Consider the following 55,237-nt stretch of genomic DNA (forward strand, 5'->3'; position numbering starts at 1 on the left):
GCGCTCGCGAAGCCCTCGCTCGTGCTGCTGGGCGTGTGGGTCATGGGCGACGTCATGATCATCCTGCTCGCGGCACTCCTGAACGTGCCGCGCGACCAGTACGAGGCGGCCTCGCTCGACGGGGCGAACGGCGTGCAGAAGGTGCGCTACGTGACGATCCCGTCGATCGCCCCTGTGCTGCTGTTCGCCCTGGTGACCGGCATGATCGCGGCGCTGCAGTACTTCACCGAGGCTGCCGTGGCGTCCGGCGTCGCGTCCGGTCGCTCGGGCGCCGCCTCGGGCGGGCTCGCCGCCGACATCGGGTATCCGGAGGACTCGCTGCTCACCTACACGCAGTGGCTGTACGTGCGCGGGTTCGCCAACTTCCAGCTCGGCTACGCCGCGGCCATGGCCGTGGTGCTGTTCCTCGTCGCCAGCGTGTTCGTCGCCCTGCTGCTGCGCAAGTCGCGGGCCTTCTCCCCGGAGGACTTCTCATGACCGCGACCGCGCTCATCACCACGGGATCCGCGCGCCCCGCGCGCCCGGTGCGCGGGGGCCGGCGCATCCTGATCTGGATCGCGGACCACACCGTGCTCTCCGTGCTCGCGGTGCTGTTCCTCGCACCGATCCTGTTCGTGCTGCTGACCTCGTTCATGTCGGGCAAGCAGACGCTGACCGCCTCGATCTGGCCGCAGCCGTGGGACCTCTCCAACTACGTCCGCGCGTTCACGCAGGTGCCGCTGGGGCTGTGGTTCCTGAACTCCGCGTTCTACGCGGTGCTCGCCACCGCGTTCATGCTGGTCTCCTCGGTGCCCGCGGCGTACGTCCTCGCGAAGATCCGCTTCCGCGGGGCGAACATCGTCTTCCTGGCGATCATCGTGGCGATGCTGCTGCCTCCGCAGGTCACGATCGTGCCGGTGTACGTGATGTTCGCCAAGCTCGGCCTCACGGGGACGCTCTGGCCGCTGATCCTGCCGAACCTGCTCGGCGATGCGTTCTCGATCTTCCTGCTGCGGCAGTTCTTCCTGACCATCCCGTCCGCCTACGCGGACGCCGCGCGGATCGACGGCAACGGCGAGTGGGGCGTGCTCTGGCGGGTCATGGTGCCGATGACCAAGCCCGGCATCGCCTCGGCCGCGATCTTCCTGTTCTTCAACTCGTGGAACGACTACTTCGGCCCGCTCCTGTACGCCTCGGAGAACCCCTCGGCGTGGACGGTCGCCTACGGTCTGTCCACCTTCCACGGCACCCACGGCACCGACTGGGGGACGACCATGGCCGTGACCATGCTCGTGACGATCCCCGTGGTGATCGTGTTCTTCTTCGCCCAGCGCGTGTTCGTCGAGGGCATCAACCTGACCGGAGTGAAGGGCTGACATGAAACTCACCGTCATCGGAGGCGGATCCACCTACACCCCCGAGCTCACGGACGGCTTCTCGCGGCTGCGCGACGTGCTCCCGATCGACGAGCTCTGGCTCGTGGATCCCGACGACCGGCGCCGGGAGCTCGTCGCCGGGGTCTCGCAGCGGATGTTCGCGCGCGCCGGGCACCCGGGCCGGATCAGGGCCACCGCCGACCTCGTCGCGGGCGTCGCGGACGCGGACGTGGTGCTGATCCAGCTGCGGATCGGAGGGCAGGCCGCCCGGCTCGGCGACGAGACCTGGCCGCACGAGGCCTGCTGCATCGGTCAGGAGACCACGGGTCCCGGCGGGCTCGCCAAGGCACTGCGCACGGTTCCCGTGGTGCTCGAGGTCGCCGAGGCCGTGCGCCGGCATGCGAAGCCCGGCGCCTGGATCGTCGACTTCACGAACCCGGTCGGAATCGTGACCCGCGCGCTGCTCGAGGAGGGCCATCGCGCGATCGGCCTGTGCAATGTGGCGATCGGATTCCAGCGCCGCTTCGCCCGGATGCTCGACGCGGATCCTGCCCTCGTCCGCCTCGAGCACGTCGGACTGAACCACCTGACCTGGGAGCGCGGCGTGCTGCTCGACGGCGTCGATGTGCTGCCGGGGCTGCTGCGGGAGCGCCTGCCCGAGCTCGCGGACGAGGTGGAGCTGCCGGCTCCGCTGCTGCAGAACCTCGCGATGGTCCCCTCGTACTACCTGAGGTACTTCTACGCCCACGACCGGGTCCTCGAGGAGCAACGGCACGAACCGCCGCGCGCGGAGAAGGTGATGGAGGTCGAGCGGGAACTGCTCCGCCTCTACGCGGATCCGTCCGTCGACGCCAAGCCCGCCGTGCTCGCCGAACGCGGCGGCGCGTTCTACTCCGAGGCGGCGGTGGATCTCATCGCGTCGCTGCTCAGCGACCGCGGCGATGTGCAGGTCGCGAACCTCCGCAACGGCGGCACTCTGCCGTTCCTCCCCGACGACCACGTCGTCGAGGTGTCCGCCACGATCGGCGCCGCCGGTCCCGTCGCCGTGCCCACAGCTCCCCTGCCGGGCGACGTGCAGGGGCTGATCGGCCATGTCGCGGGCTACGAGCGGCTCGCCCTCGACGCCGCACGGCACACCGGATCCGCCGAGCGCGGGCGGCGGCTCGTCGAACGCGCGCTGCTCGCCCACCCGCTCGTCGGCCAGTGGGACCGCGCGGAGAAGCTCGCCGATCTGCTCATCGACCACAACCGGGATCACCTCGCGTGGGCGCGGTGAGCGGCACGGCGGTGCGGACCGGGCAGGGACTCCCGCCGACGCACCCGGAAGGGATCGTCGTCGCCATCGACGGCGGCGGCACCAAGACCGACGCCGTCGCGCTCGATGCGACCGGTGCGGTCGTCGCCCATGTGCGTCTGGGCGCGTCCGATGTGCACCCCGGACGGGAGGGGGAATCGGCCGCCGTCGTCGACGCGGCCGTCCGGCGGGTGCACGCCGAGGCCGGAGGGGGGCCGCTGCTGAGGGTCGGCGTGTTCCTCTCCGGCCTCGACCACGAGGACGAGTTCGCGGCGTTCCGCGCGCGGATCCTTTCGCTGCCGTGGTTCCTCGGCGAGGACGGCGTGGAAGCCCACGTGGAGAACGACATGTTCGCCCTGCTGCGGACGGGCACGCTCGCGCCCGACGCGGTCGCCGTGGTCTGCGGCACCGGGCTCAACGCGATCGGCGTGCGCGCCGACGGCACGACGGCCCGCTTCCTCGCCTGGGGCGCGGTATCGGGCGACTGGGGCGGCGGATCGGACATCGGCGCGGAAGCGCTGCGCCTGGCCGCCCGGGCGCTCGACGGCCGGGGACCGGAGACCGCGCTGACCACGGCGCTCCCCGAGTCGTTCGGGCGCTCCGACCTCACCGCGCTCATCGAGGACGTGCACTTCGGCCGCCTTCCGGAGGAGCGGCTGGCCGAGCTCGTGCCGGTGGTGTTCACGGCCGCCGACCACGGCGACGTCGTGTCCCGCGCGCTCGTGGAGCGGCAGGCGGAGGAGATCGTGGCGATGGCGGCGAGCGCGGCCCGGCGACTGGGGCTCGATCGGGATCCGATCCCGGTCGTGCTCGGCGGCGGGGTGCTCGCGGCACGCCAGCCCCTGCTTCTCGACGGGGTCGTGCAGCGGCTCGCCGCCGCGCTGCCCTCGGCCGTTCCGACGGTGGTCGACGCCCGGCCCGTGGTCGGCGCGGGGCTCGCGCTGCTGGAGCAGCAGGGCGCCGCGGACGAGGTGCTGCGCCGCGCCCGTGCGGCGCTCGAGCGCACCGTCCCCGCCTGAGCGCCGCTCGCCGGTCCTGCGCCGCTCATCGTTCAGGTCGCACTTCTGGCGCTGCCGACCACCCTGGGGCCGCCGAAAGTGCGACCTGAACGGGCGGAGTGCGACCTGAACGGGCGGAGCACGACCTGAACGGGCGGAGTGCGACCTGAACGGGCGGAGCGCGACGCACGGCATCCTGCAACATCCGGGAAACACGGGATGCGTACACTCGGGGACGCCACAAGCACGCACTCCCCCGAAGGACCCACCATGTCCGGTACGCCGTCATCCGCGCCCATCACCGTCTCCATCCGCCGCGAGGTCGACCCCGCCCGCATCGCCGAGGCCACGGCCTGGGTGCAGACCGGGGTGAACCTCGCCAGCTCGCATCCCGGCTTCCTCGGATCCGGATGGGTGCGCGACGGCGACGACTCGCACCACTGGCACATGCTCTACCGCTTCGCGGACGAGGCGGCCCTCGACGCCTGGGAGGCCTCGCGCGAGCGCGCCTGGTGGCTGTCGATGGGCGAGGGGTTCGTGCGCAGCGAGCGCACCCGGCGGCGCACCGGGATCGAGGGCTGGTTCGACGAGCCGTCGACCGAGACGATCACCGTGCCGACCTCGACCGGGGCGACCACGGTGATGGTCGCCCCGTCGCCGCCCCGCTGGAAGCAGGCCGTGTCGATCTGGCTCGGATTCTTCCCGGTGAACCTCGTCTTCACGTACCTGATGAGCCCGGTGCCCGGCTGGAACGCCCTGCCGATCTGGCTGCGCGTGCTCGCCACGACGGTCGTGCTGACGCCGATCATGACCTACTGGGTGCTGCCCTGGGTGACCCGCTCGCTGCGGCGCTGGCTGAACCGGTAGCGCCGGAAGAGAGGATGATCGTCATTCCACAGGACGGATCCGGCCGGATCCTCCTGCGGAATGACGATCACCCTGTGGAAACGCGTCGAGCCGAGCGGGTCGAGCCGAGCGGGACCGGGTCCGTCAGCCCTCGATGTGCCGCTCGTCGACGCCGTTGTAGGCGGACAGCGGGCGGATCAGCGCATTGGACGCGGCCTGCTCCATGATGTGCGCGGTCCAGCCCGTGATGCGGGCCGCGATGAACAGCGGCGTGAAGATCTCCGTCTCGAAGCCGAGCAGGTGGTACGCCGGCCCCGACGGGTAGTCGAGGTTCGGATAGATGCCCTTGCGCGCGACGAACTCGGCCTCGAGCGTGTCGTACAGCTCGGCCAGATCCGTGCGGCCGGTGTCGGCGATGAGCCGGTCCAGCGCCGCCTTCATGGTCGGCACCCGCGAATCGCCGCTCTTGTAGACCCGGTGGCCGAAGCCCATGATCTTGCGCTTGCTCGCCAGGGCGTCGTCGAGCCACGGCACGACCCGGTCGGCGGATCCGATCTCCTCGAAGATGTGCATCACGGCCTCGTTCGCCCCGCCATGCAGCGGGCCCTTCAGCGCACCGATGGCGCCGACGACCGCGGAGTACAGGTCGGCCGTGGTCGATGCGATCACCCGCGCCGTGAAGGTCGAGGCGTTGAAGGAGTGCTCAGCGTACAGCACCATCGAGATCCGGAACACGTCCACGGCCGCCTCCGAGGGCAGCACCCCGAACGTCATCCAGAGGAAGTTCGTCGAGTAGTCGAGATCGGCACGCGGATCGATCGGCGCGAGCCCCCAGCGGCGGCGCTGCACGGCGGCGACGATCGTCGGGATCTGCGCGAGCAGGTACACGGAGCGGCCGAGGTCGAGCTCGCGGTCGGTCCAGCCGCCCGGGCGGTGCAGGCTCGGGTCGAACGTGCCGAGCTGGCTGACCGCCGTGCGCACCACGTCCATCGGGTGCGCGTCGAGCGGGATCAAGTCGAGCAGGGCGAGGGTGCGCGGATCCAGCGGACGGAACGCCCTCTCCTGCGCCTCGAACGCGGCCAGCTGTTCGGGCGTGGGCAGTTCCCCGTTCCAGAGCAGGTAGGCCACGGCCTCGAACGACTGAGTCGCCGCGAGCTCCTGCACGGGATAGCCGCGGTACAGCAGGCTGTTGGTCTCGGGGTTGACCTTCGAGATCGCCGTCGTGTCGACGACGACGCCCGCGAGGCCCTTCTTGATGTCGGGGTCGCTCATGGTTCTGCTCCTTTGCAATACGCCCGCCCGGGGTCGTTGAGCGAGGACGCCGCAGGCGACCGAGACGAAACGGGGTCTCCTGCTGATCGCCGCGTTTCGTCTCGTCGCTGCGCTCCTCGCTCAACGACCCCGTAGCGGGGTGGTGTCGATGCGGAAGTTGAAGACGTTCGTGTCGAAGTGGTTGTAGGACTCGTAGTCGATGAGGTCGTACAGGTCCGCCCGGTGCTGCATCTCGCCGAGCTTCGAGGTCAGATGCCCCTCCTCGTTCAGCGTATCCAGCGCGCGCCCGGTCGCGCCCATCGCGATCCGCAGCATCGAGACCGGCCAGATCACGATGCTCACGCCGGCGTCCTTCAGCTGCTGCGTCGTGAACAGCTCGCTCTTGCCGAACTCTGTCATGTTCGCCAGGATCGGCACGTCGAGCTCGGAGGCCATCCGCTCGAACTCGGCGAGCGTGCGCATCGCCTCCGGGAAGATCGCGTCGGCCCCCGCGTCGACGAGAGCCTTGGCCCGGTCGACGGCGGCGTCCATGCCCTCCACGGCGCGGATGTCGGTGCGCGCCATGATGAGGAAGTTCGGATCCCGCCGGGCGTCGACCGCGGCCCTGATCCGCTTGGTCGCGGTCGACTCGTCGACCACGGCCTTGCCGTCCAGGTGCCCGCAGCGCTTGGGGTTGACCTGATCCTCGATGTGCGTGCCCGCGAGGCCCGCGTCCTCGAGGGTCTGGATCGTGCGGGCCACGTTCATCGGCTCGCCGAACCCGGTGTCGGCGTCGATGATCGCGGGCAGCTCGGTCATCCGGGCGATCTGCTGCCCGCGCTCGGCCACCTCGGTGAGGGTCGTGAGGCCGATGTCGGGCAGGCCCAGATCGGCGGAGAGCACGGCGCCGGAGATATAGACCCCGTCGAAGCCCTTCCGCTCGATGAGCCGCGCGCTCAGCGGATTGAACGCCCCGGGGAACCGCAGCAGCTCCCCCGCGGCGAGCCGCTCGCGCAGGATCCGCCGCTTCTCCGCGGCCGGGGTGGTGGCGTACAGCATCAGTACACCTCCGAGCCACGCCGGGTCCCGGAACACAACGCAGGAAATGCCGTCGTGACCGACCCGGATCCAGCCGCAAGCCGCAGGATCTCCTGCGTCGTTTCACGGCACCGCATCAGAACAGCCCCTTCGGGGCGGGAGCGGCGGCGAGCACACCGGGTGCGGCGACGATCGAGAGCGCGCCGACCTCCTCGGCGGTGAGCTCGGGCAGGCGCTGGACGAGTTCCAGGAACCGCTCGATCTCGGCGGGCTCGAGCACCGGCTCCGCGAGGATCCGGAACTTGCGGATGTAGTCCTCGCGGGCGAACGGCCGCGCGCCCAGCGGATGCGCATCGGCGACCGCGATCTCATCGGTCACCGTCTCGCCGTTCGTCAGGCGGATCTCGACGCGACCGCCGAACGCCTTCTCGGCGATGTCGTTCGAGTGGTAGCGGCGGGTCCACTCCGGGTCCTCGAGCGTGGTGATCTTGTGCCACAGGGCGACGGTGTCCTCGCGCTGTGCGCGCTCGGGTGCGTAGGAGTCGACGTGGTGCCAGGTGCCGTCCTGCAGGGCCACCGCGAAGATGTACGGGATCGAGTGGTCCAGCGTCTCGCGCGACGCGTGCGGGTCGTACTTCTGCGGGTCGTTGGCCCCGGATCCGATCACGTAGTGCGTGTGGTGGCTGGTGTGGATCACGATCGACTCGATGTTGGCCGGATCCGCCAGCTCGGGCCGCTCGTTGTGGAGCTTGCGCGCCAGGTCGATCCAGGCCTGCGCCTGGTACTCGGCGGAGTGCTCCTTCGTGTAGGTGTCGAGGATCGCCCGCTTGGACTCGCCGGCCACGGGCAGCGGCACGTCGTACGACGCGTCGGGGCCGTCCAGCATCCAGGCGATCACGCCGTCCTCGCCCTCGTAGATGGGGCTCGGCGAGGTCTCGCCGCGCATCGCCCGGTCGACGGCCTCGACCGCCATCTTGCCGGCGAAGGCGGGGGCGTGCGCCTTCCACGTGGAGATCTCGCCCTTGCGGCTCTGCCGGGTGGCGGTCGTGGTGTGCAGCGCCTGACCGACGGCCTGGTAGATCGTCTCGACGGGAAGGCCGAGCAGGGTGCCGATGCCCGCGGCGGCCGACGGCCCGAGGTGGGCGACGTGGTCGATCTTGTGCGCGTGCAGGCTGATCGCCTTCACCAGGTCGACCTGGATCTCGTAGCCCGTCGCGATGCCGCGGACCAGAGCCCGGCCGTCCGCGCCGACGTGCTGCGCCACGGCGAGGATCGGCGGGATGTTGTCGCCGGGGTGCGAGTACTCGGCGGCGAGGAAGGTGTCGTGGTAGTCGAGCTCGCGCACGGCCACGCCGTTCGCCCAGGCGGCCCATTCGGGGCTGGTGCGGCGCTCGAGCGCGCAGCCGAACACCGTGGATCCGGATCCGTTCACCGAGACCGGGTGGTCGAGCGCCTGCTGGCGGGCGGCGCTGACGGGGGCGCGGGTGAGCGAGGCGGCCGCGACGGACGCGTTGTCGATGACGCGGTTGATGATCATGTCGACGACGTCGGCGTCGACCTCGACCGGATCGGCGGCGATCTCGGCGATGCGCCAGGCGAGCTGCCCCTCGCGGGCGAGCTGCTCGTCGCTGCGATGCACGCGGAGGTGGTGGGTGACGGTCATGCGCTGGCCTTCTTTCCGGTCGTGGAGGTCTCGGGATCCGCGCCGACGAGCGAGTCGAGGATGCTCGCGAGCGCGTTGTGCAGGTGGACGTGGGTGGCGTGCGCGGCGAGGTCGCCGTCCCCGGATCCGATCGCCTCGGCGATCAGACGGTGCTCGCCCGCGCTCGCGGCGAGGCGCGCGGGCTTGTCTCGCGCCATCCGGCGCACGCGCACGAGGTGCGTGCGCACGGTGCGCAACGCCGCGGTGAGGTAGTCGTTGCCGACGGCGGCGTCGAGCGCGTCGTCGAAACGGCCGATGAGCGCGTAGTACCGCGCGCGCCCCTCGTCGTCGCCGAGTGCTTCCGCAGCCTGGGCGAAGCGCTCCGCCAGGGCGGTGAACTCGGTGCGGTCGGCAGCGGAGGCGGCGGCGCGCGCGGTGCTCTCCTCGAGCGCCCGGCGCAGGACGAACAGGTCGCGGATGTCGTCGGCGTCGATCGCCGCGACCACGGTGATGCGCGGCGAGAGCTGCTCGACGAGCCCGTCCGCGGTCAGCCGCCGCAGCGCCTCGCGCAGCGGCGTGCGGCTCACGCCGAGGCGTTCGGCCTGCTCCACCTCGGCGAGCACGGTGCCGGCGGCGAGGGATCCCGATTGGATCTCCTCGAGCAGCGCACGGTAGGCGAACTCCCCCGCACGCATCCCTTCGGCGACGATGGTCATGCCATCAGTGTATACACAAAGAACTTAGGAAGGGAACTTTTCCCGAATTCTGGCTTATTCCGTATACATTGTGGATCAGCGCAGGGTCTCGACCGGCTCCGGCACCGCCTCCGGATCCACCTCGTCGACGACCGGCTCGCCGAGCTTCACCAGCACCACTCCCACGAGCACGAGCGCACCGCCGAACGCCTGCAGCAGATCGGGAAGCTGCCCGAGGAACAGCCAGCCGAACAGGAGCGCGGCGATCACCTCGCTCAGCGCGACGAACGAGGCGAAGCGCGAACCCAGCCGACGCGTCGACACGATGCCGAGCACGTAGGCGAGCGCCGTCGCGATCACGCCCACCGCGAGCACCGGCACGAACCACGGCAGCGTGCCGAACCGGTAGGTGACGTCCTGGGTGTTCCACGTCATCGGCAGGATCCCGGTCGCCCCCGCGACGCTGAGCCCGATCGCTCCGATCAGGAGGCCGAGCCCCGCGAGCGCGATCGGGGGCAGGCCCGTGTCCCCGCGCCCGGAGAGCAGGAAGTAGGTCGCCGCGCCCACCATCGCGCCGAGCGCCCACAGGATCCCCACCGGATCGATCCGGGATCCGGTGAAGATCTCCAGCATGAGCACGAGTCCGATGAACGCGACGACGGCGCCGATCATGCCCTTCGCACCGGGCCGCTCGCCGCGGCGGAGCCAGAGCCAGAGCACCACGGCGATCGGCGCGGTGTACTCGATGAGGAGGGCGAGGCCGACGTCCATCACGGCCACCGCCTGGAAGAAGCAGAGCTGCGCGGCCGTGACTGCGAGCAGACCGTAGACGACGATCATGCCGGCGTTCTTGCGCACCATGCCCCAGCGGCCGCGCAGGGTGAGCAGGGTCGGCACCAGCAGCACGAGCGCCGCGACCCACATGCGGACGGTGACGGCGGCGCCGGGGCTCCACCCCGCGTCCATGAGGCCGCGCGCCCACGCGCCGCTCATCCCGAAGGACAGGGCCGCCCCGAGCGCGAAGACCAGCCCGGAGCGCACTCCGGCGGCCCGAGTGTCATTCGCCACTGTGCTCATGACATGTGACGCTACCGTCCACGATGTAAGCTGTCAACATGATCTTCACCGATGACACCGAGGAGACCCTCCGGGCCGCGGTGTGGCTCGTGAACTCGGCCGAGGATCCGGACACGCTCTCCTCCCTGACCGACGAGGCGGCCTTCCTCGACCAGTTCCGGTACACCGGTCGCATCGATCGCGACGAGGACGAACTGGCGGGACTCCGCGGGATCCGCCCTCAGCTGCGCCGCATGCTGCTCGCCGACCGCGACGACATGGCCGCCGAGGTCAATGCGGCCCTCGCCGGCATCTCCCTCGCGCCGCGCCTCGCCCGGCACGGCACGGTCGACTGGCACCTGCACGCGGTGGCCGACGATCACCCGCTGCCCGAGCGCGTGATCGTGGAGACCGCGATGGCCCTCATCGACGTGATCCGCGCCGAGGAGGGATCCCGCATCTCGGTCTGCGCCGACGACACCTGCGAGGCTCTCGCGCTCGACCTCTCCCGCAACCGCTCGAAGCGCTACTGCTCCACGGCCTGCGCGAACCGCAACGCCGTCGCGGCCTACCGCGCCCGCCGCGCCGAAGCCTGATCCCTCCTCCTCCGTCCCTCCCTCCCCTCCCCTCCCCTCCTCCTCCGAGTCGTCCCCCTGAGGCCGGGCTATAGGTCGTGCTCAGGGGGACGACCCGGAGTGGGGGCGCGCGGGCGGGCTACTCTCGTTGACATGACCGCCGACTGGACCGGATCCGCCATCGCCCTGCTCGAGGCCGACGGGAACCGCAGCGCCGACACGCATCTGCACGTCTTCCCGCTGCCGGCGGAGTGGGGCATCGACCTCTACCTCAAGGACGAGTCGGTGCACCCGACCGGATCCCTGAAGCACCGCCTCGCCCGCTCGCTCATCCTCTACGGCCTGGTCAACGGGCGGATCCACGAGGGCACGACCCTGGTCGAGGCGTCGAGCGGATCCACCGCCGTGTCCGAGGCGTACTTCGCGCGGATGCTGGGATTGCCGTTCGTCACGGTCGTGCCGCGGTCGACGAGCCAGGAGAAGATCGATCTCATCGAGTTCTACGGCGGACGGTGCCACTTCGTCGACTCGGGGGCGGCGATGTACGCCGAGGCCGAGCGTCTCGCCTCGGAGTGCGGCGGGCACTACCTCGACCAGTTCACCTACGCCGAACGCGCGACGGACTGGCGCGGCAACAACAACATCGCCGAGAGCGTGTTCAGTCAGCTCAGCCGCGAGCGGCACCCGATCCCGAGCTGGATCGTCGTCGGCGCCGGCACCGGCGGCACGAGCGCGACCTTCGGGCGGTACGTGCGCTACCGCCGTCACGACACCCGCATCGCGGTCGTGGATCCGGAGGGCTCGGCCTTCTACGGCGGCTGGCGCGCCGGGGATCCGTCGTTCACGACCGGAACACCGAGCCGCATCGAGGGCATCGGGCGACCGCGGGTCGAGCCCTCGTTCGTGCCCGGGGTGATCGACGAGATGATCCCCGTGCCCGACGCCGCCTCGATCGCCGCGGTCCGGCTGCTCAAGCAGCGCACCCTGCACTGGGCCGGCGGGTCGACCGGCACGAACCTCGTCGGTGCGTTCCAGCTCATCGCCCGGATGCTCCGCGACGGCGAGAGCGGCAGCGTGGTGACCCTCATCTGCGACAGCGGCACCCGCTACCTCGACACGTACTACTCCGACGACTGGGTCGCCGGCCAGGGCTGGGATCTGGCCCCGCATCGAGCGCGGATGGAGCACTTCCTCACCTCCGGGGAGTGGCCGGAGCACTGACGCCCCGGCCCCCGCGCCCCGCGCCCCCTTCCGGCGCCCTCTTCCGGCGCCCCTCCCGCGCCCCTTCCGCGAGACCGAACTTGCGTCCCGAGACCGAGGTTCTCATCGTCGGTCTCGCGACGAGGGTTCGGTCTCGCGGTCAAGGGGCGGGCTCGCCTACGCTGGCGACATGACCACGCTCATCCTCACCGTCGTCGGATCCGACCGCCCCGGCCTCGTCGCGACCGTCGCGCACATCGTCGACGAGCACGGCGGCAACTGGGAGAACAGCCGGCTGGCCGAACTGGCGGGCACGTTCGCCGGCGTGATCCAGGTGTCGGTGCCGATCGAGCGGGTGGAAGAGCTGCGCGCGTCGCTGAGCGGGCTCGAGGGGCTGCTCACGATCGCCGTGCACCCCGGATCCGGATCCGAGGCCACCGAGACCCCGCAGGAGCTCTCGATCCAGGTGCTCGGCAACGACCGCGCGGGCATCGTCCGCGAGATCACCGCGGTCCTGAACGCGAGCGCGCTGAGCATCGACAGCATGACCACCGAGACCCGCGACGCGGCGATGGCCGGAGGTCGCCTGTTCGAGGCGTCGATCCTGGCCCGCGTGCCGGCAGATGCGAATCCGGAGGCCCTGCGCAGTGCCCTGGAGCGGATCGCGCACGATCTCCAGGTCGACATCACGGTCGCCTGAGCCCCCGTTCCGGCGCCGTTGCACGCCGCGCGCCCGCCGTATTCAGGCTGGATTCGGTCCGAGGCACCGTGTTGACGCGCCCACCAGCCCCCACCGCCGATCCAGCCTGAATTGCGCACCGGCGTGCGGGCCGGCACGCGGGCCGACGGCGCGACGCAAGACGGCCCGGCCGCCGAGGCACGGCTGGGACGACACCACGAACCGTCTGACCGGGTCCGGGCACACGAAAGGCCCGCACCGGCGACGCGGTGCGGGCCTTTCGACCTCAGACCAGGCGGGCCTTCGGGGAGACCTCGTAGGTGTCGGCCGGGTCATCGTTGACGACGCCCGCGAGCGCCTCGTCGATCGCCGCGAGCGTGTCCGCGTCCAGCACGACCCCCGAAGCCTTGACGGTGTCGGCGAGTTGCTCCGGGCGGGACGCGCCCACGAGCGCCGCGGCCACGTTCTTGTTCTGCAGCACCCACGCGATCGCGAGCTGCGGCATCGTGAGGCCGGCCTCGGCGGCGATCGGCTTCAGCCGCTGCACGGCGGTGAGGATGTCGTCCTGCAGGAGCCGCTGGATGAAGTGCGCACCCGAGTGCGGATCCGTCGCGCGGGAGCCCTCCGGAACCGGCTGCCCCGGCAGGTACTTGCCGCTCAGCACGCCCTGCGCCATCGGCGACCAGACGATCTGCGAGATGCCCAGCTCCTCCGACGCCGGAACGACCTTGCCCTCGATCACGCGGTGCAGCATCGAGTACTGCGGCTGGTTCGAGATGAGCTGCACGCCCAGCTGCTTCGCGAGTGCGTGGCCTTCGCGCAGCTGCTCGGCGGTCCACTCCGAGACGCCGATGTAGAGCGCCTTGCCCTGACGGACGACGTCGGCGAAGGCCTGGAACGTCTCCTCGAGCGGGGTCTCGTAGTCGAACCGGTGCGCCTGGTACAGGTCGACGTAGTCGGTGCCGAGTCGCTTCAGAGATCCGTTGATCGACTCGAGGATGTGCTTGCGGCTGAGGCCGGTGTCGTTCGGACCCTTGGGGCCGGTCGGGAAGTAGACCTTGGTGAAGATCTCGAGGCTCTCACGGCGCTGACCGGCCAGCGCCGTGCCCAGCACGACCTCCGCCGCCGTGTTGGCGTAGGTGTCGGCGGTGTCGAACGTCGTGATCCCGGCGTCGAGCGCGGCATGCACGGTCTTGACCGCGGCGTCGTCCTCGACCTGCGACGCATGCGTGACCCAGTTGCCGTAGGTGATCTCGGAGACTTTCAGACCGCTGTTGCCCAGGTATCGGTAGTTGACCATGGATCCAGCGTAGGCGTGACCGGACACATCGAGGCCCGTCCGCGTCATCCGCCGAGACGGATCCGCGCGCGCGTCCCCGTCCACGCCTCGCCGACGCATCCGCTCCCGTCGCAGAAACTGCCGCTTTCCGGTGGTCTTGCCGGCACTTTTCGCGACGGGAGCGGGAGGGGCGTCAGATCCGGGCGCTCTCCGGCTGCCCGGCAGGAGCCGTCGGGTGCGCCGACGACGGCGCCGGGTGTGCCGAAGCGACACCGGGGTGGGCGGGCACGGGCCAGGACGGGGCGCCCGCCACTGCGGGCGACGCCGCGGCGACATGCGGGGGCTCGGCACGGTGCGCGGGCACTGCGGCGGGCGGCGTGATCGGCAGCGCCGTCGTGGGCGCGTCCGGAGAGTGATCCGCAGCGCCTGCCGCGGCCGCCGGGGCGGGTTCCGCCTCCAGCGGGGCCGCCGGCGCCGCCTCGACAGGAGTTGCCGGTTCCGCGGATGCGGCCGCGACCTCGGCCTCGTGCGCGTCGGCGAAGGCGCGGTGCTTCGCCTCCTCCGCGATGATCGCGGCACGGTCGCGGTAGCCCTTGGAGGTCACGCGGTCGAGCTCGACCTGCTTGGCGATGGCCTCCGCCTTCTCGTACAGCGACGGATCCCCCCAGCTCGTCAGCACCTTCACGATCACCGGCAGCAGCTCGATCATGAAGAACAGCGCCGCGATGAGCCAGTGTGCGAAGCCCAGCACGGGCTCCTTCGCAGAGAGACGGTCGAGGGCCGAGATCTGGCTGAGCAGGCCGACCGCACCGGCGTTCGTCCCGGCGACGTCGGCCGCCCGCGCGTTGTACGCGTCGAGCGCGGCCTTGTACGCCTGCTCCGCGGCGGGGATCTGGTCCTTCGCCTGCTGCCGGTTCTGCGTCTCGGTGGCCGAGGTCGCCGTCTTCGACGACGCGTCGGCGGACTCGAGGTCGGTGTTCGCCTGGCGCAGCTGCGCGGCGAGCGCGTCGTAGGTCTGCTGCGCCTGGTCGAGCTGGGACTTCGCGGCGGTCGAGCTCGCGCCGTCTCCCTGCACCCCGGTGCAGCCGGGAACCGTGCCCGCACCCTGGCCGGTCAGCTCGCACTGGTACAGCGCACGGGCCTGGTCGATCACCTTCTGCTGATCGGTCATCTGCGCGGTGATCTTGGTGACCGTGTCCTGCGCCGCCTTCTGCGAGGCGGAGTCGCTCGAGGTGCCCTTCACGATGCCCGTGGACGCCTGGTTCTGCAGGTCGGCGAGGCGGGTGGAGGCGGCGTCGAGGGCCTTCTTCTCCGGTCCGGTCGCGACCGCCTTCTGGTCGCTCTGCGCCTGGACCAGGTTGGTGGCGGTGACCTCACGTGCGATGTCGTTGTGGAACGCCTGCAGCACGATCGGCTCGGCCACGACGAACCCGATGATCGCGGCCATGAGCACCCGCGGGATCGCGAGCCCGAGCAGCCGCCAGAAGTTGCGCGTGGAGCGCATCGTCGAGGTGAGGAAGCGGTCGAGGTTGAAGATCAGCAGCGCCCAGACGACCGCGAGGGGCACCGCGAGCCACACCAGCACCTGCACACCGGTCGTGAGCGCGAAGAGCATCGACAGCGCCGAGACGAGCGCCGTTCCCGCCAGCACGAAGAACATCTGCACGAAGCGCGGCTGCTCGCTCGGCACGCGGTCGAGGATCGCCCCGTCGGCGCCGCCGAGGATCGCCAGCCGACGCCAGAACCAGCCCTGCGGACGCGGCTCGCGCGGGGGCTTCGGTGCCTTCGGGGGCTTCGTCGGGGCCGGTGCCGGAGCGGCGACCACGGGGGCGGGCGCCGGCTCGGGGACCAACGGCTCGTCCGCGGGCGCCTCGGCCGCGGAGAACAGCTCCTCGATCCGATCCGGCTCGCCCTCCGACGCGGGGGCGGGCTCCGGCACCGGAGGACGCGGCGGGACGACCGGCTCGATCGGGGTCGTCACGGCTTCGTCATCGACGGGCGCCTCGGCGGGGTCGGATCCGGTGGGCGTGTAGTCGCGCACGAAGATGAAGGGGTCCTCCGCCGTCGGGTCGGCGGGGTTCGCGGGGTCGGGCTGTCCGTCGACGTCGAAGGCGATCCGGCCCTGGGAATCCATGCGGCCAGGGCGGTGGGCGGAATAGGACATCCCATAAATGTACGAAAACCCGCCTGGAAGACCCCCGGGCGAACCCTGGAAGAGACCCCTGCGGATCCGAGGCGCCCGCTATGCGCGCGCGGATCCGGGGCGCCCGACACCTCCCTCCCGAGTTTCCCTCTCCGCAGCGCCTTTCCCTCCCCGCACCCGCGCCGCTGCGGGGAAGGAAGGCCGGCCGGAGGAGAGAGACGCGGGCGAGCGCGCACACACGGAAACCGCGGCAGGGGCGCTACCGAGGACCGCGGAGGGGCGCGTCACACCCCGAGGTGCGCGGCGAGCTCCCGGTCGAACGCCGCGGCCTCGTCGAGGTGCGGGGCATGGCCGGCCTCGGGCAGGGCCACCTCGCGGTATTCCCCGCCGGCGGCGGCGTAGCGGTCGAGCACGGCGCGGGTCTGGGTCACCATCGGCTGCGCCGGGGCGACGTCCTCTCCCGGCCACCCCGGGATGACGCCGAGCGCGCCGAGGTGGTTGAGGTCGAAGAACGACGCGTCCGAGACGATCGCGTCCTTGTCCCCGTGGATCCAGAGGATCCGGGGCTTCACCGCGAGATCGACGATGCCGGAGAGATCGAGGTGCTGCGGCGCCATCGTGTTGAGCACTCCGCGCCCGCCCGCGGCGAAGCCCGGCCAGTTCTCGGATCCGACGGCGTCGCCCGGGTAGTTGTCGAGTCCGGTCTTCGTCGTCAGCATCGACACGACCCAGAGGTCTTCGTGCGCGGCCTGCGTCTCCGGCTTCGCGACGTACGCGGTGCGGTAGACGGTGCGCGGTGAGGTCTGCGCCTCATCCGTCGTGTCGCCGGCCTCGAGCCGGGCCACGAAGTCGGGGTTGGCCCCGCCACCGCCCGTGCCCGCGCCGTCGGCGTCGTTGCGGATGCCGTCCGCACCGTGCGTCCCGCCGAAGCCGTAGGGCGAGACGGGTGCCTCCAGCGTGAGCGAGAGGATCCGCTCCGGCGCGTCCAGCGCGACCTGCAGCACGACGCCGCCGCCCATGCTCCAGCCGACCAGGTGCACCGCGTCGAGCCCGAGCGCGTCGAGCACCGCGCGCACGTCGTCGGCGAAGTCGCGCAGCCCCCGGGTCGCGTCGACCGGCCTGGTCTCGCTGTCGCCGAAGCCGCGGAGGTCGATCGCGAGCGCCCGGACATCGGCCGGGAGGGCGAGCATCGTCGGCTGATAGAAGAGCGCGGACGATACGTTGCCGTGCACGAACACGACCGTGGCGGCGGGCGAAGCCGGATCCGCCGCGGGGCGCTCGAGCACGTTCGCCCTGTAGCGCGGGGTGTCGACCTGCTGGGGCGTGATGCCGTCGAGCAGTGCGGGAGTGGTCATGGCGGGCTCCTTCGGGAGAGCGGGCGGCCCCTTCGACAGGCTCAGGGACCGGGTGACGGAGGGGGATTAGGGACCGGATGAAGGCGGAAGCGAGCGGGGATGGTCGGGCGCCGGTGGAGGCACGGCGCAGGGACCCGGTGCGGGACGGCTCAGGGGCCGGCGTCCGCCGCGGCGGCGACCTGCTCGGCGCCCCGCGCTGCGAAGAGGATCGTGTAGTGGTTCACATCGTGCACCTCGACGACGCGCAGCTGCGGCACGAGTGCCGCGAAGCCTTCGAGCGCCCCGGGCGCGTAGAGCGGTTCCGCGTCGAGCAGCCCGCGCGGCGCACGCAGCACGGTCACGGGCATCCGCAGTCCGCGCAGCGCCTCGACGTACCACTCCGGGCCGTACAGCTCGCCGCCGTCCTGCAGCATCGCCGCCGCGACGGTGGACGAGCGCAGGTGCGGGGCCGCGCCGTCCAGGTCGTGCCGCGCGTAGTCCTCGACCGCGGGGCTCCAGTCGCGGGCGAACGCCGGATGCGCGCGCCAGAAATCCAGGTACGCGTCCTCGTCGGCGAACTCCATCGACAGCCGTCGCGCGGCGGGACCGAGCAGCGCCGCCACGTCGAGGTCGTCGCCGTCCGTCGCTCCGGGCGGCAGTGCGAGGGGGAACCCGCCGTCGACGAGCACGAGGCGCGCGACGAGATCCGGCCGCGCCCCGGCGAGCGCGACCGCGACGAACGCACCCATCGAGTGCCCGATCACCGTGCGCCCGCCGCCGCCGTCCGCCTCCAGCAGGGCGGCGAGATCCGCCGCGTGCCGGCGCAGCCCGTACGGCCCGGGCAGCGCGTTGCTCCGCGCCCGGCCGCGCAGATCGGGGGCGAGGATGCGCCGCTCCGGCAGCAGCGCGGCGACCGTGTCCCAGCAGCGGCCGTTCGCCGTGATGCCGTGGATCGCGAGTACCGCGTCCGCGTCGGTCCCGGGGCCGAAGGAGGTGACGGCGAGCGCCGGCTCGTCGGTCCCGGGGCCGAAGGAGGTGACGGCGAGCGCCGGATCCTCGTCGCGGACGGCTTCCGCGGTCATCGCGCGCTCCATCCGCCGTCCATCGTGTACGACGAGCCGGTGACGGACGCGGCCATGGGCCCGCACAGCCAGAGCGCGAGATCGGCCACCTCCTCGGGCTCGAGCAGGCGCTTGATCGCCGACTCGACGAGCATGACCTTCTCGATCACCTCCGACTCGCCGATCCCGTGCGCGCGCGCCTGATCCGCGATCTGCTTCTGCACGAGCGGCGTGTTCACGTAGCCGGGGTTCAGACAGTTGCTCGTCACGCCGTGCGGCCCGCTCTCGAGCGCCGTCACCTTGGACAGGCCCTCCAGCGCGTGCTTGGCCGTGACGTACGCCGACTTGTACTCGCTCGCGCGCAGTCCGTGCACGGAGCTGATGTTGACGATCCTCCCCCAGCCGCGGTCGTACATGCCGGGGAGCACGGCGCGGGTGAGCAGGAACGGCGCGGTCACCATGATGTCGAGCATGCGCCGGAACGTGAGCGGATCGAACTCGACGATCGGCGCGACCGTCTGGATCCCCGCGTTGTTCACGAGGATGTCCGCCTCGAAACGGCGTTCGGCGAGGGCGTCGAGGTCGCCGAGGTCCAGCACGAGACTCTCGCCGCCGATCTCCGCGGCACATGCCTCCGCGGCCTCCGCATCGCGGTCGACCACCACGACGTGCGCGCCGTGGCGTGCGAACGCCCGGGCGCACGCGGCGCCGATGCCGCTCCCGCCGCCCGTGACCAGGGCGGTGCGCCCCGCCAGCTCGGTGCCGTTCCCCGGGGGTCGCTGTTCTGCCATGCCCAGCACGGTACTTCACGGACATGCACGACGGAAGGGATCCCCGCTATGCAAAACTGCACAGATGGACGCGCATTTCCCCGCACCGCCGCTGAGCGCGGACGACCTCCTCGTGCTCCTCGCGGTGGCCCGCAGCGGGCGGTTCACGAGCGCCGGTCAGCAGCTCGGGCTCAACCACACCACCGTCGCGCGGCGCATCGCGGCCCTCGAGACGCAGCTCGGCGGGCGCGTGCTCTCCCGCGAGGGCGCGGGCTGGGACCTCACCCCGCTCGGATCGCGCGCCCTCGCCGCTGCGGAGGGCGTGGAGCGCGCCCTCGGCCGGCTGGAGGATCGCGACGGCGGCCGCATCGCCGGGCTCATCCGGCTCTCGGCGACCGACGGATTCAGCGGCTTCGTCGCGGCTCCCGCGATGGCCGCGCTGCGGCGCGACCACCCCGACGTGTCGCTCGAGGTCATCACCTCGACCCGGCAGGCCTCGCAGCAGCGCACCGGGGCGGATCTGGAGGTCGTCGTCGGACGCCCGCAGGTGCGCCGTGCCCGGGCGATCCATCTGGCCGACTACGCGCTGGGCCTGTACGCCAGCCGCGAGTGGCTGCGCACCCACCCGATGCCGCAGGATCCGGAGGATCTGGCCGGGCAGCCCCTCGTCTACTTCATCGAGTCGATGCTGCACGTCGACTCGCTCGACGACGCGCGCCGCGCGGTCCCCGGGATGATCGACTCGGTCGCGAGCACCAACGTCTACGTGCACGTGGACGCGACGCGCGGCGGCGCCGGATACGGGCTCCTTCCCGCCTTCCTCGCCGACCCGCACGACGACCTCGTACGGGTGCTCCCGGACCTCATCGACGAGCGCCTGCCGTACTGGCTCATCGCCCGCCCGGAGGCGTTGAACCAGCCGGCGATCGCGGCGTTCCTGGACGCGCTCCAGCAGCGCCTCGCCGAGGTGCGGCCCCGTCTGCTCGGCGAGCGCTGAGCCCGGCCCCGCCCGTCTCACCCGTCACCCGACCCTTCCCACTTCCGAGTCGTCCCCCTGAGCACGAGCCAGAGACCGTGCTCAGGGGGACGACTCGGAAGTGGGAACGGGGGGGACCGCAGTGGCACGATGTACCCATGAAGACCCTGCTCCTGGCCCGTCATGCCAAGTCCGACTGGGACGTGGCGGGACTGCGCGACCACGACCGGCCCCTGAATGCGCGGGGTCTCAGAGACGCCCCCGCGATGGCGCGGCGTCTCATCGACGAGGGCGTCGCCGCGCAGCGGATCGTGTCGAGCACCGCCGTGCGAGCGCGGCGCACCGCCGACGAGTACGCGGCGGCGTTCGGGATCGCGCCGGACGAGGATCCCGACCTCTACGCGGCGTCCGCCCGCACGATCCTGCGGGTCGCCGCGGCCCTTCCCGACGAGGTCGAGGTCGCGATTCTCGTCGGCCACAACCCGGGGATGGCGGACGCGGTGGCCGAGCTCACCGGATCCTTCGTCGAGTTCCCGACCTGCGCCGTCGCCGAATGCTCCGTGGACGTCGGATCCTGGTCCGAGCTGATCGAGGGCTCGGGCCGGCTGCGTCGCCTGCGCACCCCGCGCGACTGACCGCCCGACCTCCACAGGTCGGAGCGGATACCGCGACCGGGATCAGGCCATCGCCGCGGCGGCGGCCTCGTCCTCGGTCGTCGCGACGAGCTGTCCGCAGGCGCCGTCGATCTCCTTGCCGCGGGTGTCGCGGAGGGTCGTCGGGATGCCGGCGTCGTTCAGACGGCGGACGAACTCGTCCTGCACGTCCTTCTCCGACGCGGTCCAGATGGATCCCGGAGTCGGGTTCAGCGGGATCGGGTTCACGTGCACCCAGCCGCGACCGCGGGCGTTGAGCTTCTCCGCGAGCAGGTCCGCACGCCACGGGTGGTCGTTCATGTCCTTGATCAGCGCGTACTCGATCGAGACGCGACGGCCCGTCTTCTCGAAGTAGCCGCGGGCGGCGTCGAGCGCCTCGTCGACCTTCCACCGGGAGTTCACCGGGATGAGCTCATCGCGGAGCTGATCGTCGGGGGCGTGCAGCGACAGCGCGAACGTGACCGGGATGTCCTCGTCGGCGAGCTTGTTGATCGCCGGGACCAGGCCCACGGTGGAGACGGTGATGCCCCGGGCGCTCATGCCGAGCCCCTCGGGCTGGGGCGCGATCATGACGCGCACCGCATCCATCACACGCTTGTAGTTGGCGAGCGGCTCACCCATCCCCATGAACACGATGTTCGAGACGCGCTCCATCGAGTGGTCGTCGGCCTTCTTGCCGCCGAGCCCGCCTTCGGCGATGAGGCGGTTCGCGCGCACGATCTGCTCCACGATCTCCGCCGTCGACATGTTGCGCGTGAGCCCCGCCTGGCCGGTGGCGCAGAACGGGCAGTTCATGCCGCAGCCGGCCTGGCTCGACACGCACAGCGTGATCCGGCCCGGGTAGCGCATGAGCACGGACTCCACGAGCGCGCCGTCGTGCAGGCGCCACAGGAACTTGATCGTGTCGCCGCGGTCGGTCTCCAGGCGCCGCACCTCGGTGAGCAGCGGCGGCAGCATCCCGGCCACCAGCTCGTCGCGCTGACCCGCCGGCAGATCCGTCATGTGGGCGGGATCCGACGTGTAGTGCGTGAAGTAGTGCGTCGCGAGCTGCTTGGCGCGGAAGCCCGGCAGACCCAGCTCCTTGACCTTCTCGACGCGCTCGGTGGGCGTGAGGTCGGCGAGGTGCACCGGGGGCTTCCCCCGCTTGGGACTGGCGAACTGCAGGAGCGGACGCCCCTCGGCGTCCTTCTTCTGCGTCCAGCCTTCGGTGGCGGGGCGCACCTGGGCGGCGCGCTTCGTGGGCGCGCCGGAGCGGGCGGACGCAGGAGTCTCGGACATGTCTTCCAGGGTAGGGCCTGCAAGGTGCGAAGGCGCTGGGCGCGGCCCGGCGGATCCGCGCCGTACGCTGGCGGCATGCCCCTGTGGATCTGGATCCTCCTCGTCGCCGTCATCGTCATCCTGTTCGTCGTGATCGCCGTGACGCTGCGGGCGATCCGGCCGAAGGCGCCGGAGCCGCTCGGGACCGCCCTCGCGACGCCGACGTCCGCGCCCGCCGACCCCGCCGCCCCGTCGCGTCGCCGACCGCAGTCCGCGGATCCCGGGCCGCTCACCCCGGCCGTGATCGCCGAGATCGACGCGCTCGTCGCCGGCGAGCAGAAGATCTCCGCCATCAAGGTGCTGCGCGAGCACTCCGGCCTCTCGCTGCGCGAGGCGAAGGACCAGATCGACGCGTGGGTGCCGTCCGCATCCGGCGCGGTGGAGGCGCCGCCCGTCTCCCTCGAGCGCTCCGGTCGACGCCCGGCGGGAGCGCCGCCCTACATCGGCGGGCTCACCGCGGCCGACGCCGTCGCGCAGCTCTCCGCGGAGGTGCGCGCGGAGATCGGCCGGCTCATCGCCGCCGATCAGAAGATCGCGGCGATCAAGCTGCTGCGCGAGGAGACCGGGCTCGGCCTCAAGGACTCGAAGGACGCCGTCGAGTCCTGGCGCTGAGCGGCCAGTCCGCCCCGGATCCCCGAGCCTCGACGGGTTCCCGCCCGCTCAGCGGACTCAGATCCGGCAATGGTATACCATTCCTATGCCCTTCCCCGTATCTTCACGCGCACGCGCCGCCGGCGTGCTCGCGGGACTCGGCGTGGCCGCGCTGCTGATGTCCGGCTGCACCGCGAGCACGATCGAGGCCGTCGCCCTCCCGACCGTGACCGCCACCCCGCCGCAGACCGCGCCCGCCCCCTCACAGAGAACCGAGGCTGAGATGACCGCCCTGAACTCCCGCCTGTTCGACGCCGCATCCGCCGGGGACGCCGATGCGGTCCGGACCGCGATCGCCGAGGGCGCCGACCTCGAAGCCCGTGGAGCAGGCGGGATGACCGCCCTGATCGCCGCCACCAAGGGCAACCGGATCGACGCCGCCCTCGCCCTCATCGACGCCGGGGCCGACGTGAACGCCAAGGACGACATCGTGGACTCGGCCTACCTCTACGCCGGGGCGCGCGGCCACGACGAGATCCTCCGGGCGACCCTCGATCACGGCGCCGACCTCCGCAGCACGAACCGGTTCGGCGGCACGGCCCTGATCCCCGCGTCCGAGCGCGGCCACCTCGGCACCGTGAAGATCCTGCTCGCCGCGGGCGTGGATCCCAATCACGTCAACAACCTGAACTGGACCGCGCTGCACGAGGCGATCGTGCTCGGCGACGGCTCGCAGACGTACGTCGACATCGTGCGCACCCTCATCGCCGGCGGGGCCGACGTCGCCATCCGCGACGGTGACGGCGTGCTGCCGCGCGAGCTCGCGGTCGCGCGGGGCTACCGCGACATCGTGGCCGCGATCGACAAGGCCTGAGCCCGACCCCGGGCGCAGAACTCAGGCTGAATCCGCCGACGCACGCACGGCAGGGCCGTTCCACCCGGAACACGAACGTCCAGCCTGAGTTGCGCGGAGCGGATCCGCGCAACAGTCGCAATGCGGGGCCCCGCCCGGAGTGCGTGCCCCACAAGGGCTCCTCGACGAGCTCCGACGCAACTCAGGCCAGGCGGGCAAGGATGGCCCCGATCCCGTCGTAGTCGGGCTGGATCCGACAATCCAGCCTGAGTTGCGCGGCCGTGGGCGCCCAGACCCGACCCGGGCCGCCCGCTCGGTCCGGGAAACCCCGGAACCGCTCGCTCCAGGAAGGCCCGCGCCGCCGCTCAGTCCAGGAAGATGTCCGGGAACAGCTGGTCGTCGGGGGTGCCGGGCACGGCGGCGTAGCCGGAGAAGTCGGTGACCCCGGCCGCCTCGAGCACGTCCTCGACGATGAGCGTCTGACCGGTGTACTCACGGGCCGGCTGCGTCAGCACCGCATAGGCGGCGTCGGCATACACCTCGGGGGTGCGGCTGACCTTCATCATGCGGTCGCCGCCGAGCGCGAACTGCACCGCGGCGGTCGCGATGGTCGTGCGGGGCCAGAGCGTGTTGGCCGCGATGCCGTCCTTCGCGAACTCGGCCGCGAGACCGAGGGTCGCCATCGTCATCCCGTACTTCGCGAGCGTGTACCCCGTGTGCGCACCGAGCCACCGCGGCGTGATGTTCAGCGGCGGCGACAGCGACAGGATGTGCGGGTTCGGGGCGTCCTTCAGTACGGGGACCGCCGCGCGGGACAGCATGAACGTGCCGCGCACGTTGACGTCCTGCATGAGGTCGTACTTCTTGGCCGCGAGGTCGAGGGATCCCGACAGGTCGATCACGCTCGCGTTGTTGATGACGATGTCGATGCCCCCGAACTCGCCCTGCGTCTTCAGGACGGCGTCGATCACGCTCTCGTCGTCGCGCACGTCTCCGACGATCGGCAGCGCCTGACCGCCCGCCGCGCGGATCTGCTCCGCCGCCGAGTGCACGGTGCCCTCGAGCTTCGGATGCGGGGTGTCGGTCTTCGCGAGCAGGGCGATGTTGGCTCCGTCGGCCGCCGCACGCAGGGCGATCGCGAGGCCGATGCCGCGGCTGCCGCCGGACATCAGGATGGTCTTGCCGGCGAGGGGCTTGTTCTCGGTCATGTGGTCCTCAGGTCTCTCAGGTCTCTGGAGGGCTGTCAGTGCTGTTCCGGTCGCAGGAGATGTCGTTCTGAGCGCGGGGAAGCGACATCTTCTGCGACGGGAGCGAGGAGACGGGATCCGGTCAGCGCGGCGCCATCCGGATCGCGCCGTCGAGACGGATCGTCTCGCCGTTCAGGTATCCGTTCTCGACGATCTGCTGCACCAGCGCGGCGTACTCGTCCGGGCGGCCGAGGCGGGCCGGGTACGGCACCTGCTCGCCGAGGGAGTCCTGGGCGGCCTGCGGCAGGCCCGCGAGCATCGGGGTCTCCATGATGCCGGGGGCGATCGTGCACACCCGGATGCCGTAGCGGGCGAGCTCGCGGGCGATCGGCAGCGTCATCGCGTGCACGCCGCCCTTCGAGGCGGAGTAGGCGGGCTGGCCGATCTGTCCGTCGAACGCGGCGACGCTCGCCGTGTTCACGATGACGCCGCGATCGCCGCCGTCCGCGGGCTCGTTCTTCGCGATGACGGCCGAGGCCTGCGAGATCACGTTGAACGTGCCGACGAGGTTGATCCGGATGATGCGCTCGAACGCGGCGAGGTCGGCGGGGTTGCCGTCGCGGTCGAGCACCTTCGCGGGCGGCGCGATGCCCGCGCAGTTCACGACGATGCGCAGCGGAGCCGCGGCCTGGGCCGCGGCGACGGCGGCGGCGACCTCCTCGGCGCTGGTCACGTCGGCCGGTGCGAAGACCCCGCCCAGCTCGGCCGCGATCGCGGCGCCCTGCGACGAGGGGAGGTCGATGATCGTGACGGTCGCGCCGGCGGCCGCGAGGCGGCGGGCGGTGGCGAGGCCGAGCCCCGAGGCGCCACCTGTGACGAGAGCTCCGGATCCTGCGATCTGCATGGGCGTTCTCCTTCGAACCTGCAACTGAGTCTCAGCTTACGTGAGTCTGCGTCTCACGCATATCGAGGGAGGTCCGAGCCGACCTCCCTCGACAGCGAGCCTACGGCTCCGCGCCCTTCTCCGCCCGCCTCCGGTCAGGCGGTCTCAGCGCTCCTGCGTATCGCGCTCCGCAGCGATCCGGTCGGCCTCCGCACTCTCGATGAGGTCCTCGTTGAGGTCGGGGTCGAGCTTCTCGTCGCCGTCGGGATCCTCCACGAGCGGGGAATCCGCGTTCTCCGGGTCCTCCGGGTCCTCCGGGATCAACGGCATCGCGGGGTTGTTCGTCATGGTCTCACTCCTTCGTTGTTACGGGGCGGGAGCGACTGCTCTCCGCCTCTGCGATGGTCCGCGCGCGGCCGGCGGCCGGACGCATCAGTGGTCGCGCAGCAGATGGATGAGCTCCTGCTTCCTCTTGCCGGAGTAGCCGTGCAGGCCGAGCTCCTTCGCGCGGTGGCGCAGCTCGTCCACGGTCCAGTCGTCGTAGGAGCCGGATTCACCGCCGCGCCGGCCGACCGCGCTGCGCCCTTCCTTCGCCGCCGCGTTCGAGATGCGCGCGGCCTTCTGCTTCGAGTTCCCCTCGTCGCGCAGCTTCTCGTAGAGCTCGGGATCCTTCAGCTCCGGCTGACCGGGCATGTCGTCCTCCTTCGTCGCGGTGCGGACGCTCCTCGTGATGCGGCCGCTCGTGCGCGCCACCCTACGAATCGGCCTCGCCCTCGACCACGGGGTTGACAAAGACCCGATTCGCATCCCGGCGCGCCGCGCGCTCGCGTGCCCGCGCCCCGCACCCGCGTGCTAGACGCGACCGCCGTCGTCGATCTGCATCTCGTCGACCTGGGTCGGCTCGGGGATGAGCCGAAGCCCCGCGGGCGTGTTCGCCAGCTGGCTGAGCGCTTCGACCCAGAGCCGGTTGAGAGGCGGACGACGGCCGCCGTGATAGGTGAAGACCATGGTGCTGCCGGGGTGGATCCAGACCGCCGTGCGCCCGTGCCCGACGCTCGGGTCGTCCTTCCAGGTGAAATAGAAGGGCTCACCTCGACGGAGCTTGTTGGCGACCACCATCTGCACGTGGGCCAGCGCACGGTCGTCCAGATCCGCATGCGTCTGGCCCTCATAGGTGAATCTGCCCATATCGTTCACAGCCTCCTCGGCTCTTGCCCGCGTATCGTCCGTCCCCGAGAACCATCATCGCCCGCGCCGGAGCACGATGGCAGCCCCTCGACGGAGAGGATGCGGCCGTGGTACTCGTACGGAGCGTGAAAGCGGATGCGACGGAGCGAGATCGAGGAGGACCGGATGGGAATCATCTATTACGGCGGGGCGGAGTCGCCGATCCACATCGAAGACGCGGTGCTCGCCCATCTCAAGATCGTGATCGCCACGAAACTGCGCCGCAACGAGAGCTTCACCCTGTCCTTCCAGCACGGAAACGGCGAGCCGACGGGGCGGACCACGATCTGGCTGCATCCGGCGATCCCCCTGCGCTTCGTCTTCGACGAGCCCGTGGCGCCCGAACTGGATCCCGGGCTCATCAAGGACCTCGCCAGCTCCGCCAACACCTCAGGGGGCATCGCGATCAAGCGCGAGCACATCCTGAGGGCGAGCGGCGGGACGTACGACCCGGAAGAACCGGGAGAGTGAGGAGAACATCATGGAACCCGAGATCCCTGTGCTGCCCGAGGTGCACCGGTGGTGGCCCCACCTGTCCGCGCGCTCCAAGCAGAAGCTCCAGGAGCAGGAGGACGGCCTCGTTCCCGACGACGTCCGCGAGGAGATCGAGCGGATCGTCGGCGGGACGGTCGAGCCGACCGCACGGCTGAGCGACGGCGATCGCACCTTCATCCGCACCCAGCAGGAGATGGTCGACTAGCGCGCGGAATCGCGCTCCTCCGACGCGTTGCGCTGTCCGGCCTCCGCCTCATGCTCGGCGGCGTCTCTGGCCGCCTCGGATCGCTGCGGGTAGTCCGGGCGCTCCGGTTGCTCGCGCTGATCGGAGAACTCCCCGCCTTCGCGGCCGCCGAACGGGCGGCCGTGGTCCGCGTACTCGTCGCGCACGAAGACGAGCCGCCACGGCCCGAGCGTGAAGCGCGCGCCGGTGCGCAGCACCTCGACGTCCCGCCGCTCCTCCTCCGCCGACTTCTCGATGTTCGCGCTCGTCTCCCCCGGCCCGCGCATGTCGAGCTCGTACTCGTCCCGGGAATCGTGGCGGATGATCGCGTGCACCGGCTCCGTGTCGGGCAGGCGCAAACCCGCATCCCGGCCCGAGCCGATCGTGACCCCGTCGTCCGGGATGTCGAACACCAGCCGACTCTCCGCCGAGGCCACGAGCAGCCGCGGTCGTCCGGCGCCCCAGTCCGCGTGCGTCGTGGGCTCGGGATGTGCTTCCGTCTCGTTCATGACTCGGGTCCTTCCTGGGTTCCGTGGTGGATGCGATCGCTCAGAGATGGCGACCGCCCGTGACCGGGATGATGCCGCCGGAGACGTAAGATGCGTCCTCCGATGCGAGGAAGACATAGGCTCCCGCGAGCTCCGCCGGCTGTCCGGCGCGACCGAGCGGGGTGTCCTCGCCGAACACCGGGAGCTTGTCCGGCCAGCCCGTCGCGGGGATCAGGGGCGTCCAGATGGGGCCCGGTGCGACACCGTTGACGCGGATGCCGTGCGGGCCCTGCTGCTCGGCGAGCATCTGGACGAAGGCGACGAGCGCCGCCTTCGTGAGCGCGTAGTCGAACAGCCCCGGCGACGGGTCGTAGCCCTGGATGGAGGTGGTCGCGATGATCGAGGATCCCGGACGCAGATGCGGAAGCGCCTCCTGCGCGAGCCAGAACGGCGCATAGAGATTGGTGCGCATGACCCGGTCGAACTCCTCCGGCGGGATCTCGTCGATCTCGCCCCTGCTGCGCTGGTAGCCGGCGTTCAGGACGAGGATGTCGAGACCGTCGAGGCTCTCCGCGGCATCCGCGATCAGCTCCGCGCACTGATGCTCGTCCGTGAGGTCGCCCGGGAGCAGCACCGCGCTCTTGCCCGCCTGGCGGATCCACCCCGCGGTCTCCTCCGCATCGGCCTGCTCCTCCGGCAGATAGCTGAGGGCGACGTCCGCCCCCTCGCGGGCGAACGCGATCGCGACCGCCCGCCCGATCCCGGAGTCGCCGCCCGTGATCAGCGCATGCCTGCCAGGCAGGCGGCCGGAGCCGCGATAGCTCTCCTCGCCGTGATCGGGACGGGGTTCCGTCTCCTGCAGCAACCCGGGCTGGTCGTTGTGCGGATCCGGCGGATCGTGCAGCGGGCGATACTTCGTGCGTGGGTCGGTCATGCTGTAGCTCATGCCGGGCACGCTAGACAGGGCTCGCCGCCGTCACGAGGGGCTTGACGTTCGTGGGCGCAGTGCCTACGCGCGACGGCGCCGCCGACTCTCCGCCGTTGTGCGCGCGACGGTTAGCCCCCGCCGAGCCGCCTGTCAAGAGCCATGACCCCGGCCGATCCACCGCGCATCCTCGATCATGACGAGGGGAGTGAGATGTCGATGACGACACCGACGCGCTTCGAGATGCGCCGGCTCACGGAGGACGAGTGGTTGATCCTGGACGACGGCTTCGAGCGCAACGACGCCCGGCACACGGTCGCCTGCGTGAGCCGCGTCTGCGCGGATCAGGTCGACGTCGTGTGGCTGCGGCCCGTGGCGGAGAGGACCCGCTATGCCTCCGTCGCCGACGTGCTGGAGGCCGTTCGCACCGCACAGTCTGCACGGCCCGGAGCCGATGAAGCGTGGTGAGGACCGCTCCCTGCCATCGGGAAGCCCCCGCCGTCAAGCCCCTGTCCTCCCGCCCGCGCCCGTCCTACGGTGATTCCGCGCCGCACCCGCGGCACGGAAGGAGTCCGTCATGAACATCCTCTTCGTGATCATCATCATCGTCGCGATCATCCTCGCCATCACCGGTGGCCTCGTGCAGTCCCTGAACTTCCTCCTCTGGGTCGGACTGGTGCTGCTCGTCCTCGCCGTGATCGCCTGGCTGCTGCGGTCGCTCACCGGTCGCCGGACGCCCTGAGCCGCACGCGCTGAGGCACCTGCCCGACCCGATCGACGAGGATCCGGAGCAGGGACCTGATTCGGGGAGGGCCGGTGACACCGGCTCTCCCTGCTTCGTCGCGGGGCAGGATGGATCCATGAGCATCCCCCTCGGCGACGTCCCGATCCCCGAGCGCGTGCTCGCCCTGGCCCGCGGCGCTGCACTGACGCCCGTGTGGGAGAACGGCATCGGCGGCCTCACGTTCCGCACCGACGACGGCCGGTTCGTCAAGTGGGGCCCGCGGCATCTCGAGGCATCGATGGCCGCGGAGGCGGAGCGGATGGGCTGGGCGTCGACGTGGATCACGGTGCCCCGGGTGCTCGCTCAGGGCGAGGACCGCACGCACGAATGGCTGGTCACCGCAGCCCTCCCCGGGCGCAGCGCCGTCGACCCGCACTGGATCGCCCGCCCCGAGATCGCCGTCCGGGCGGTGGGGTCGGCCCTGCGCGCCCTGCACGACGCCCTTCCTCCGGAGCGGTGCCCATGGAGCTGGGGTGTGACGGCGCGCCTCGCGAACGCCGCGGACCGCGGTATCGCCGTGCCGGAGCGGCTGCACGACGCGCCGCCGATCGACCGGCTCGTGGTCTGCCACGGCGACGCGTGCGTGCCCAACACGCTCCTCGATGACGCCGGCCGGGGCATCGCGCACGTCGACCTCGCGGCGCTCGGCACGGCGGATCGCTGGGCGGACATCGCCGTCGCGTCGATGAGCACCGAGTGGAACTACGGCCCCGGGTACGAAGACCTGCTCATCGAGGCTTACGGCGTGGAGCCCGACCGCGAGCGCCTCGCCTACTACCGCGACCTCTGGGACGCGACCTGAGGGGATCCCTTCGGTCGCGCGCCGGGTGGGGTCGGGTCGGCACGGTCCGCCCGGGTGGTGGCGGATCCGGCTCGGCTCAGGCGACGCCGCATCGGCGCCTCACGCCGGATCCTCCTCCGCCGGAGCACCGAACACCGCGCGTGCCCGGGCGATCGCGGCCATCGCCCGGGGCCAGCCGGTGTAGAACGCGAGGTGGGTGATCGCCTCCACCAGCTCGGGCTCGGTGACCCCGTTGTCGCGCGCGAACGCGAGGTGGAAGTCCAGCTGTTCGACCGCACCGAGCGTGACGAGTGCCGAAACCGTGACGAGGCTCCGGTCTCGCTTGGCGAGGGCATCGCGCTCCCACACCTCGTCGAAGAGCACCGCATCCGTGTAGTGGGCGAGCGCGGGGGCGATGTCGCCCACCGAGCGCCGGCCGCCGGTCCATCCCGTCATGCGAGGCTCTCCCCGCGATACTCCTCGTCCGTCACGTGTTCCTTCCACACCGTCGTGGTGGCGGGGTCGTCACCTGCTTCGAGCATCGCGAGGTGCTCCATGAAGCAGTCGGCTGCGGCGCCGTGCCAATGATCCTCGCCGGGCGGGGTGTAGAGCGTCTGGCCCGGGTGCAGCTGGACGACCGTCCCGTCCCGGCCTCCGACCAGGGCGACCCCGCTCGTCACCCGCAGATACTGTCCCCGCGCATGCGAGTGCCAGGCGGTGCGGGCACCCGGCGCGAAGCGGACGAGCGCGACGGTCATGCGCTGATCCGCCTCGTGCGGCGCGGCGATGCGGTCCAGCCAGACGTCGCCGTGGAACTGCTCCGGCGGGTTCTTGGCCGTGGGCGCGGTGGGTTCGATGTTCATGGATGCTCCTTCTTCTCAGGGATACCCGGCGGTCCGATCAGTCCGTGGTGAGCAGCACCTTGGTGGCACGGCGCTCGTCCATGGCACGGTAGCCCTCCGCCGCGTCCTCGATCGAGAGCGTCAGGTCGAAGACGGCACCGGGATCGATCCGGCGATCCCAGATGAGCGCGACGAGCTCGGGCAGGAACCTGCGCACCGGTGCGGGTCCGCCGTGCAGGTGCACGCTGGAGAAGAACAGCTCGGAGCCGTCCAGCGCGACATCGTGCGAGACCCCCACGAAACCGACGTGCCCGCCGGCGCGCGTGGCGCGGATCGCCTGCTCCATCGATTCCTGGGTTCCGACGGCCTCGATTGTCGAGTGCGCCCCGAGACCCCCGGTGAGCTCTCTGATCCGCGCGACGCCCTCGTCGCCGCGCTCCTCGACGATGTCTGTCGCGCCGAAGCGTCGGGCGAGCGCCTGCCGGTCGGCGTGGCGGGACATGACGATGATCCGCTCCGACCCGAGCTGCTTCGCCGCGAGCGCACCGAGGAGGCCCACGGCGCCGTCGCCGACCACGGCCACGGTCCTGCCGGGGCCGGCCTCGGCGGCGACCGCGGCGAACCAGCCGGTCCCCAGCACGTCGGACGCGGCCAGCAGCGAGGGCACGAGGTCGGCCGGCGGCTCCCCCGGCATCACGACGAGCGTGCCGTCGGCGAGCGGGATCCGCGCGTACTGCGCCTGGGTGCCGATCGAGCCCATCATGACCTGGTGCACGCACCGGGACGGGTAGCCGGCCGCGCAGATCTCGCAGGTGTTGTCGCTGGCGACGAAGGATCCGACGACGTGGTCGCCGGGCCGGATCCGGGTCACCTCCCCGCCGACGCTCTCCACGACCCCGATGTACTCGTGGCCCATCCGCTGCCCTCCGGCGCGGATCGCCTCGGCGCCGCGGTAGGGCCACAGGTCGGATCCGCAGATGCAGGTGGCGGTGACGCGGATGATCGCGTCGGTCGGCGCGACGATGACGGGCATGTCGAGCTCTTCGGTCCGGACATCGCCCGGGGCGTGCATGACGACTCCACGCATGGTGGTCTCTCCTCAGTGTGCGGTGATGACAGGTGCGGTGGCGGCGGACGGGCCGCCGGATCCGGCTTCGGCGGCCCCGCCCCGGCGGGGACGGGCGAGCACCGCGAACGAGACGGCGGCGAGGACCGTCGCAGACACGGTGACCAGTCCGAGCGGGAGGATGCTGGCGGCCCCCGCGACTCCCACGAGGGGAGCGGCGATGCCGCCGAACCCGTAGCGGACCATCCCGAGCAGCGACGACGCCGTTCCCGCGATCTGCGGGTACTCGACGAGGGCGAGCGTCGTGGCCGGCGGAGAGGCGGTCGCGGCGCCGCTCGCGAGGGCGAAGAGCGAGACGAGCACGACCCAGAGCGGCATCGGGACGATTCCCGCGACGAGCAGTCCGAGCGCCCCCAGGCCGGTGATCGCGATCCCCGCGGTGAGCGTGCCGCGGACGCTCCACCGCTCGGCGGCCCGGCCTGCGATGTAGCCGAAGAGCATGAACCCGGCCGAGTTGGCTCCGAACGCGAGCGCATAGCCCTGCGGCGACAGACCGTAGATGTCCTGGAGCACGTAGGTCGCGCCGGCGAGATAGGCGAACACCGCCGCGTACAGGAAGCCCTGGCTCAGCACCGCGCCGAGGAAGACCCGGTCCGCCAGCAGCGTGCGGAAGTCCCGCAGGGTACGCGCCCAGCCGCCGGTCGTGCGCTGCGCCGCGGGCAGGGTCTCGCCGAACGCGAACAGGGTGATCACGAGGATCGCGGATCCGATCACAGCGAGGAAGAGGAACAGCCCGCGCCAGTCGACGACGCTGCTCAGCACGCCGCCGAGGAGGGGCCCGACGATCGCGGCGAATCCGCCCACCACGGTGAGCCGGCCGTAGAAGCGGATGAGCGCTCCGCCGGCGTACACGTCACGGCCCGCGGCCTGCGCGATCACGATCCCGACGCCGCCGGCCAGGCCCTGAACGAAACGGGCCGCGATCAGCAGGCCGACCGAGGGCGCGGCCGCGCAGAGCAGGGAGGTGCCGATGTAGGCCGCGACCCCGATCAGCAGGATCCCCCGTCGTCCGAAGCGATCGGACAGGGGCCCTGCACCGAGCTGGCCGAGCGCGAGACCGACGAGGCACGCGGTCACGGTCAGCTGGGCGATCGAGGTCGCCGCACCGAGCTCACGCGTGAGGGCGGGGAGAGCCGGCAGATAGAGGTCCATCGAGATCGGGCCGAACACGGTGAGCAGGAGCAGCAGTGACGGCAGCAGCCTCGAGGAGGCGGGCCGTGCGGCGGATCGGAGGTCGGTGCGGTCCATGAGGACCACTCTCCGCCCGATCCCCCGCCCGTGGGAGTCCCTGTTGAAGGGGGTACTGGCAGGGCATCCCTCCCGCGTCGGGATCGGCCTACTCTGCTGTGCATGGACAACAGAGCCGAGGTGCGCGAGTTCCTCATGACCCGTCGCGCCCGCGTCTCCCCCGAGGCCGCCGGGCTGCCCGCGGTAGCGAACCGCCGCGTCGAGGGTCTGCGCCGCAGCGAGGTGGCGGCGATCGCCGGGGTCAGCGTGGAGTACTACGCGAAGCTCGAACGCGGCGCGATCGCCGGGGCCTCGTCGGCGGTGCTCGACGCGCTCGCCGAAGCGCTGCAGCTCGACGACGCCGAGCGCGCCCATCTGCTCGACCTCGCCCGTGCCGCCGACGGCATCCCCACCAGCGGCCGCGCCCGACGCCGCGGAAGCGGACGCCCGGCACCGCTGCGCCCGAGCCTGCAGTGGGCGCTGTCCTCGATCACCGACGGGGTCGCGTTCGTCCGCGACCCGCGGCAGAACCTGCTCGCCACCAACGCCCTGGGGCGGGCGTTCTACTCCCCCGTGATCGGCGACGGCGGGCGCACGCCGAACCTCGCCCGCTTCCAGTTCCTGGATCCGGCCGCCCGAGACTTCTATCCCGAGTGGGATCTGTTCGCGCACATGTGCGTGGGCGTGATGCGGGCGGAGGCGGGGCGGGATCCGCACGACACGGCGCTGCAGGAGCTGGTGGGCGAGTTGTCCACGCGCAGCGAGGTGTTCCGCCGGCTCTGGGCCGAGCACGACGTGCGCCGCCACGGGGCCGGCACCAAGCATTTCCGCCACCCCGTCGTGGGGGATCTGACCCTCGCCTACGAAGAGCTCGCGATCACCGCGGAGCCGGGCAACGTGCTCCTCGTGTACACGGCCGAGCCCGGTTCGCCGTCGGCCGAGGGGCTCGCGCTGCTCGCGTCCTGGGCGGCCACGCAGGAGCCCGATCGCTCGGCCGCCGCAGCAGCGGGCTGACCGCGCCGACCGGTCGCCGCAGCAGCGGACTGACCGGGCCGGCCCGTTGCCGCGAGCGCCGCCGGAAGGGGCTCAGCCGACGCGGCAGAGGATCTCGCCGTGGAGCACGGAGAGCCAGCCGTCGTCGCTCGCGGCCCACTCGCGCCAGCCGTCGCTGACGCGCTGCAGGTCTTCGGGGGTCGCCTCGCCCGCGTCCAGGAGCTGGCGAGCGATCGCGGAGTCGAGGATCCGATCCGCCCACATGCCACCCCACCACGCGCGGTCCTCCGTGTTCGCGTAGCACCAGGTGCTCGAGGTGGCAACGACGTCGGTGAGCCCTGCCGCATGCGCCCATGACAGCAGCACCCGGCCGGCGTCCGGCTCCCCTCCGTTCGCGTGGGCCGCGGTGCGGTAGAGATCGAGCCACGTGTCCAGTGCCGGGATGACCGGCCACCAGCGGAAGCCGCCGTAGTCGCTGTCGCGCACGGCGACGATCCCGCCCGGCTTGGTCACCCTGGCCAGCTCGCGCAGCGCCTGCACCGGATCCGCGACGTGCTGCAGCACCTGGTGCGCGTGCGTGACGTCGAAGCTGTCGTCCGGGAAGTCCAGGGCATGCACGTCGGCGACCCGGAACTCGATGTTCGTCACTGCGCGCTCCGCCGCGGTGGTGCGGCTGAGCCCCAGCTCCGCCTCGCCGATCTCCGTGGCCACGACCTCGGCGACGAGTCCCGCGAGATCCGCGGTGATCGTGCCGGGCCCCGCGCCCACGTCGAGCAGGCGGTCCGTCGGGCGCAGGTGCGGCAGCAGGTGCGCGGCCGAGTTCTGCGCGGTGCGCCAGCGGTGCGATCGCAGCACCGAATCGTGGTGTCCATGGGTGTAGGCGGGCATCGGGTCTCCTCCGCTTCGGGTGTTCTCGATCCCCAGCGTTCCGGTTCGGTGCGCCGCGGGGAAGACCGTAGTCTTCCTAGGAGCGCCGCACCCTCCCGCGCGACGCGGATCCTGTCTTCCCGAACTCCCGGAGGCCGCGGATGTCGAACGCACTCGGAGACTTCCTCCGCGCCCGGCGCACCGATGCGCGCCTGCAGACCGAGGCGCCGCGGACCGGCGGCCGCCGTCGCACCACCGGTCTGCGCCGCGAGGAGGTCGCGACCGCGGCCGGCATCAGCGCCGACTACTACACGCGGCTCGAGCAGGGCCGCGAGACCCACCCCAGCGACGCCGTGCTCGACGCGCTCGCCCGTGCGCTGCGGCTGGATCCGGACGCCGCCGACCACCTGCGCCGCCTGCGCGACGCGCACCCCGGCACCGCCCGCCCCGAACCCGTGGGCGCGCCCGTCATGGATCCGGCGCTCGTGGCCCGCATGACGACGCTGGTCGAGACGGTGCGCCCCAATCCGGCCTACGTGCTGGATCGGCTCAGCACGGTCGTCGCCGCCAACCCCGAGGGGCTCGCGCTGCACGAGGGGCTCGCCGATCTCCCGCCGGATCAGCGCAACACCTGCCGCTCCCTGCTGCTCGACGCCCGGGCCCGCGAGACGTTCGTGGAGTGGGAGGAACTGGCCCGCGGAGCCGTCGCGCACCTGCGCGCGGCGAACGTCGACGACCTGCAGGATCTGGAGCTCGTGGCCCTCGTCGAGGAGCTGAGCGCGCAGAGCCCGCTGTTCCGCACCTGGTGGAACGGCCACCTCGTGCAGCGCCGGCGCGGCGACATCACGCACGTCCGCTCCGCGGACGGCACCGTCACCGCGCGCCGCTACGAGGTGCTGCACCTGCCCGAGGACGGCGTGCGGATGACGCTCTGGCTCCCCGCCGCCTGACGCCGCCTCTCCCTCGCCCGGCGTCGCCCCGCCGCCCGGGCGCACCCGCGCACCCGCGCACCCGCGCACCCGCGCACCCGCGCACCCGCGCGCCCGCGCACCCGCGAGACCGAACCTGCGTCACGAGACCGACGAGGAGAACCGCGGTCTCGTGACGAGAGTTCGGTCTCGCGGTCACCGACGAGGGCGTCGCGCGCGGCGTCGCAGCCGGCCGGGCCACCAGATCCGGTCACCGACGAGGGCGAAGATCGCGGGCACGATCACGGTGCGCACCACGAGCGTGTCCACGATCACGCCGACGCCGACGATGAGGCCGAGCTGGCCGAGGGTCACGAGCGGCAGCACCCCGAGGGCGGCGAACACCGCCGCCAGGACGACGCCCGCGCTCGTGATCACTCCGCCGGTGTGCGCGATCGCCTCGACCATGCCCTGCCGCGTGCCGCGGTCGACCGCCTCGGCCCGGGCGCGGTGCACGAGGAAGATCGTGTAGTCGATGCCCAGGGCGACGAGGAAGAGGAAGGCGAGCAGGGGCACCTGCAGGTCGAGCGCATGCTGGCCGAACAGCACCCGGCTCAGCCAGGCTCCGGCGCCGATCGCGGCGAGCGCGCTGGCGAGGTTCACGACGAGCAGCAGGACCGGGGCGACGATCGAGCGCAGCAGCAGGAGCAGCACGAGGAAGCTGACCAGCAGCACGAGGGGCGCGATGAGCAGCAGATCCTGCTGGTTCCCGGTACGGGCGTCGAGGTCGGTCGCGACCGCTCCGCCGACGAGCGCCTGAGCGTCGGGGACGGCGTGCACCGCGGCGCGCAGGGCGGTGATCTGGCTCAGGCTCCTCCCGGTGCTCGGCGCGTACTCGCTCGTCACCATGATCTTCGTGAGGTCGCCGTCGGCGGTGGTGCCGATCGGCTGCACGCGCACGACCCCCTCGACGTCCTTCGCCGCGGTGACGACGTCCTGCGCCTGCGCGGTGTCGGCGACGATGAGGATCGGCTGCGCCTCGCCCGCGGGGAAATGCGCCGAGAACACCTCGAGCCCCGCCGCCGACTCCGACGGCACTCGGAACTTCTCCCCCTGATCGAGCCCGACGGAGGTGCCGAGCAGGCCCGCCGCCATCACGGCGAGCAGCGCGCCGCCCGCGAGCAGCGCCACGACCGGGCGCCGCACGACGCCCCCGGCGATCCCGCGCCAGATCCGTCCCTGCCGGCGCTCGTCGCCGGGACGCGGCACCAGGGGCCAGAACACGGCCCGCCCGCACACGGCGAGCAGTGGCGGGAGCAGGAAGAGCACGGATCCGAGCGCGATCAGCAGCCCGATCGCCGAGGAGACGCCGAGGCCGTGCGTGCCCGGGATGACGGCCAGCACGAGCGTGAGGAGGGCCAGCACCACCGTCACGTTGGATGCGATGATCGCGGGCGCGGTCTGCCGCCAGGCCGTGCTCAGCGCCGCGCGATGATCCGCGGTCGTCTGCAGCTCTTCGCGGTAGCGCGAGATCAGGAGCAGCGCGTAGTTCGTCCCGGCTCCGAACACCAGCACGCTGATGATGCCGGCATCGAACTGCAGACCCCAGGCGGATCCGGCCGCCGCGGTGATCCGGCCCGCGAGTCCGTCCGCCAGGGCGACGACCGCGAGCGGGATCAGCCAGAGGATCGGCGAGCGGTAGGTCACGATGAGCAGGATCGCGACGATGAGGATCGTGACGATCAGCAGGGTGAAGTCGGCGCCCTCGAAGGACGAGGCGATGTCGGCGCCGAACGCCGGACCGCCGGTGACCTGCAGTACGAGACCGCGGGGGGCGTGCGCGGCGACGTCGGAGCGCAGCGCGGCGATCGCCTTCGCGTTCTCGGCGTTGACGTCCGTTGCCGTGATCGGGGTGATGATCACCGCAGCCTTCCGGTCCTCGCTGACCACGGGACCCGACGGATCCGCCGCCGCGCGGTCGCCCAGCGCCGGCACCAGCTCCTTCAGCCCCGCCAGGTCCGCCTCGGACAGCGCTCCGCCGTCGCCCCGCGAGGCCACGACGAGCACCGACTGCCGGTCGGCGTCCGGGAAGGTCTTGAGCAGCTCGGAGACGCGGGTCGACTCCGCACCGGCCGGAGCCTGCGCGTTGCCGCCCGGCGCCTTGGCCGAGCCGAAGGCGCCGAACAGCAGCACCATGAGGACGAGGACGAGCCCGAGCGAGATCCACGCGCCGCGGCGCGAGGTCAGGGCATCGGAGAGGCGCGAGCGCGCGACGGAATCTGCCATGCATCCAGTCCACCGGCGCGCGCGCCGTCCGCCATCGTGCACAAGGTGGAACGAAAGATCGATCGAAGGGACGAGACCGAACTCGCGTCCCGAGACCGATGAAAAGAACGGCGGTCTCGGGACGAGGGTTCGGTCTCGCGGTCACCGCACCGCGCTCGCGGTCACCGCACCACGCCAGCCGCACCGCGCTGGCGGTGCCGCACCAGAGGCGGGGCACCGCGCCGGAGGCGCCGCGCTGGCGGCGCCGCGCCGCGCTCGTGGTGCCGGGCGCCCCGAGATCTCGGGGCGCCCGGGGAATGAGGGCGTCAGTACCGCAGGCCGTGCCCGAACCGGAAGGTCGGGTTCTCGGTGTCGAACGCGACGTCCGACCGGCTCGCGACGACGGCCGCGTCGGAGCGGGGCAGGTCGAACGGCAGCGAGCCCTGGGGTCCGCGCTCGCCGAACAGCACCCGCAGCACGGCCGCATCCGAGGCGCCGTAGTCGGCCAGCACCGCACGGGCCGCCTCCTCGAGTCCGCCGAGCACGGCGGGCCGGTCGAGGTAGATGTCGATCACCGTGGGAACGGTCTCGGCGATCGCCGTCAGGCGTGCGTGCTCCTCGGCCGGGAACTCCAGGGATCCGGAGTGGAACAGGTCGCTGAAGCCGCCGCGGTCGCGGTCCTCGAACGGCGCCTTGATGCGCAGGATCGCGACATCGGCGTCCTCCGGGCTCTCGACGACGGTCGCGTAGGCGGCGAGCGCGTCGGCGGCCACCCCCTCGGCATAGACCTTCACGCCGCGCGCGAGCGGCAGCATCGGGGATCGGCCGTCGACCGCGCCGTTGGTCAGCAGCGTGAGCGAGTCGCTCTGCGCGTCCAGGCCCTCGGCGACGAAGTCGGCACGGCCGACGAGCGACTCCGCCGCCTCCTCGTCGACGAACGGGTTCTCGAAGAGGCCCAGCCGGAACTTCTCCCGCAGCAGCCGCCGCACCGACACGTCCAGGCGCGCCTCGGAGACCTCGCCGCGCTCGACGAGTCCGCGCAGCTCATCGGTGCAGAGCTCGCCGCCGAACTGGTCGACGCCCGCGTCGAGCGCCTTGACGATGCGCTGCGGACGGGTGAGGTCCTCGGCGCCCCAGGCCCGGGCCGGCATGTCGGCGCCGAACACGACGACGTCGGTGAGCAGGCCCCAGTCGGTGCAGACGATCCCGTCGAACCCGAGGCGGTCGCGCAGCAGATCCGTGAGCACCCCCTTGTTGAAGCCGAAGCCGACCTCCTCCCAGTCGGTGCCGACCGGCTGGCCGTAGTACGGCATCATCTGGGTCGCCCCGGCGCCGATCGCGGCGATGAACGGGCGCAGGTGGTACTCCTGCTGGCCGCCCGGGTAGACCTGCTCCTTGCCCCACTCGAAGTGCGGGTCCTCGCCGTCGAGCTGCGGGCCGCCGCCCGGGAAGTGCTTGACCATGGTCGCGACCGAGTCGGGCCCGAGCTCGGAGCCCTGGAAGCCGCGGATGTAGCCCACCACGAGGCGCGAGGTGAGATCCGCGTCCTCGCCGAACGTGCCCGCGATCCGAGACCAGCGCGGCTCGGTCGCGAGGTCGATCTGCGGGTGCAGTGCGACGCGCAGACCCACCGCGAGGTACTCCTGCCGCGCGATGTCGGCGAAGCGCTCGAGGCGCTCCGGGGACGCCAGGGCCGCGAAGCCGAGCGTCTCCGGCCACTGCGAGAACGGGCCCGCCATGAGCGAGGTGAGCGGGTTGTCGCTGAACGAGTGCCGCGGATCCGTGGAGAGAGTGATCGGGATCCCCAGCGGCGTGTCCAGCGCCATCCGCTGCAGCGCGTTGTGCCAGGCGGCGAACTCGCGGCCGCCGGGCGCGGCGCCGAGCAGGTTGAAGTGGCTCATCCGGCGCTTGCGCACCATGGACGAGATCGAGGGGAGGCCGAAGGTCGGGTTGCCCTCGTCGAGATCGGCATAGGCCGCCATGGTGTGGAACAGCATCCCGACCTTGTCGGCGAGCTCCATCCGGCCGAGCAGGTCCTCGACGCGCTCGTCGATCGGCAGGGAGGCGTCGCGGTACGGCAGCGGGGCCTCGTTCACGGTGTCCGTCATATCGATGTTCTCCTCAGTGCTCGACTCTGTCACTTGACCGACTTGATGAACCAGACGCTGACCGCGCCGAGCACGCTCAGCACGATCGCGATCGGGAAGAGCGCGCCGTAGCCGAAGGCCAGCACGATCGCGCCGGCGACGCCGGGGGCGAACGTCTGCGGCAGCGTCGCGGCGATGTTCACGACGCCCAGGTCCTTGGCGAAGTTCTTGGCGGACGGCAGCACCTGGCTCATCAGGGCGGTGTCGACCGCCTGGAACATGCCGAACCCGAAGCCGCTGATCACCGTCATGATCATCCACGACGTGTACGACGGGGCGATCATCGGGAACACCAGCGCGACCGCCATGAGCAGGGAGGATCCGAAGACGAACGGCTTGCGCCGGCCCACCTTGTCGGAGAGCGGTCCCGAGACCACGGTCGCGATGAGGATCCCGACGAGGCTGAGGATGCCGAGCAGGGGGATCACGGAGAAGGGATCCTTCACCCCGAGGTAGTTCTTCAGGATCAGCAGCTGGAACCCGGTGACGGCGAAGTAGCCGGTGTAGAGCAGCAGGCGGCCCGTGAAGGCCCAGAAGAAGTCGGGGTGCTTGATCGGGCTGACCCAGAAGGTGCGCAGGAACTCGCCGAAGCTGAACGGCTCGTTCTGGAAGTTGAGGCTGGGGTGGTCGGGGTTCGCGACGACGAATCCGAGCAGCACGACGACCGCGAAGACGGCGAAGATGATGTAGCCGAGCGTGATCGAGTGCGCGAGCTGGGATCCGATGATCTGGCCGCCGAGCGCGCCGAGCATGAGGCCGATGCCGGAGAGCGCCGCGAACGTGCCGCGACGGGCGACCGGGACCCGGTCCGGCAGGATCGCCGAGAGCGGGCCCTGGGCGAAGTTGTAGGCGACCTGGATGAGCGTCCACGCGAGGATGATGCCGACCAGGTTGTTCATGAACCCGAGGGCGATCAGGGCGATGCCGCCCACGATCGCGCCCGCGATGATCCAGGGCGCACGGCGGCCGAACCGCGAGCGCGTGCGGTCGGAGAGCTGCCCGGCGGCGGGCTGGGCGATCATTGCGCCGAGGGCGCCGATCGTCGACACGATCGCGATGTTGGCCACCTGCGTGTTCTCATCGGGGAACATCGCGATCAGCTGCGCCTGCAGCAGGATGCCGGGGACGGCCCCCCAGATCACGAAGATCGCGAAGTTCGCGGGGATGATCCAGGCGAGCAGCCGCCGCACGCCCTTGATCGGCGCGGGCGGGTCGTCCTCACCGGAGGCGGTGGCGACGAACGTGGTCTCGGTGAGGGGCGGACGCAGTCCGGGTGCGTCAGAAGAAGTCGACGACATTGTCAGTCCTTGGGGAAGGCGGTGGGATCGGGTCGGCCGGGACGAGAGCGCTCGGCGCGGCCTCGGATCCGGTTGATGGCACGCTAGCATGAAAAACCGGCACAAGTGTAGGTTTTTGTCCGAGCGGTCTGCGCACCGCTGATCCGGCGTCGAGACGACCCCCTCCGACGACCGCGGACGCATACGATGGGACACCGATGACGACGGAACGCGGATACACCACGGGCAGGGCCCGGCGGGAGCGGATCATCGCGGCCGCGACCGCGCTTTTCGGGCGCGTCGGCTTCAACAGCGCCACCATGCTCGAGATCGCGCAGGTCTGCGAGATCTCCCGCGCCGGCCTCGCGCACCACTTCCCCACCAAGGAATCGCTCATGGAGGCGGTGCTGGAGACGAGGGATCGCGAGGACCGCGAGCGCTTCCGTCGCAACGGCTCGCAGGGGCAGGACGGCATCGGCGTCCTGCGCGGCATGGTCGACCTCGCCCGGCACAACACCGAGGTCGGCGGCATCATCGCGCTGTACGCGGTGCTGTCCGCGGAGGCGGCCGACCCCGCACACCCCGCGCACGACTACTTCGTCCAGCGCTATCAGCGGATCCGCTCCGGCACCGCGAAGGCCCTCCGCGATGCCCGCGACGCCGGCTATCTCTCCCCGCACGTGGACGAGGACCGCGCCGCGGCCGAGCTCACCGCGCTCATGGACGGCCTGCAGCTGCAGTGGCTGCTGGATCCGGCGTCGGTCGACATGGCCGAGACCGTGCGCCGCCGCATCGAGGAGCTGCTCGTGGTGCCACTCGACGGTGACCCTCTCCCGCATCGGGATCGTTGAGCGGGAACGCGCAGCGACCGAGACGAAACGTCCCCGGCCGGGCCTCAGGACCAGACGAACCGGAACGTGCCGAGGAGCACGGCCGCGGCGATCGACAGGGCCATGATGGCCGCGCCTCCCGCGAGCGCGATCGCGTCGCGACCGCTCAGCCGGGACGGACGGGCCCAGGTGCGCGGGATGTCGGATCCGAATCCGCGCGCCTCCATCGCGAGGGCGAGCTTGGTCCCGCGGCGCACCGCGAACACGAGCAGCACGAACGACATCGTGACGAACCGCCGCAGCACCCCCCGGTCGCCGACGCCCCGCGCCCGGCGGGCCAGCGACATGGTGCGCCAGTCGTCGAGGAAGAGCCCCAGCATCCGGGTGCCGGCGAGCACCCCGAGCACGAACCGGCTCGGCAGGTGCGCGACCTGGGCGAGGGCGTCGGCGAGCGCGGTCGGATCCATCCGCGCGAACAGCAGGATGGTCGGCAGCCCCAGCGCGACGACGCGGATCGACACCGCGATCGCGAGCTGGATCGACGCCTCGCTGATGTGCGCGAAGCCGAAGCTGAAGAAGACCTGCCCGCCCGGCGCCGCGTAGAGCAGCATGCTCACGCCCGCGACCGGGGCGACGACGAGCAGCAGGGCGAGCCGGCGCAGCACCGTGCCGGGGCGCAGACCCGTGAGCGGCAGGCACAGCAGCTGCAGCCCGATCGCGACGAGCCCGCTCGTGATGTCGATCGAGGCGAACAGCGGGATGGACAGCAGCAGCGCGAGCAGGATCCTGGTCACGGGATTGACGCCGTCGATCCAGGCCCCGGCGTCGGCCCGGTCCTCTGCCGAACGCAACGCAGGAGATCCCGCATGTTCCGCCCCGGATCCGGGCCCGCCGACGGCGTTTCTCCTGCGTTGTGTCCGGCCGAGGTCGAGGCGCGTCATGCCGCCTCCTCGGTCCGGGCCGCGTCGGCGGGGGCGAGGGGGATCCGGTGTCCGCCCAGATGGCGGATCACCTCCTCGTCGTGCGTCACCGCGATCACCGTGGTGCCACGGGCGATCTCCTCCTGCAGCAGGCCGACGATCCCGATCCAGCCTCGGCGGTCCTGCCCGAAGGTGGGCTCATCCAGCACCACGACGGCCGGCGCCGCGGCGAGCACGGTCGCGACCGACAGCCGGCGCTTCTGCCCGCCCGAGAGCGTGAACGGGTTCGCCGCGGCGAGCGCCGTGAGCCCGAGCCGCTCCAGCAGCGCGTCGACCACGTCGTCGACCCGGGCCCCGGGCCATCCGAGGGCACGGGGCCCGACGGCGAGCTCGTCGCGCACGGTCTGCGTGAGGAACTGATGCTCGGGATCCTGGAACACCATCCCGATGCGGGTGAGCAGCTCGCGGGACGACCAGGCGGACGGACGGAGGCCGCGCCGGCCCCGCAGCCCCTCTGCAGCCTCCACGGTTCCGCTCAGCGGGTCCAGGAGCCCGGCGAGCGTGAGCGCAAGGGTCGACTTGCCGGCACCGTTCGGTCCGACGATCACCGTGGCCGCCGAGCCCGGCACCGCGAGGTCGAGCCCGCTCTGCACGGCCGTGCGGCGATCCCGGGAGACCGCGAGGGCGCGGGCCGCGAGAACCGCGCCCTCACCGGCGGGAGCGGCGTCGGCGGCCGGCAGCACCGGCAGGGCCACCGGGTGTCCCGGCACCCACACGCCGGCCTCGGCGAGGGCGTCGCCGTAGGCGTCGAAGACCTCGGCGGGCGCACCGTCGGCGAGCAGTCCGCCGTCGGCGCCCACCACGATCACGCGCGTCATCAGGTCGGCCCAGATCGCGGTGCGGTGCTCGATGACCACGAGGGTCGCACCCGTCGCCTCGACGACCCGCTCGACGCTCGCGCGGATCTCGCGCACTCCGTCCGGATCCAGGTTCGCGGTCGGCTCGTCGAGCAGCAACAGCCCCGGGCGCATCGCCAGGGCGCCGGCCAGGGCGAGCCGCTGCTTCTGTCCACCGGAGAGGGCCGCGGTCCGGCGATCCGGCGGGACGTCGAGCCCGACCGCGTCGAGCGCCTCCTGCACCCGCTCCGGGATCTCGTCGGCGGGGACGGCGAGGTTCTCGCAGCCGAAAGCCACGTCGTCGCCGACCCTGCTCAGCACGACACCGGCATCGGGATCCTGCAGCACCAGGCCGATGCGGCCGCGCTGTCGTTCGGGATCCAGGCCGTCGACGAGCAGGGATCCGCTGCGCTCGCCCTCCTCGGCGTCGCCGAGGAGCCCTGCGATGCCCGTCAGCAGCGTGGACTTGCCCGCACCGGAGGCGCCGAGCAGCAGCACGCGCTCCCCCGGTTCGATCACGAACGACACGTCGCTGACCGCGGGCAGGCGGCGGCCGGCGTAACGCCAGCCCCACCCGTCCGCGACGACGCGGGCGGCACCCGCGGTCATCTCAGACCTCGCGACGCAGCTCGCGTCCGGCGGCGAAGCGGCTGAGGGCGCCGGTCGCTGCGAGGGCGCGCACCAGCAGCCACCCGAGCACACCGGCGAGCACCGCCCCCGAGACGACCAGGGTGCCGAGGTAGATCGCGTTGAACTCGACCGACTTCAGGATGTTCGGCGAGCTCCCGTACAGCAGCTCGAAGAGCCAGGCACCGGCAGCGGCGCCCACTCCGGCGAGGGCCGCGACCGGCAGGGAGAAGCGGCGGTAGAGGAAGATCGCGAAGATCAGCTCGGCGCCGAGGCCCTGCGCGATGCCCTCGAGCACCGTGGAGACGCCCCAGATGTTGCCGATCAGCATCGAGACGATCGCCGCGACGAGTTCGACGACGAGCGCCGCGCCGGGCTTGCGGATGACGAGACCGCCGACGACGCCGCCGAGCAGCCAGATGCCGACGGCGATGCCGCCGAGGCCCGGCGTGAGCCCGTCGGCGGCGGTGAACCAGGCGTACCCGATCGTGTTCCAGACCCAGAAGACCAGGCCGATCGCGACACCCAGCACGGCGGCGACGACGATGTCGACGACCCGCCAGTTCAGGCGGCGTGCGACCGCCCCGGTGCTCCCGTTGTGTGCGGTTGCTGTTGCGTGCATGACAGTTGCTCCTCCCTGCGCCGGCATGATCCGGATCAGGTTCGACGGTCGAAGCGCGATTCGCTCCCTCTCAGCCCGGCTCGCCGGACTCCCGTGGTGATCCGCCCATCCTAGCCCCGTGCGGACCCTTCGGCGACCGTCTCGTCACACGGCGAGACGCGGGAACGCCCTGCGATACCGGCCTCCGACGGGGCCGCCAGATACGGTAGGGGGGTGAACAATGACGACGGTCCGGGGGCCGCCCAGGTCGATCCGCAGATCGCCGACGCCGACGCACCCGCTGTCGACGGCTCCCGCGCGACCGAGGCAGAGGACTCTCCGGCACCCGCGGGAGGAAACGCACCGGAGACCGCAGTCCTGTTCCCCGACGCACCGGAGCGGACCGGGGCCGCGTCGCTGTTCCCTCCGCGCGAGGAGGAACCGCTGTTCCCCGCGCTGGACTCCGCCGCTGCTGCACCGCTGTTCGGAGGCACGCCGGATCCCGCCCCGTCCACCCCGGCGGCCGCCACGAAGGATCCGGCGATCGCGAGCGCACCGGCCGAGGCCACCCCCGTTCTCGCCGCCCCTGCGCGCACCGTCGCGCCGGAGCCCGTCGCCTCGGCAGCCGCTGCCGCCGCGCCCCGGACGGCCCAGCCGCTGCCCTCCGCATCGCTCGTCCGCGGCCCCGACCGCGCCCCGACGGCGGCGCTCTCCTGGGTCGACGTCGCCCGCGTCGGCGCAGCCACCGGAGCCGACGCCCCGACGCCGGCCCGCGCACTGCTCGACGACGCCCCCCGGCGCAGTCTCGCCCGGCCGGCGGTGCTGCTGCCCCTCGCCGGGGTGCTCGCGGTCGCCGTGGCCTACGGCGCCACGACCGCGCTCTGGCCTCTCAATGCGGTGAAGCCGGTCACCACCGCGGTCGCGTTCCAGCCGGTCCCGGCCGCAGCGGCCGCGACGGCCTGGCCTGCCTCCGGAAGCGCTGCGGTGAGCGTGCAGGGCTTCGGCACTCTGACGTCCGCCGAGCAGCAGGTGCCGATGGCGAGCATCACCAAGCTCGTCACCGTGCTCGTCGCTCTCGAGAAGCTGCCGCTGAAGCCCGGCGAACAGGGGCCGTCCTTCGCGTTCACCCAGGCGGACAGCGACGACTACTGGGACTACCTGCGGCAGGATCAGTCGGCGCTCGATGTTCCCGTGGACGGATCCCTCACGCAGTACCAGCTGTTCGAGGGGATCCTGCTGGGATCCGCGAACAACTACGCCGATCGTCTCGCCCGAGAGGTGTGGGGATCCGACGAGGGATACGCGGCCGCCGCGAACCAGTGGCTGAGCCAGCACGATCTCGGCGAGATCCATGTGGTGACTCCCTCCGGGTTCGACTTCGGCAACGTCGCGACCCCGCGCGCGCTCATCACGCTCGGCGAGATCGCGGAGAAGAACCCGGTGATCGCCGAGATCGTCAAGCAGAAGAGCGTCGAGCTGCCCGGGGCCGGGGTCGTGAAGAACACCAACGGGCTGATCGATGATGCGGGCATCGTCGGCATCAAGACGGGCACGATCGGCGACGGCGCCGACACCCGCTACAACCTGCTCTCCGCGAAGGACGTCACCGACGACGGCGCCACGGTGCGGATCTTCGTGGCCGCGCTCGGGCAGGACACTGACCAGGGCCGCGTCGATGCGTCCCGCGCGCTCTACGCCGACGCCGAGGCGGCTCTGAAGAACCAGCCGCAGACGGTGTCCCAGGGCGCGGTCCTCGGCACCGTCGACACCGCCTGGGGCGAGAGCTCGCAGGTGGTGGCCGCCGAGGACGGCCGGGTCGCGCTCTGGAACGGCGCGGCCGCGTCCGCGACGACGAAGTTCTCGCTGGGCGACACGTGGAAGGCCGGCGAGAAGGCCGGAACGCTCGCGCTCAAGGGCCCCCTGGACTCGACCACGGTGCCGCTCGAGCTGCGCACCGAGCTGAAGGGCCCGAGCCTGTGGTGGCGGCTCACCCACCCGCTCGAGCTGTTCGGCCTGACGAAGTAGGGATCCGCATCCGCCCGGGCGCCGACGATCGGCGACCGCGGCGGGAACGGCGGAGCGCTGAGGCGGGAACGACGGAGCGCCGCGGCCTGAACGACGGAGCGCCGCCGCCCTGCGGACAGGACGACGGCGCTCGTGACGGGATCGGGATCAGGGCTTGTCGCCGCCGTCGCCGAACTCGATGCGCGGTCCGTCGGGAGCCTCGACCGCCTCGGTGACGCGCTCGGCGACCGCGACCGGAGCGGATCCGGCACCGGCGACCGAGGCCGCACCGGCCTCGACCTCCGACGCGACGGAGCCCTCGACCGGAACCGTGACGGTCCCGGTGACGAGCGCCTCGTCGGCGTCGGTGTCGCTCGCCGCCTGCTCGAACTGCGACTGGTACAGCCTCCAGTAGGCGCCCTCGGCGGCGATGAGCTGCTCGTGCGTTCCCTTCTCCACGATGTCTCCGTGCTCCATCACGAGGATGAGGTCGGCGTCGCGGATGGTGGACAGCCGGTGCGCGATCACGAACGACGTACGCCCGTGCCGCAGTGCCGCCATCGCGTGCTGCAGCAGCAGCTCGGTGCGGGTGTCGACGGCGGACGTGGCCTCGTCCAGGATGAGGATCGACGGCTGCGCCACGAAGGCGCGGGCGATCGTGATGAGCTGGCGCTCACCGGCCGAGACGTTTGAGGCGTCCTCGTCGAGCTTCGTCTCGTAGCCCTCGGGGAGCGCGTGCACGAAGCGGTCGACGTAGGTCGCCTTGGCAGCCTCGATGACCTCGTCATCCGTCGCGGTCGAACGGCCGTAGCGGATGTTCTCCCGAATCGTGCCCGCGAACAGCCACGGATCCTGCAGCACCATGCCGGTGCGGGAGCGCAGGTCCGACCGCTCCATCTGGGAGATGTCCTGCCCGTCGAGCAGGATGCGCCCGCCGCTGAGCTCGTAGAACCGCATGATGAGGTTCACCAGCGTGGTCTTGCCGGCGCCGGTCGGGCCGACGATCGCCACTGTCTGTCCCGGCTCGACCCGGAAGGACAGGTCCGTGATGAGCGGGCGGTCCTCGGTGTAGGAGAAGGCGACGTGCTCGAACTCGATGACGCCCTTGCCGTCGGTGACGGTGGGTGCGTCCTCGGCGTCGGGATCCTGCTCCTCCGCGTCCAGCAGCTCGAACACGCGCTCGGCCGAGGCGGTGCCGGACTGCACGACCGCCGCCATGCCGCCCAGCTCGCTGAGCGGCTGGGTGAACTGCTGCGAGTACTGGATGAAGGCCTGCACGTCGCCGAGGCGGAGCTGACCGCTCGCGACCATGAGGCCGCCGAGCACGGCGAGGCCGACGTAGGTCAGGCTGCCGATGAAGGTCATGGCCGGCATCATCAGCCCGGACAGGAACTGGGCCTTGAACGCGGCCTGGTAGAGCTCCTCGTTCTCGACCTGGAACTTGTCCAGCGCGTCCTTCTCGCGACCGAAGACCTTGACCAGGGCGTGGCCCGAGAAGGCCTCCTCGACACGGGCGTTCAGGCGGCCGACCTTCTTCCACTGGATCCCGAACGCCTTCTGCGAACGCGGTCCGATGACGCCGAAGATCACGCCCATGAGCGGCAGCGCCACGAGGGCGACGAGAGCCAGCTGCCACGAGATCGAGAACATCATGATCAGCACGCCGACCACGGTGAGCACCGAGGTGATCGCGCCCGACAGCGACTGCTGCATGGTCTGCGTGATGTTGTCGATGTCGTTCGTGACCCGGGAGATCAGCTCTCCGCGCTGCACCTTGTCGAAGTACGACAGCGGCAGGCGGTTGATCTTCGCCTCGACGTCCTCACGCAGGCGCCACATCGTGCGCACCATGATGACGTTGATGACATAGCCCTGGATCCAGCTCAGCAGCGCGGATCCGACGTAGATCGCGAGCACCGCGGTGATGACCCAGCGCAACTGATCGAACTGGATCCCGTCGCCGACCTTGAACGGGCCGAACGCGGCCACCATGTCGGCGAACTGGTTCTGCTTCATGGCACGCAGCTGCTCGACGACCTGCGCCTGCGTGGTGCCGTCCGGGAACCCGGGGAAGCCGTTCTGCGGCTTGGCGAGCTGCAGCGAGGCGAACCCCTCGTAGATGATGTTCGTCGCGTTGCCGAGAACCTTCGGCGCGGCCACGGAGAGGACGACGCCGAGCGCCCCGAAGATCGAGACCAGCACGAACCACACGGCGCTGGGCTTGAGCAGCCCGATCATCCGCTTGAAGCTCGGACCGAACTGATTCGCCTTGCCCGGAGCGGGGCCGTCGAACATGCCCCCGCCCTGCTGACGCGCCTTCTCGGCCTGCTCGGCCTCTTCCCTCTCGGCGTCGGTCATCTCGGCCGTCGCCGATGATCCGCCGGCGTACTTCGCCCGGCGGGCCTCCGCGCGCTCGGCGCGTGCGGCCTTCTTGTCCACGTTGTCGCTCATGCGTCCACCCCCAGCTGCGACTCGACGATCTCTCTATAGGTGTCGCTCGTCTCGAGCAGCTGCTCGTGCGTGCCGACGGCCACCATCGTGCCGCCTTCGAGGACGACGATGCGGTCGGCGTCGGTGATGGTCGAGACGCGCTGCGCGACCACGATCTTGGTCACGTGCGGCAGCTCCCGCCACAGCGCCTGGCGCAGCCGGGCGTCGGTGGTGAGGTCGAGCGCCGAGAACGAGTCGTCGAAGACGAGGATCTCCGGCTGGTGGACGATCGCGCGGGCGATCGCGAGCCGCTGGCGCTGCCCTCCGGAGACGTTCGTTCCGCCCTGGGCGATGGTCGAGTCCAGGCCGTTCGGCATCTCCGAGACGAAGTCCCTCCCCTGGGCGATGTCGAGCGCGGCCCACAGCTCTTCATCGGTCGCTTCCTCGCGCCCGTAGCGCAGGTTGGACGCGACCGTGCCGCTGAACAGGAACGGACGCTGCGGCACGAGCCCGATGCTCTTCCACAGGGCGTCCACGTCGGCTTCGCGCACGTCCGTGCCACCGACGAAGGCGGCGCCCCCGGTGACGTCGAACAGACGCGGGATGAGCGAGATCAGCGTGGTCTTGCCCGCGCCGGTGGATCCGACGATCGCGACGGTCTCGCCGGGCTCCGCCGCGAAGCTGATCCCGTGCAGCACCGGCGACTCGGCGCCGGGGTAGGTGAAGGAGACGTCGTCGAAGGCCACGGCCCCCGGAACCGGGAAGGTCGTGACGCCGTTCTCGGGCCGCGTCATGCTCTGCTCCGCGTCCAGCACCTCGCCGACGCGCTCGGCGGAGACCGCGGCGCGCGGGATCATCATGGCCATGAAGCTGGACATGATGATGCCCATCATGATCTGCCCGATGTACTGCATGAAGGCGAACAGCGTGCCGACCTCGACCGTGCCGTTGTTCACCTCGATGCCGCCGAACCAGATCACGCCCACGATGGTGACGTTGAGGATCAGCATGAACAGCGGGAAGAGCAGGACGAAGAGCGATCCGACGTTGCGGCCGACGACCATGATGTCGGTGTTGGCGCCGCGGAAGCGCTCCTCCTCGATGCGCTCGCGCACGAACGCGCGCACGACGCGGACGCCGGTGAGCTGCTCGCGCATGATGCGGTTGACGTTGTCGAGCTTGCCCTGGTAGCTGCGGAACAGCGGGACCATGCGGCCGATGATGATGCCGGCGACGATGAGCAGCGCGGGCACCGAGACGGCGATCAGCCAGCTCAGGCCGAGGTTGGTCTGCAGCGCCATGATGATGCCGCCGATCGCGAGCAGCGGAGCGGTGATGAACATCGTCGAGCCCATCATCGCCAGCATCTGCACCTGCTGCACGTCGTTCGTGTTGCGGGTGATCAGGGATCCGGCGCCGAACTGCGAGACCTCGCGCTCGGAGAAGCCGCTCACGCGGCTGAACACGTCGGCGCGGATGTCGCGGCCGAGGCCCATCGCCGCGCGCGCGGCGAAGTAGGTCGCGATGACCGAGGCGATGATCTGGCCCAGCGAGACCGCGAGCATGAGCCCGCCGTGCGACCAGATGTAGGCGGTGTCGGCGTTGGCGACGCCCTTGTCGATGATGTCGGCGTTGAGGCGCGGCAGGTACAGCGACGCGAACGCGCTGCCGAACTGGAACACCAGGACGCCGAGCAGCAACCACTTGTATCGCTTCAGATAGCGGAAGAGGATCTTTCCGAGCACAGGCGGACTTCCTTGTGGGAGCGGACTCCCCGGGGCGGACTCCCGGGAAGATCGGCCGACGAACGGCCACGAAACACCATGCCACGCGGCACGGACATTCACATCCCCCTTGCGACGGATCGACTCAGATCTTCGCTATGGGCGAAACGAACCCCTGCTCGGACGCGCATTTCCGGATCCGGTTGAGGAACCCGGCGCGGGATTCAGCGCCCCACGATGAGGTGCGGTCGCGGCCCCTCGAGACGCGCGATCCCGATCTTGACCTCGGTCAGCTCGGTCTCGACGCCGTCGATCCGCGCGGACAGGCCGTCGATCCGCGCCGACAGCTTGTCGTCGACCCGGTCGATCCGGCGAGCCATCCAGCCGAATCCGGACAGCATGCCGAGACCGAGGGTGATCACGACGCCGAACCCCGTGAGCACCACTCCGATGAGCTCCACCGACACGTGCACGCCCCTATTCTGCGCCCTCCGCGATCGCGCCGACAACAACGCTAGCGACGCGCGCGCACCACGACTGCGGAAACGCACGATCGGTGCAGAACTCGCTCGCCGGATTGAGTGGGGAGGACGGTCCTCAGCTCCAGAGCGGAACGGGCGGCACGTAGTCGCGGGCGGGGGCGGCGGCATCCTCGGCGAGATCCGCGAGGGTCTGCGGATCCCAGTGCGGGTTGCGGTCCTTGTCGACGAGCTGGGCCCGGATGCCCTCCACGAGGTCCGGGTGATGGTGCACGAACCACAGCACCCGGCGGTACTCCCCCGCCAGCGCGTCGCGCACGGAGTCCATCGCCCGGGCCTCGCGCACGGCGTCGAGCGTCACCACGAGCGCGGTCGGCGCGAGCGATTCGAGGAGGTCGGCGGTCGCCGCGGGTCCGGGCACCGTGCCGGTGGCGCTGGTTCCCGGCGCCTCCTCGGCCGGCTCGGGGAGCGCCCGGAGGCGCGCCACGATCTCCGGAACGGTGTCGGCGGCGAAGGCCTCGTCGATCCACGCCCGCTGCGCGGACAGCGGGGACGGATCCGGAGTCTCGTCGAACAGCATCACGATCTCGCTCGGCCCAGTCGGATCCGCGCGGTGGGCGAGCGCATCGCGGAGGGCGTCGATCCGCTCGGACGGCACCCAGAAGTCGGCGAAACCGGCGTACAACGCATCGGATCCGCTCATCGTCCCGGCGGTCAGGGCCAGGAACTCGCCGAGGCGCCCCGGGGCGCGGCCGAGCAGCCAGGTGCCGCCCACATCGGGCGTGAAGCCGATGCGCACCTCGGGCATCGCGAGCTGCGAGCGCTCGGTGACGACGCGGATCGCGGCGTGCCCGGCGACGCCGATGCCGCCGCCCATCGTGATGCCGTCGGCGATCGCGACGATGGGCTTGGGGTATTCCGCGATGGCCGCGTTCATCGCGTACTCCTCGCGGAAGAACTCGACCGTCTCGGCGCTGCGACCCGCGACGATCTGCGCGTGCAGCTCCCGCACGTCGCCGCCGGCGCACAGGCCGCGCTCCCCGGCTCCGTCGATGAAGACGATCTCGACGTCGCTGTCGTCGCGCCACGCGTCCAGCGCGGCGTGCACGGCGCGGATCATGCCGACGTTCAGCGCGTTCAGCGCGCGCGGGCGGTTCAGCGTGATGCGGCCCAGTGCGCCCTCGGTGCGCACGAGCACCTCGGGTTCGACGGAGGCGGCGGAGGGGGCGTGCTCGACAGTGCTCACGGAGGCCACGTTACCGCGCGCAATCAGGCGGAATGGCCCGGATCAACCTGCGTTTTCACTCCCCATCCGGCAGGATAGAGGGGAACTGCCGTATCGATGAGAGGCCGCGGATGACCGACGGACAAGTGCTCGAGTTCTCGCACGCGACGAAGCGCTTCGGCGTTCTGACCGCTGTCGACGACCTCTCCGCCCGCATCGAGCCCGGTGCGGTGACCGCGTTCCTCGGCCCCAACGGCGCCGGCAAGACGACCTCCCTGCGGCTGCTGCTCGGCCAGATCCGCCCGACCTCCGGCACGGCCACGATCGGCGGCGTCACGCACGCAGAACTGCGCCATCCGCTGCGCACGATCGGATCCGTGCTCGAGGAGGCCGTCTACCGGCCCCGCCGCACCGCACCCCGCCAGCTGTCGATCGCGGCCAAGGCGAACGGGATCCCGCTCTCCCGCGTCGACGAGGTGCTCTCGCTCGTGGGCCTGCAGAACGAGACCGAGACGCGCATCGGCGCCTACTCGCTCGGCATGCGCCAGCGTCTCAGCGTCGCCGGCGCTCTGCTCGGCGACCCCGGCGCGCTCGTGCTCGACGAACCGGCGAACGGCCTCGACCCCGAGGGCATCCGCTGGATGCGCCTGCTGATGCGCCGCCTGGCCGACGAGGGACGCACGGTGCTCGTCTCGTCGCACGTGCTGAGCGAGATCGAGCAGATCGCCGACAACGTGCTGGTGCTCTCGAAGGGCCGGCTGGTCTACGCCGACAGCATCGGCAAGCTGTCGGATCCCACCACGGGCTCCGTCGTCGTCGACGCCGACGACAGGGCGGCCCTCACCCGCGCGCTGCGCGAGGCCGGGCTGAGCTTCGACGTGCTGCGCTCCGGCCTCACGGTGCACAACACCGACGCCGCCGCGGTCGGCGCGGTCGCCGCGTCGGCGGGGCTGGCGCTCACCACGCTGCAGCAGCGCGGGCCGAGCCTGGAGGAGGTCTTCCTCGACCTCGTGCACGGCCGTCGCAGCCCGATCACCGGCGCGATCCCGGTGGTGACTCCGCCCGGCGACGCCGCGGCTCCCCTTGGCGTCCCCGGGACTCCCGTCGCGGAGGACGCCGAGCCGGCCGAGAGCGCGGAGACCGAGGACGCCGAGGCCGAGGAAGCCGCGCCGGCCGAGGACGCAACCCTCGTGACCCCGCCCGTCGCCGGCCTGTTCGGCGCGGCCGCCGCCGTGCCCGTCGTCGCCGCC

55 protein-coding genes and 1 riboswitch (2 of these 56 only partly in view) are annotated in these 55,237 nt (G+C 71.4%); of the genes, 22 read left to right on the forward strand and 33 right to left on the reverse strand.

What is annotated here, in order from left to right:
- From J8G10_RS07495 to J8G10_RS07515, 5 genes are all read left to right on the forward strand, one after another.
- Positions 1–477, forward strand: the 3' end of a protein-coding gene (locus J8G10_RS07495) for a carbohydrate ABC transporter permease (RefSeq protein ID WP_251442584.1). The gene continues 528 nt to the left of window position 1, outside the view; the window shows 477 of its 1,005 coding nt (coding positions 529–1,005); its start codon lies beyond the left edge, outside the window; it ends in the stop codon at positions 475–477.
- A complete protein-coding gene (locus tag J8G10_RS07500; RefSeq protein WP_251442587.1) occupies positions 474–1,355 on the forward strand; it encodes a carbohydrate ABC transporter permease in 882 nt (293 codons plus the stop codon). The genes J8G10_RS07495 and J8G10_RS07500 overlap by 4 nt, the downstream gene beginning before the upstream one ends.
- Position 1,356: 1 nt before the next feature.
- On the forward strand, positions 1,357–2,631 hold the full coding sequence (locus J8G10_RS07505) for a 6-phospho-beta-glucosidase (RefSeq protein ID WP_251442590.1): 1,275 nt from the start codon (positions 1,357–1,359) through the stop codon (positions 2,629–2,631).
- Positions 2,619–3,668, forward strand: coding sequence for a BadF/BadG/BcrA/BcrD ATPase family protein (locus J8G10_RS07510; protein ID WP_251442593.1), 1,050 nt, complete (start codon positions 2,619–2,621; stop codon positions 3,666–3,668). The genes J8G10_RS07505 and J8G10_RS07510 overlap by 13 nt, the downstream gene beginning before the upstream one ends.
- Before the next feature lie 249 nt (positions 3,669–3,917).
- Complete coding sequence (locus tag J8G10_RS07515) at positions 3,918–4,514, forward strand: antibiotic biosynthesis monooxygenase (protein ID WP_251442596.1); 597 nt, start codon at positions 3,918–3,920, stop codon at positions 4,512–4,514.
- 123 nt (positions 4,515–4,637) lie between these two features.
- Here the strand turns inward: J8G10_RS07515 and J8G10_RS07520 are convergent, their stop codons facing one another.
- The 5 genes from J8G10_RS07520 to J8G10_RS07540 form a co-directional block, all read right to left on the reverse strand.
- Positions 4,638–5,765: a bifunctional 2-methylcitrate synthase/citrate synthase gene (locus J8G10_RS07520; RefSeq protein WP_251442599.1), complete on the reverse strand. Its 1,128-nt coding sequence runs from the start codon at positions 5,763–5,765 to the stop codon at positions 4,638–4,640.
- 120 nt (positions 5,766–5,885) lie between these two features.
- Complete coding sequence (gene prpB, locus J8G10_RS07525; RefSeq protein WP_251442602.1) at positions 5,886–6,803, reverse strand: methylisocitrate lyase; 918 nt, start codon at positions 6,801–6,803, stop codon at positions 5,886–5,888.
- 115 nt (positions 6,804–6,918) lie between these two features.
- Positions 6,919–8,445 carry an MmgE/PrpD family protein gene (locus J8G10_RS07530; protein ID WP_251442607.1) on the reverse strand — a complete coding sequence of 509 codons (1,527 nt, stop codon included), beginning with the start codon at positions 8,443–8,445 and terminating at the stop codon, positions 6,919–6,921.
- Positions 8,442–9,119, reverse strand: a complete 678-nt coding sequence (locus J8G10_RS07535) for a GntR family transcriptional regulator (protein WP_251444337.1) — start codon at positions 9,117–9,119, stop codon at positions 8,442–8,444. Before J8G10_RS07535 ends, J8G10_RS07530 begins: the two co-directional genes overlap by 4 nt.
- 96 nt (positions 9,120–9,215) lie before the next feature.
- A complete protein-coding gene (locus tag J8G10_RS07540) occupies positions 9,216–10,196 on the reverse strand; it encodes a DMT family transporter (RefSeq protein ID WP_251442609.1) in 981 nt (326 codons plus the stop codon).
- Between the two features lie 38 nt (positions 10,197–10,234).
- Here J8G10_RS07540 and J8G10_RS07545 point away from each other — a divergent pair, with 38 nt between their 5' ends.
- From J8G10_RS07545 to J8G10_RS07555, 3 genes are all read left to right on the forward strand, one after another.
- Positions 10,235–10,771 carry a CGNR zinc finger domain-containing protein gene (locus J8G10_RS07545; RefSeq protein ID WP_251442612.1) on the forward strand — a complete coding sequence of 179 codons (537 nt, stop codon included), beginning with the start codon at positions 10,235–10,237 and terminating at the stop codon, positions 10,769–10,771.
- A 132-nt stretch (positions 10,772–10,903) separates the two neighbouring features.
- Positions 10,904–11,971: a PLP-dependent cysteine synthase family protein gene (locus tag J8G10_RS07550; RefSeq protein WP_251442614.1), complete on the forward strand. Its 1,068-nt coding sequence runs from the start codon at positions 10,904–10,906 to the stop codon at positions 11,969–11,971.
- 169 nt (positions 11,972–12,140) lie between these two features.
- Entirely contained in the window at positions 12,141–12,650 is a 510-nt protein-coding gene (locus J8G10_RS07555) for a glycine cleavage system protein R (RefSeq protein ID WP_251442616.1), read from the forward strand.
- A gap of 265 nt (positions 12,651–12,915) precedes the next feature.
- On the opposite strand, the gene J8G10_RS07560 is transcribed toward J8G10_RS07555, so the two are convergent.
- The 5 genes from J8G10_RS07560 to J8G10_RS07580 form a co-directional block, all read right to left on the reverse strand.
- Positions 12,916–13,929, reverse strand: a complete 1,014-nt coding sequence (locus J8G10_RS07560) for an aldo/keto reductase family protein (protein ID WP_251442619.1) — start codon at positions 13,927–13,929, stop codon at positions 12,916–12,918.
- 172 nt (positions 13,930–14,101) lie between these two features.
- A complete protein-coding gene (locus tag J8G10_RS19360; RefSeq protein ID WP_285814162.1) occupies positions 14,102–16,072 on the reverse strand; it encodes a DUF4407 domain-containing protein in 1,971 nt (656 codons plus the stop codon).
- A gap of 263 nt (positions 16,073–16,335) precedes the next feature.
- Positions 16,336–17,406 carry an alpha/beta fold hydrolase gene (locus tag J8G10_RS07570; protein WP_251442622.1) on the reverse strand — a complete coding sequence of 357 codons (1,071 nt, stop codon included), beginning with the start codon at positions 17,404–17,406 and terminating at the stop codon, positions 16,336–16,338.
- 149 nt (positions 17,407–17,555) lie between these two features.
- Positions 17,556–18,467 (reverse strand): alpha/beta fold hydrolase, encoded by a 912-nt coding sequence (locus J8G10_RS07575; RefSeq protein ID WP_251442625.1) that lies wholly within the window; start codon positions 18,465–18,467, stop codon positions 17,556–17,558.
- The gene (locus J8G10_RS07580; RefSeq protein ID WP_251442627.1) at positions 18,464–19,237 is read right to left on the reverse strand and encodes a 3-hydroxybutyrate dehydrogenase; all 774 of its coding nucleotides are present in this window, start codon (positions 19,235–19,237) and stop codon (positions 18,464–18,466) included. Before J8G10_RS07580 ends, J8G10_RS07575 begins: the two co-directional genes overlap by 4 nt.
- A 64-nt stretch (positions 19,238–19,301) precedes the next feature.
- On the opposite strand from J8G10_RS07580, the gene J8G10_RS07585 reads away from it, so the two are divergent.
- Both J8G10_RS07585 and J8G10_RS07590 read left to right on the forward strand, forming a co-directional pair.
- Positions 19,302–20,213: a LysR family transcriptional regulator gene (locus J8G10_RS07585; protein WP_251442630.1), complete on the forward strand. Its 912-nt coding sequence runs from the start codon at positions 19,302–19,304 to the stop codon at positions 20,211–20,213.
- A gap of 137 nt (positions 20,214–20,350) precedes the next feature.
- Positions 20,351–20,827, forward strand: coding sequence for a histidine phosphatase family protein (locus J8G10_RS07590; RefSeq protein WP_251442633.1), 477 nt, complete (start codon positions 20,351–20,353; stop codon positions 20,825–20,827).
- Between the two features lie 42 nt (positions 20,828–20,869).
- Here J8G10_RS07590 and rlmN read toward each other — a convergent pair whose 3' ends face one another.
- Entirely contained in the window at positions 20,870–22,123 is a 1,254-nt protein-coding gene (rlmN, locus tag J8G10_RS07595; protein WP_251442636.1) for a 23S rRNA (adenine(2503)-C(2))-methyltransferase RlmN, read from the reverse strand.
- A 75-nt stretch (positions 22,124–22,198) separates the two neighbouring features.
- Between rlmN and J8G10_RS07600 the strand changes: the two genes are divergently transcribed.
- Positions 22,199–22,774, forward strand: a complete 576-nt coding sequence (locus J8G10_RS07600; RefSeq protein ID WP_251442640.1) for a ribosomal protein L7/L12 — start codon at positions 22,199–22,201, stop codon at positions 22,772–22,774.
- Positions 22,775–22,859: 85 nt separating this feature from the next.
- The gene (locus tag J8G10_RS07605; RefSeq protein WP_251442642.1) at positions 22,860–23,627 is read left to right on the forward strand and encodes an ankyrin repeat domain-containing protein; all 768 of its coding nucleotides are present in this window, start codon (positions 22,860–22,862) and stop codon (positions 23,625–23,627) included.
- Positions 23,628–23,971: 344 nt separating this feature from the next.
- On the opposite strand, the gene J8G10_RS07610 is transcribed toward J8G10_RS07605, so the two are convergent.
- The 5 genes from J8G10_RS07610 to J8G10_RS07630 all read right to left on the reverse strand — a co-directional run bounded on the left by J8G10_RS07610 (position 23,972) and on the right by J8G10_RS07630 (position 26,864).
- Complete coding sequence (locus tag J8G10_RS07610; RefSeq protein ID WP_251442644.1) at positions 23,972–24,814, reverse strand: NAD(P)-dependent oxidoreductase; 843 nt, start codon at positions 24,812–24,814, stop codon at positions 23,972–23,974.
- Positions 24,815–24,935: 121 nt separating this feature from the next.
- Positions 24,936–25,697, reverse strand: coding sequence for an SDR family NAD(P)-dependent oxidoreductase (locus J8G10_RS07615; protein ID WP_251442646.1), 762 nt, complete (start codon positions 25,695–25,697; stop codon positions 24,936–24,938).
- Positions 25,698–25,841: 144 nt separating this feature from the next.
- Positions 25,842–26,024 (reverse strand): hypothetical protein, encoded by a 183-nt coding sequence (locus J8G10_RS07620; protein WP_251442648.1) that lies wholly within the window; start codon positions 26,022–26,024, stop codon positions 25,842–25,844.
- Between the two features lie 84 nt (positions 26,025–26,108).
- Positions 26,109–26,369 (reverse strand): Rho termination factor N-terminal domain-containing protein, encoded by a 261-nt coding sequence (locus J8G10_RS07625; RefSeq protein WP_251442650.1) that lies wholly within the window; start codon positions 26,367–26,369, stop codon positions 26,109–26,111.
- Between the two features lie 159 nt (positions 26,370–26,528).
- Entirely contained in the window at positions 26,529–26,864 is a 336-nt protein-coding gene (locus J8G10_RS07630) for an ATP-dependent DNA ligase (RefSeq protein WP_251442652.1), read from the reverse strand.
- Between the two features lie 165 nt (positions 26,865–27,029).
- Between J8G10_RS07630 and J8G10_RS07635 the strand changes: the two genes are divergently transcribed.
- Both J8G10_RS07635 and J8G10_RS07640 read left to right on the forward strand, forming a co-directional pair.
- Complete coding sequence (locus tag J8G10_RS07635; protein ID WP_251442655.1) at positions 27,030–27,374, forward strand: hypothetical protein; 345 nt, start codon at positions 27,030–27,032, stop codon at positions 27,372–27,374.
- A gap of 10 nt (positions 27,375–27,384) precedes the next feature.
- On the forward strand, positions 27,385–27,603 hold the full coding sequence (locus tag J8G10_RS07640; RefSeq protein WP_251442658.1) for a hypothetical protein: 219 nt from the start codon (positions 27,385–27,387) through the stop codon (positions 27,601–27,603).
- Here the strand turns inward: J8G10_RS07640 and J8G10_RS07645 are convergent.
- Positions 27,600–28,130, reverse strand: coding sequence for an FHA domain-containing protein (locus tag J8G10_RS07645; protein ID WP_251442661.1), 531 nt, complete (start codon positions 28,128–28,130; stop codon positions 27,600–27,602). The two genes, J8G10_RS07640 and J8G10_RS07645, sit on opposite strands and share 4 nt — an antisense overlap.
- A 40-nt stretch (positions 28,131–28,170) precedes the next feature.
- Positions 28,171–29,055, reverse strand: coding sequence for an SDR family oxidoreductase (locus J8G10_RS07650; protein WP_251442664.1), 885 nt, complete (start codon positions 29,053–29,055; stop codon positions 28,171–28,173).
- A 192-nt stretch (positions 29,056–29,247) separates the two neighbouring features.
- Here J8G10_RS07650 and J8G10_RS07655 point away from each other — a divergent pair, with 192 nt between their 5' ends.
- The 3 genes from J8G10_RS07655 (at position 29,248) to J8G10_RS07665 (ending at position 30,620) form a co-directional block, all read left to right on the forward strand.
- The gene (locus J8G10_RS07655; RefSeq protein WP_251442667.1) at positions 29,248–29,502 is read left to right on the forward strand and encodes a hypothetical protein; all 255 of its coding nucleotides are present in this window, start codon (positions 29,248–29,250) and stop codon (positions 29,500–29,502) included.
- A gap of 109 nt (positions 29,503–29,611) precedes the next feature.
- On the forward strand, positions 29,612–29,776 hold the full coding sequence (locus J8G10_RS07660) for a hypothetical protein (RefSeq protein WP_251442670.1): 165 nt from the start codon (positions 29,612–29,614) through the stop codon (positions 29,774–29,776).
- A 118-nt stretch (positions 29,777–29,894) separates the two neighbouring features.
- Positions 29,895–30,620 (forward strand): aminoglycoside 3'-phosphotransferase, encoded by a 726-nt coding sequence (locus J8G10_RS07665; protein ID WP_251442672.1) that lies wholly within the window; start codon positions 29,895–29,897, stop codon positions 30,618–30,620.
- Between the two features lie 99 nt (positions 30,621–30,719).
- Here J8G10_RS07665 and J8G10_RS07670 read toward each other — a convergent pair whose 3' ends face one another.
- From J8G10_RS07670 to J8G10_RS07685, 4 genes are read right to left on the reverse strand one after another with little or no spacing between them, the layout of a single operon-like run.
- Positions 30,720–31,055 carry a carboxymuconolactone decarboxylase family protein gene (locus J8G10_RS07670; protein WP_251442675.1) on the reverse strand — a complete coding sequence of 112 codons (336 nt, stop codon included), beginning with the start codon at positions 31,053–31,055 and terminating at the stop codon, positions 30,720–30,722.
- Positions 31,052–31,462, reverse strand: coding sequence for a cupin domain-containing protein (locus J8G10_RS07675; protein WP_251442678.1), 411 nt, complete (start codon positions 31,460–31,462; stop codon positions 31,052–31,054). Before J8G10_RS07675 ends, J8G10_RS07670 begins: the two co-directional genes overlap by 4 nt.
- Before the next feature lie 37 nt (positions 31,463–31,499).
- A complete protein-coding gene (locus tag J8G10_RS07680; protein WP_251442680.1) occupies positions 31,500–32,528 on the reverse strand; it encodes a zinc-dependent alcohol dehydrogenase family protein in 1,029 nt (342 codons plus the stop codon).
- 12 nt (positions 32,529–32,540) lie between these two features.
- Positions 32,541–33,815 carry a multidrug effflux MFS transporter gene (locus tag J8G10_RS07685; RefSeq protein ID WP_251442683.1) on the reverse strand — a complete coding sequence of 425 codons (1,275 nt, stop codon included), beginning with the start codon at positions 33,813–33,815 and terminating at the stop codon, positions 32,541–32,543.
- A gap of 102 nt (positions 33,816–33,917) precedes the next feature.
- Here J8G10_RS07685 and J8G10_RS07690 point away from each other — a divergent pair, with 102 nt between their 5' ends.
- Positions 33,918–34,808, forward strand: a complete 891-nt coding sequence (locus J8G10_RS07690) for a helix-turn-helix transcriptional regulator (protein ID WP_251442686.1) — start codon at positions 33,918–33,920, stop codon at positions 34,806–34,808.
- Positions 34,809–34,880: 72 nt separating this feature from the next.
- On the opposite strand, the gene J8G10_RS07695 is transcribed toward J8G10_RS07690, so the two are convergent.
- Complete coding sequence (locus tag J8G10_RS07695) at positions 34,881–35,675, reverse strand: class I SAM-dependent methyltransferase (protein WP_251442690.1); 795 nt, start codon at positions 35,673–35,675, stop codon at positions 34,881–34,883.
- A gap of 140 nt (positions 35,676–35,815) precedes the next feature.
- Here J8G10_RS07695 and J8G10_RS07700 point away from each other — a divergent pair, with 140 nt between their 5' ends.
- Complete coding sequence (locus J8G10_RS07700) at positions 35,816–36,604, forward strand: helix-turn-helix transcriptional regulator (protein WP_251442693.1); 789 nt, start codon at positions 35,816–35,818, stop codon at positions 36,602–36,604.
- Between the two features lie 174 nt (positions 36,605–36,778).
- On the opposite strand, the gene J8G10_RS07705 is transcribed toward J8G10_RS07700, so the two are convergent.
- The 3 genes from J8G10_RS07705 to J8G10_RS07715 all read right to left on the reverse strand — a co-directional run bounded on the left by J8G10_RS07705 (position 36,779) and on the right by J8G10_RS07715 (position 42,272).
- Positions 36,779–38,848 carry an MMPL family transporter gene (locus J8G10_RS07705; RefSeq protein ID WP_251442697.1) on the reverse strand — a complete coding sequence of 690 codons (2,070 nt, stop codon included), beginning with the start codon at positions 38,846–38,848 and terminating at the stop codon, positions 36,779–36,781.
- Between the two features lie 305 nt (positions 38,849–39,153).
- Positions 39,154–40,935: a glycoside hydrolase family 3 protein gene (locus J8G10_RS07710; RefSeq protein WP_251442699.1), complete on the reverse strand. Its 1,782-nt coding sequence runs from the start codon at positions 40,933–40,935 to the stop codon at positions 39,154–39,156.
- 29 nt (positions 40,936–40,964) lie between these two features.
- Positions 40,965–42,272 carry an MFS transporter gene (locus J8G10_RS07715; protein WP_251442701.1) on the reverse strand — a complete coding sequence of 436 codons (1,308 nt, stop codon included), beginning with the start codon at positions 42,270–42,272 and terminating at the stop codon, positions 40,965–40,967.
- Between the two features lie 197 nt (positions 42,273–42,469).
- On the opposite strand from J8G10_RS07715, the gene J8G10_RS07720 reads away from it, so the two are divergent.
- Positions 42,470–43,102 carry a TetR/AcrR family transcriptional regulator gene (locus J8G10_RS07720; RefSeq protein WP_251442703.1) on the forward strand — a complete coding sequence of 211 codons (633 nt, stop codon included), beginning with the start codon at positions 42,470–42,472 and terminating at the stop codon, positions 43,100–43,102.
- A 44-nt stretch (positions 43,103–43,146) separates the two neighbouring features.
- Here the strand turns inward: J8G10_RS07720 and J8G10_RS07725 are convergent, their stop codons facing one another.
- From J8G10_RS07725 to J8G10_RS07735, 3 genes are all read right to left on the reverse strand, one after another.
- On the reverse strand, positions 43,147–43,932 hold the full coding sequence (locus J8G10_RS07725) for an energy-coupling factor transporter transmembrane protein EcfT (RefSeq protein WP_251442705.1): 786 nt from the start codon (positions 43,930–43,932) through the stop codon (positions 43,147–43,149).
- Between the two features lie 86 nt (positions 43,933–44,018).
- On the reverse strand, positions 44,019–45,506 hold the full coding sequence (locus tag J8G10_RS07730; protein ID WP_251442708.1) for an ABC transporter ATP-binding protein: 1,488 nt from the start codon (positions 45,504–45,506) through the stop codon (positions 44,019–44,021).
- 1 nt (position 45,507) lies between these two features.
- Complete coding sequence (locus tag J8G10_RS07735; RefSeq protein ID WP_251442711.1) at positions 45,508–46,146, reverse strand: ECF transporter S component; 639 nt, start codon at positions 46,144–46,146, stop codon at positions 45,508–45,510.
- A riboswitch (TPP riboswitch) is annotated at positions 46,142–46,251 on the reverse strand. Its footprint overlaps the gene before it by 5 nt.
- 108 nt (positions 46,252–46,359) lie before the next feature.
- Here J8G10_RS07735 and J8G10_RS19545 point away from each other — a divergent pair.
- The gene (locus J8G10_RS19545; protein ID WP_251442713.1) at positions 46,360–48,150 is read left to right on the forward strand and encodes a D-alanyl-D-alanine carboxypeptidase; all 1,791 of its coding nucleotides are present in this window, start codon (positions 46,360–46,362) and stop codon (positions 48,148–48,150) included.
- Between the two features lie 147 nt (positions 48,151–48,297).
- Here J8G10_RS19545 and J8G10_RS07745 read toward each other — a convergent pair whose 3' ends face one another.
- From J8G10_RS07745 to J8G10_RS07760, 4 genes are all read right to left on the reverse strand, one after another.
- The gene (locus J8G10_RS07745) at positions 48,298–50,487 is read right to left on the reverse strand and encodes an ABC transporter ATP-binding protein (RefSeq protein ID WP_251444339.1); all 2,190 of its coding nucleotides are present in this window, start codon (positions 50,485–50,487) and stop codon (positions 48,298–48,300) included.
- 89 nt (positions 50,488–50,576) lie between these two features.
- Complete coding sequence (locus J8G10_RS07750) at positions 50,577–52,304, reverse strand: ABC transporter ATP-binding protein (RefSeq protein ID WP_251442715.1); 1,728 nt, start codon at positions 52,302–52,304, stop codon at positions 50,577–50,579.
- 203 nt (positions 52,305–52,507) lie between these two features.
- Positions 52,508–52,756 carry a hypothetical protein gene (locus J8G10_RS07755; RefSeq protein ID WP_251442717.1) on the reverse strand — a complete coding sequence of 83 codons (249 nt, stop codon included), beginning with the start codon at positions 52,754–52,756 and terminating at the stop codon, positions 52,508–52,510.
- 124 nt (positions 52,757–52,880) lie between these two features.
- Positions 52,881–54,008, reverse strand: a complete 1,128-nt coding sequence (locus J8G10_RS07760) for an enoyl-CoA hydratase/isomerase family protein (protein WP_251442719.1) — start codon at positions 54,006–54,008, stop codon at positions 52,881–52,883.
- Positions 54,009–54,118: 110 nt separating this feature from the next.
- Between J8G10_RS07760 and J8G10_RS07765 the strand changes: the two genes are divergently transcribed.
- Positions 54,119–55,237 carry the beginning of an ATP-binding cassette domain-containing protein gene (locus tag J8G10_RS07765; protein ID WP_251442721.1) on the forward strand. 1,494 nt of this gene lie beyond the right edge of the window, so the window shows 1,119 of its 2,613 coding nt (coding positions 1–1,119); the start codon lies at positions 54,119–54,121; the stop codon falls past the right edge of the window.

The sequence above is a fragment of the Microbacterium sp. USTB-Y genome (genome assembly GCF_023703415.1).
Classification (GTDB): domain Bacteria; phylum Actinomycetota; class Actinomycetes; order Actinomycetales; family Microbacteriaceae; genus Microbacterium.

Bases quoted from the DNA above. Each gene is read 5' to 3' on its own strand.
- J8G10_RS07500 (WP_251442587.1), top strand. From the start codon at position 474: ATGACCGCGACCGCGCTCATCACCACGGGATCCGCGCGCCCCGCGCGC.
- J8G10_RS07505 (WP_251442590.1), top strand. From the start codon at position 1,357: ATGAAACTCACCGTCATCGGAGGCGGATCCACCTACACCCCCGAGCTC.
- J8G10_RS07515 (WP_251442596.1), top strand. From the start codon at position 3,918: ATGTCCGGTACGCCGTCATCCGCGCCCATCACCGTCTCCATCCGCCGC.
- J8G10_RS07520 (WP_251442599.1), bottom strand. From the start codon at position 5,765: ATGAGCGACCCCGACATCAAGAAGGGCCTCGCGGGCGTCGTCGTCGAC.
- prpB (WP_251442602.1), bottom strand. From the start codon at position 6,803: ATGCTGTACGCCACCACCCCGGCCGCGGAGAAGCGGCGGATCCTGCGC.
- J8G10_RS07530 (WP_251442607.1), bottom strand. From the start codon at position 8,445: ATGACCGTCACCCACCACCTCCGCGTGCATCGCAGCGACGAGCAGCTC.
- J8G10_RS07535 (WP_251444337.1), bottom strand. From the start codon at position 9,119: ATGCGTGCGGGGGAGTTCGCCTACCGTGCGCTGCTCGAGGAGATCCAA.
- J8G10_RS07540 (WP_251442609.1), bottom strand. From the start codon at position 10,196: ATGAGCACAGTGGCGAATGACACTCGGGCCGCCGGAGTGCGCTCCGGG.
- J8G10_RS07545 (WP_251442612.1), top strand. From the start codon at position 10,235: ATGATCTTCACCGATGACACCGAGGAGACCCTCCGGGCCGCGGTGTGG.
- J8G10_RS07550 (WP_251442614.1), top strand. From the start codon at position 10,904: ATGACCGCCGACTGGACCGGATCCGCCATCGCCCTGCTCGAGGCCGAC.
- J8G10_RS07555 (WP_251442616.1), top strand. From the start codon at position 12,141: ATGACCACGCTCATCCTCACCGTCGTCGGATCCGACCGCCCCGGCCTC.
- J8G10_RS07560 (WP_251442619.1), bottom strand. From the start codon at position 13,929: ATGGTCAACTACCGATACCTGGGCAACAGCGGTCTGAAAGTCTCCGAG.
- J8G10_RS19360 (WP_285814162.1), bottom strand. From the start codon at position 16,072: ATGTCCTATTCCGCCCACCGCCCTGGCCGCATGGATTCCCAGGGCCGG.
- J8G10_RS07570 (WP_251442622.1), bottom strand. From the start codon at position 17,406: ATGACCACTCCCGCACTGCTCGACGGCATCACGCCCCAGCAGGTCGAC.
- J8G10_RS07575 (WP_251442625.1), bottom strand. From the start codon at position 18,467: ATGACCGCGGAAGCCGTCCGCGACGAGGATCCGGCGCTCGCCGTCACC.
- J8G10_RS07580 (WP_251442627.1), bottom strand. From the start codon at position 19,237: ATGGCAGAACAGCGACCCCCGGGGAACGGCACCGAGCTGGCGGGGCGC.
- J8G10_RS07585 (WP_251442630.1), top strand. From the start codon at position 19,302: ATGGACGCGCATTTCCCCGCACCGCCGCTGAGCGCGGACGACCTCCTC.
- J8G10_RS07590 (WP_251442633.1), top strand. From the start codon at position 20,351: ATGAAGACCCTGCTCCTGGCCCGTCATGCCAAGTCCGACTGGGACGTG.
- rlmN (WP_251442636.1), bottom strand. From the start codon at position 22,123: ATGTCCGAGACTCCTGCGTCCGCCCGCTCCGGCGCGCCCACGAAGCGC.
- J8G10_RS07600 (WP_251442640.1), top strand. From the start codon at position 22,199: ATGCCCCTGTGGATCTGGATCCTCCTCGTCGCCGTCATCGTCATCCTG.
- J8G10_RS07605 (WP_251442642.1), top strand. From the start codon at position 22,860: ATGCCCTTCCCCGTATCTTCACGCGCACGCGCCGCCGGCGTGCTCGCG.
- J8G10_RS07610 (WP_251442644.1), bottom strand. From the start codon at position 24,814: ATGACCGAGAACAAGCCCCTCGCCGGCAAGACCATCCTGATGTCCGGC.
- J8G10_RS07615 (WP_251442646.1), bottom strand. From the start codon at position 25,697: ATGCAGATCGCAGGATCCGGAGCTCTCGTCACAGGTGGCGCCTCGGGG.
- J8G10_RS07620 (WP_251442648.1), bottom strand. From the start codon at position 26,024: ATGACGAACAACCCCGCGATGCCGTTGATCCCGGAGGACCCGGAGGAC.
- J8G10_RS07625 (WP_251442650.1), bottom strand. From the start codon at position 26,369: ATGCCCGGTCAGCCGGAGCTGAAGGATCCCGAGCTCTACGAGAAGCTG.
- J8G10_RS07630 (WP_251442652.1), bottom strand. From the start codon at position 26,864: ATGGGCAGATTCACCTATGAGGGCCAGACGCATGCGGATCTGGACGAC.
- J8G10_RS07635 (WP_251442655.1), top strand. From the start codon at position 27,030: ATGGGAATCATCTATTACGGCGGGGCGGAGTCGCCGATCCACATCGAA.
- J8G10_RS07640 (WP_251442658.1), top strand. From the start codon at position 27,385: ATGGAACCCGAGATCCCTGTGCTGCCCGAGGTGCACCGGTGGTGGCCC.
- J8G10_RS07645 (WP_251442661.1), bottom strand. From the start codon at position 28,130: ATGAACGAGACGGAAGCACATCCCGAGCCCACGACGCACGCGGACTGG.
- J8G10_RS07650 (WP_251442664.1), bottom strand. From the start codon at position 29,055: ATGAGCTACAGCATGACCGACCCACGCACGAAGTATCGCCCGCTGCAC.
- J8G10_RS07655 (WP_251442667.1), top strand. From the start codon at position 29,248: ATGTCGATGACGACACCGACGCGCTTCGAGATGCGCCGGCTCACGGAG.
- J8G10_RS07660 (WP_251442670.1), top strand. From the start codon at position 29,612: ATGAACATCCTCTTCGTGATCATCATCATCGTCGCGATCATCCTCGCC.
- J8G10_RS07665 (WP_251442672.1), top strand. From the start codon at position 29,895: ATGAGCATCCCCCTCGGCGACGTCCCGATCCCCGAGCGCGTGCTCGCC.
- J8G10_RS07670 (WP_251442675.1), bottom strand. From the start codon at position 31,055: ATGACGGGATGGACCGGCGGCCGGCGCTCGGTGGGCGACATCGCCCCC.
- J8G10_RS07675 (WP_251442678.1), bottom strand. From the start codon at position 31,462: ATGAACATCGAACCCACCGCGCCCACGGCCAAGAACCCGCCGGAGCAG.
- J8G10_RS07680 (WP_251442680.1), bottom strand. From the start codon at position 32,528: ATGCGTGGAGTCGTCATGCACGCCCCGGGCGATGTCCGGACCGAAGAG.
- J8G10_RS07685 (WP_251442683.1), bottom strand. From the start codon at position 33,815: ATGGACCGCACCGACCTCCGATCCGCCGCACGGCCCGCCTCCTCGAGG.
- J8G10_RS07690 (WP_251442686.1), top strand. From the start codon at position 33,918: ATGGACAACAGAGCCGAGGTGCGCGAGTTCCTCATGACCCGTCGCGCC.
- J8G10_RS07695 (WP_251442690.1), bottom strand. From the start codon at position 35,675: ATGCCCGCCTACACCCATGGACACCACGATTCGGTGCTGCGATCGCAC.
- J8G10_RS07700 (WP_251442693.1), top strand. From the start codon at position 35,816: ATGTCGAACGCACTCGGAGACTTCCTCCGCGCCCGGCGCACCGATGCG.
- J8G10_RS07705 (WP_251442697.1), bottom strand. From the start codon at position 38,848: ATGGCAGATTCCGTCGCGCGCTCGCGCCTCTCCGATGCCCTGACCTCG.
- J8G10_RS07710 (WP_251442699.1), bottom strand. From the start codon at position 40,935: ATGACGGACACCGTGAACGAGGCCCCGCTGCCGTACCGCGACGCCTCC.
- J8G10_RS07715 (WP_251442701.1), bottom strand. From the start codon at position 42,272: ATGTCGTCGACTTCTTCTGACGCACCCGGACTGCGTCCGCCCCTCACC.
- J8G10_RS07720 (WP_251442703.1), top strand. From the start codon at position 42,470: ATGACGACGGAACGCGGATACACCACGGGCAGGGCCCGGCGGGAGCGG.
- J8G10_RS07730 (WP_251442708.1), bottom strand. From the start codon at position 45,506: ATGACCGCGGGTGCCGCCCGCGTCGTCGCGGACGGGTGGGGCTGGCGT.
- J8G10_RS07735 (WP_251442711.1), bottom strand. From the start codon at position 46,146: ATGCACGCAACAGCAACCGCACACAACGGGAGCACCGGGGCGGTCGCA.
- J8G10_RS07745 (WP_251444339.1), bottom strand. From the start codon at position 50,487: ATGACCGACGCCGAGAGGGAAGAGGCCGAGCAGGCCGAGAAGGCGCGT.